The sequence below is a fragment of the Rhodococcus sp. MEB064 genome (assembly GCF_000834565.1).
In the GTDB taxonomy this organism is placed as follows: Bacteria; Actinomycetota; Actinomycetes; order Mycobacteriales; family Mycobacteriaceae; genus Rhodococcoides.
The window spans coordinates 172,854-228,730 of record NZ_JXQS01000018.1 but is presented as its reverse complement, the minus strand read 5'-3'; the positions used below and the strand labels follow the sequence as shown (position 1 = coordinate 228,730).

61 protein-coding genes (2 of these 61 cut by a window edge) are annotated in these 55,877 nt (G+C 66.5%); 25 read left to right on the top strand and 36 right to left on the bottom strand.

All coding sequences use genetic code 11. The features are described from left to right. Both RU01_RS10460 and RU01_RS10455 read right to left on the bottom strand, forming a co-directional pair. Window positions 1–360, bottom strand: the 5' end (the start) of a protein-coding gene (locus RU01_RS10460) for an iron-siderophore ABC transporter substrate-binding protein (protein ID WP_042574456.1). Its footprint begins 669 nt before the window's first position; 360 of the gene's 1,029 nt are visible here — the first part of the coding sequence; its start codon is at window positions 358–360; the stop codon falls past the left edge of the window. Window positions 361–467: 107 nt separating this feature from the next. Next, window positions 468–1,505, bottom strand: a complete 1,038-nt coding sequence (locus RU01_RS10455) for an NAD(P)-dependent alcohol dehydrogenase (protein ID WP_042574455.1) — start codon at window positions 1,503–1,505, stop codon at window positions 468–470. A gap of 93 nt (window positions 1,506–1,598) precedes the next feature. Here RU01_RS10455 and RU01_RS10450 point away from each other — a divergent pair, with 93 nt between their 5' ends. Beyond that, window positions 1,599–2,168 (top strand): TetR family transcriptional regulator, encoded by a 570-nt coding sequence (locus tag RU01_RS10450; protein WP_042574454.1) that lies wholly within the window; start codon window positions 1,599–1,601, stop codon window positions 2,166–2,168. Between the two features lie 27 nt (window positions 2,169–2,195). Here RU01_RS10450 and cynS read toward each other — a convergent pair whose 3' ends face one another. Further along, entirely contained in the window at window positions 2,196–2,636 is a 441-nt protein-coding gene (cynS, locus tag RU01_RS10445) for a cyanase (protein WP_042574453.1), read from the bottom strand. Between the two features lie 140 nt (window positions 2,637–2,776). After that, complete coding sequence (locus tag RU01_RS23140; RefSeq protein ID WP_197074734.1) at window positions 2,777–2,923, bottom strand: hypothetical protein; 147 nt, start codon at window positions 2,921–2,923, stop codon at window positions 2,777–2,779. A gap of 97 nt (window positions 2,924–3,020) precedes the next feature. Between RU01_RS23140 and RU01_RS10440 the strand changes: the two genes are divergently transcribed. Further along, window positions 3,021–3,785, top strand: coding sequence for a glycosyltransferase (locus RU01_RS10440; RefSeq protein ID WP_231568668.1), 765 nt, complete (start codon window positions 3,021–3,023; stop codon window positions 3,783–3,785). A 6-nt stretch (window positions 3,786–3,791) separates the two neighbouring features. On the opposite strand, the gene RU01_RS10435 is transcribed toward RU01_RS10440, so the two are convergent. The 5 genes from RU01_RS10435 to RU01_RS10415 form a co-directional block, all read right to left on the bottom strand. Then, entirely contained in the window at window positions 3,792–4,358 is a 567-nt protein-coding gene (locus RU01_RS10435) for a class I SAM-dependent DNA methyltransferase (RefSeq protein WP_042574451.1), read from the bottom strand. Then, on the bottom strand, window positions 4,355–5,104 hold the full coding sequence (locus RU01_RS10430; RefSeq protein ID WP_052493235.1) for a PIG-L deacetylase family protein: 750 nt from the start codon (window positions 5,102–5,104) through the stop codon (window positions 4,355–4,357). The genes RU01_RS10435 and RU01_RS10430 overlap by 4 nt, the downstream gene beginning before the upstream one ends. Further along, entirely contained in the window at window positions 5,101–6,063 is a 963-nt protein-coding gene (locus RU01_RS10425; RefSeq protein WP_231568667.1) for an acyl-CoA dehydrogenase family protein, read from the bottom strand. Before RU01_RS10425 ends, RU01_RS10430 begins: the two co-directional genes overlap by 4 nt. Before the next feature lie 65 nt (window positions 6,064–6,128). Continuing rightward, the gene (locus tag RU01_RS10420) at window positions 6,129–7,319 is read right to left on the bottom strand and encodes an acyl-CoA dehydrogenase family protein (protein ID WP_042574449.1); all 1,191 of its coding nucleotides are present in this window, start codon (window positions 7,317–7,319) and stop codon (window positions 6,129–6,131) included. Window positions 7,320–7,346: 27 nt separating this feature from the next. Further along, on the bottom strand, window positions 7,347–8,150 hold the full coding sequence (locus RU01_RS10415) for a bestrophin-like domain (protein ID WP_042574448.1): 804 nt from the start codon (window positions 8,148–8,150) through the stop codon (window positions 7,347–7,349). A 148-nt stretch (window positions 8,151–8,298) separates the two neighbouring features. On the opposite strand from RU01_RS10415, the gene RU01_RS10410 reads away from it, so the two are divergent. The 5 genes from RU01_RS10410 to RU01_RS10390 all read left to right on the top strand — a co-directional run bounded on the left by RU01_RS10410 (window position 8,299) and on the right by RU01_RS10390 (window position 12,628). Next, window positions 8,299–9,174, top strand: coding sequence for an SDR family oxidoreductase (locus RU01_RS10410; protein ID WP_042574447.1), 876 nt, complete (start codon window positions 8,299–8,301; stop codon window positions 9,172–9,174). Further along, window positions 9,171–10,139: a Bug family tripartite tricarboxylate transporter substrate binding protein gene (locus tag RU01_RS10405; RefSeq protein ID WP_042574446.1), complete on the top strand. Its 969-nt coding sequence runs from the start codon at window positions 9,171–9,173 to the stop codon at window positions 10,137–10,139. Before RU01_RS10410 ends, RU01_RS10405 begins: the two co-directional genes overlap by 4 nt. Further along, the gene (locus RU01_RS10400) at window positions 10,136–11,044 is read left to right on the top strand and encodes a DMT family transporter (RefSeq protein ID WP_042574445.1); all 909 of its coding nucleotides are present in this window, start codon (window positions 10,136–10,138) and stop codon (window positions 11,042–11,044) included. The genes RU01_RS10405 and RU01_RS10400 overlap by 4 nt, the downstream gene beginning before the upstream one ends. Window positions 11,045–11,217: 173 nt before the next feature. Continuing rightward, window positions 11,218–11,718 carry a hypothetical protein gene (locus RU01_RS10395; protein ID WP_197074733.1) on the top strand — a complete coding sequence of 167 codons (501 nt, stop codon included), beginning with the start codon at window positions 11,218–11,220 and terminating at the stop codon, window positions 11,716–11,718. After that, window positions 11,705–12,628 carry a LysR family transcriptional regulator gene (locus RU01_RS10390; RefSeq protein ID WP_042574444.1) on the top strand — a complete coding sequence of 308 codons (924 nt, stop codon included), beginning with the start codon at window positions 11,705–11,707 and terminating at the stop codon, window positions 12,626–12,628. The genes RU01_RS10395 and RU01_RS10390 overlap by 14 nt, the downstream gene beginning before the upstream one ends. On the opposite strand, the gene RU01_RS10385 is transcribed toward RU01_RS10390, so the two are convergent. The 11 genes from RU01_RS10385 to RU01_RS10335 form a co-directional block, all read right to left on the bottom strand. Further along, the gene (locus tag RU01_RS10385; RefSeq protein WP_042574443.1) at window positions 12,629–13,498 is read right to left on the bottom strand and encodes a dioxygenase family protein; all 870 of its coding nucleotides are present in this window, start codon (window positions 13,496–13,498) and stop codon (window positions 12,629–12,631) included. Window positions 13,499–13,507: 9 nt separating this feature from the next. Then, on the bottom strand, window positions 13,508–14,578 hold the full coding sequence (locus RU01_RS10380; protein ID WP_042574442.1) for a maleylacetate reductase: 1,071 nt from the start codon (window positions 14,576–14,578) through the stop codon (window positions 13,508–13,510). Beyond that, window positions 14,575–15,282, bottom strand: coding sequence for an alpha/beta fold hydrolase (locus tag RU01_RS10375; RefSeq protein WP_042574441.1), 708 nt, complete (start codon window positions 15,280–15,282; stop codon window positions 14,575–14,577). The genes RU01_RS10380 and RU01_RS10375 overlap by 4 nt, the downstream gene beginning before the upstream one ends. After that, window positions 15,279–16,076: an SDR family NAD(P)-dependent oxidoreductase gene (locus RU01_RS10370; protein ID WP_042574440.1), complete on the bottom strand. Its 798-nt coding sequence runs from the start codon at window positions 16,074–16,076 to the stop codon at window positions 15,279–15,281. Before RU01_RS10370 ends, RU01_RS10375 begins: the two co-directional genes overlap by 4 nt. A gap of 50 nt (window positions 16,077–16,126) precedes the next feature. Next, on the bottom strand, window positions 16,127–17,332 hold the full coding sequence (locus RU01_RS10365) for a VOC family protein (RefSeq protein ID WP_042574439.1): 1,206 nt from the start codon (window positions 17,330–17,332) through the stop codon (window positions 16,127–16,129). Between the two features lie 2 nt (window positions 17,333–17,334). Then, the gene (locus RU01_RS10360) at window positions 17,335–18,351 is read right to left on the bottom strand and encodes a fumarylacetoacetate hydrolase family protein (protein WP_042574438.1); all 1,017 of its coding nucleotides are present in this window, start codon (window positions 18,349–18,351) and stop codon (window positions 17,335–17,337) included. Window positions 18,352–18,391: 40 nt separating this feature from the next. Then, window positions 18,392–18,784 carry a nuclear transport factor 2 family protein gene (locus RU01_RS10355; protein ID WP_042574437.1) on the bottom strand — a complete coding sequence of 131 codons (393 nt, stop codon included), beginning with the start codon at window positions 18,782–18,784 and terminating at the stop codon, window positions 18,392–18,394. Continuing rightward, window positions 18,781–20,259, bottom strand: a complete 1,479-nt coding sequence (locus tag RU01_RS10350; protein WP_042574436.1) for an aldehyde dehydrogenase — start codon at window positions 20,257–20,259, stop codon at window positions 18,781–18,783. Before RU01_RS10350 ends, RU01_RS10355 begins: the two co-directional genes overlap by 4 nt. Before the next feature lie 155 nt (window positions 20,260–20,414). Continuing rightward, on the bottom strand, window positions 20,415–21,254 hold the full coding sequence (locus RU01_RS10345) for an HpcH/HpaI aldolase/citrate lyase family protein (protein ID WP_231568665.1): 840 nt from the start codon (window positions 21,252–21,254) through the stop codon (window positions 20,415–20,417). Between the two features lies 1 nt (window position 21,255). Beyond that, complete coding sequence (locus RU01_RS10340) at window positions 21,256–22,416, bottom strand: CaiB/BaiF CoA transferase family protein (protein WP_042574434.1); 1,161 nt, start codon at window positions 22,414–22,416, stop codon at window positions 21,256–21,258. Window positions 22,417–22,449: 33 nt separating this feature from the next. Continuing rightward, complete coding sequence (locus RU01_RS10335; RefSeq protein WP_042574433.1) at window positions 22,450–23,655, bottom strand: FAD-dependent oxidoreductase; 1,206 nt, start codon at window positions 23,653–23,655, stop codon at window positions 22,450–22,452. Window positions 23,656–23,747: 92 nt separating this feature from the next. Here RU01_RS10335 and RU01_RS10330 point away from each other — a divergent pair, with 92 nt between their 5' ends. Next, window positions 23,748–24,683 carry a LysR family transcriptional regulator gene (locus RU01_RS10330; RefSeq protein WP_042574432.1) on the top strand — a complete coding sequence of 312 codons (936 nt, stop codon included), beginning with the start codon at window positions 23,748–23,750 and terminating at the stop codon, window positions 24,681–24,683. Between the two features lie 5 nt (window positions 24,684–24,688). Here the strand turns inward: RU01_RS10330 and RU01_RS10325 are convergent, their stop codons facing one another. The 8 genes from RU01_RS10325 to RU01_RS10290 form a co-directional block, all read right to left on the bottom strand. Then, window positions 24,689–25,894: an NAD(P)/FAD-dependent oxidoreductase gene (locus RU01_RS10325; protein WP_042574431.1), complete on the bottom strand. Its 1,206-nt coding sequence runs from the start codon at window positions 25,892–25,894 to the stop codon at window positions 24,689–24,691. After that, the gene (locus RU01_RS10320; RefSeq protein WP_042574430.1) at window positions 25,891–26,712 is read right to left on the bottom strand and encodes an FAS1-like dehydratase domain-containing protein; all 822 of its coding nucleotides are present in this window, start codon (window positions 26,710–26,712) and stop codon (window positions 25,891–25,893) included. Before RU01_RS10320 ends, RU01_RS10325 begins: the two co-directional genes overlap by 4 nt. Next, window positions 26,709–28,100 carry an MmgE/PrpD family protein gene (locus RU01_RS10315; RefSeq protein WP_042574429.1) on the bottom strand — a complete coding sequence of 464 codons (1,392 nt, stop codon included), beginning with the start codon at window positions 28,098–28,100 and terminating at the stop codon, window positions 26,709–26,711. Before RU01_RS10315 ends, RU01_RS10320 begins: the two co-directional genes overlap by 4 nt. Continuing rightward, a complete protein-coding gene (locus RU01_RS10310) occupies window positions 28,097–29,308 on the bottom strand; it encodes a cytochrome P450 (RefSeq protein WP_042574428.1) in 1,212 nt (403 codons plus the stop codon). The genes RU01_RS10315 and RU01_RS10310 overlap by 4 nt, the downstream gene beginning before the upstream one ends. Further along, window positions 29,305–29,496: a ferredoxin gene (locus RU01_RS10305; protein ID WP_042574547.1), complete on the bottom strand. Its 192-nt coding sequence runs from the start codon at window positions 29,494–29,496 to the stop codon at window positions 29,305–29,307. Before RU01_RS10305 ends, RU01_RS10310 begins: the two co-directional genes overlap by 4 nt. A 142-nt stretch (window positions 29,497–29,638) precedes the next feature. Next, window positions 29,639–29,923: an antibiotic biosynthesis monooxygenase family protein gene (locus RU01_RS10300; protein ID WP_042574427.1), complete on the bottom strand. Its 285-nt coding sequence runs from the start codon at window positions 29,921–29,923 to the stop codon at window positions 29,639–29,641. Then, window positions 29,920–30,459, bottom strand: a complete 540-nt coding sequence (locus tag RU01_RS10295) for a flavin reductase family protein (RefSeq protein WP_231568664.1) — start codon at window positions 30,457–30,459, stop codon at window positions 29,920–29,922. The genes RU01_RS10300 and RU01_RS10295 overlap by 4 nt, the downstream gene beginning before the upstream one ends. Then, window positions 30,456–31,655: an acyl-CoA dehydrogenase family protein gene (locus tag RU01_RS10290; RefSeq protein WP_042574426.1), complete on the bottom strand. Its 1,200-nt coding sequence runs from the start codon at window positions 31,653–31,655 to the stop codon at window positions 30,456–30,458. Before RU01_RS10290 ends, RU01_RS10295 begins: the two co-directional genes overlap by 4 nt. 281 nt (window positions 31,656–31,936) lie before the next feature. Between RU01_RS10290 and RU01_RS10285 the strand changes: the two genes are divergently transcribed. Further along, on the top strand, window positions 31,937–32,878 hold the full coding sequence (locus RU01_RS10285) for an NAD(P)H-binding protein (protein WP_042574425.1): 942 nt from the start codon (window positions 31,937–31,939) through the stop codon (window positions 32,876–32,878). 91 nt (window positions 32,879–32,969) lie between these two features. Then, window positions 32,970–34,352: an MFS transporter gene (locus tag RU01_RS10280; protein WP_082043018.1), complete on the top strand. Its 1,383-nt coding sequence runs from the start codon at window positions 32,970–32,972 to the stop codon at window positions 34,350–34,352. A 23-nt stretch (window positions 34,353–34,375) separates the two neighbouring features. Here RU01_RS10280 and RU01_RS10275 read toward each other — a convergent pair whose 3' ends face one another. Continuing rightward, window positions 34,376–34,915 (bottom strand): winged helix-turn-helix transcriptional regulator, encoded by a 540-nt coding sequence (locus RU01_RS10275; protein WP_231568663.1) that lies wholly within the window; start codon window positions 34,913–34,915, stop codon window positions 34,376–34,378. A 131-nt stretch (window positions 34,916–35,046) separates the two neighbouring features. After that, window positions 35,047–36,285 (bottom strand): oxidoreductase, encoded by a 1,239-nt coding sequence (locus RU01_RS10270; protein ID WP_052493220.1) that lies wholly within the window; start codon window positions 36,283–36,285, stop codon window positions 35,047–35,049. A gap of 236 nt (window positions 36,286–36,521) precedes the next feature. Here RU01_RS10270 and RU01_RS10265 point away from each other — a divergent pair, with 236 nt between their 5' ends. The 7 genes from RU01_RS10265 (at window position 36,522) to RU01_RS10235 (ending at window position 42,074) form a co-directional block, all read left to right on the top strand. Then, the gene (locus RU01_RS10265) at window positions 36,522–37,457 is read left to right on the top strand and encodes an NAD(P)H-binding protein (protein WP_042574542.1); all 936 of its coding nucleotides are present in this window, start codon (window positions 36,522–36,524) and stop codon (window positions 37,455–37,457) included. 46 nt (window positions 37,458–37,503) lie between these two features. Continuing rightward, window positions 37,504–37,908, top strand: coding sequence for a 5-carboxymethyl-2-hydroxymuconate Delta-isomerase (locus RU01_RS22105; RefSeq protein WP_052493219.1), 405 nt, complete (start codon window positions 37,504–37,506; stop codon window positions 37,906–37,908). Between the two features lie 99 nt (window positions 37,909–38,007). Further along, complete coding sequence (locus RU01_RS10255) at window positions 38,008–39,324, top strand: MFS transporter (protein WP_042574540.1); 1,317 nt, start codon at window positions 38,008–38,010, stop codon at window positions 39,322–39,324. 139 nt (window positions 39,325–39,463) lie between these two features. After that, the gene (locus RU01_RS10250) at window positions 39,464–40,150 is read left to right on the top strand and encodes a hypothetical protein (RefSeq protein WP_042574424.1); all 687 of its coding nucleotides are present in this window, start codon (window positions 39,464–39,466) and stop codon (window positions 40,148–40,150) included. 63 nt (window positions 40,151–40,213) lie between these two features. Further along, window positions 40,214–40,579, top strand: coding sequence for an ArsR/SmtB family transcription factor (locus RU01_RS10245; protein ID WP_042574423.1), 366 nt, complete (start codon window positions 40,214–40,216; stop codon window positions 40,577–40,579). Next, window positions 40,576–41,664, top strand: a complete 1,089-nt coding sequence (gene arsB, locus RU01_RS10240; RefSeq protein ID WP_042574422.1) for an ACR3 family arsenite efflux transporter — start codon at window positions 40,576–40,578, stop codon at window positions 41,662–41,664. The genes RU01_RS10245 and arsB overlap by 4 nt, the downstream gene beginning before the upstream one ends. Continuing rightward, window positions 41,664–42,074 carry an arsenate-mycothiol transferase ArsC gene (locus RU01_RS10235; protein ID WP_042574421.1) on the top strand — a complete coding sequence of 137 codons (411 nt, stop codon included), beginning with the start codon at window positions 41,664–41,666 and terminating at the stop codon, window positions 42,072–42,074. Before arsB ends, RU01_RS10235 begins: the two co-directional genes overlap by 1 nt. A gap of 79 nt (window positions 42,075–42,153) precedes the next feature. Here RU01_RS10235 and RU01_RS10230 read toward each other — a convergent pair whose 3' ends face one another. Then, the gene (locus RU01_RS10230) at window positions 42,154–42,609 is read right to left on the bottom strand and encodes a MarR family winged helix-turn-helix transcriptional regulator (RefSeq protein ID WP_042574420.1); all 456 of its coding nucleotides are present in this window, start codon (window positions 42,607–42,609) and stop codon (window positions 42,154–42,156) included. Window positions 42,610–42,670: 61 nt separating this feature from the next. Here RU01_RS10230 and RU01_RS10225 point away from each other — a divergent pair, with 61 nt between their 5' ends. After that, entirely contained in the window at window positions 42,671–43,042 is a 372-nt protein-coding gene (locus RU01_RS10225) for a VOC family protein (protein WP_042574419.1), read from the top strand. A 27-nt stretch (window positions 43,043–43,069) separates the two neighbouring features. On the opposite strand, the gene RU01_RS10220 is transcribed toward RU01_RS10225, so the two are convergent. Both RU01_RS10220 and RU01_RS10215 read right to left on the bottom strand, forming a co-directional pair. Next, window positions 43,070–45,421: a transketolase-like TK C-terminal-containing protein gene (locus RU01_RS10220; protein ID WP_042574418.1), complete on the bottom strand. Its 2,352-nt coding sequence runs from the start codon at window positions 45,419–45,421 to the stop codon at window positions 43,070–43,072. Between the two features lie 197 nt (window positions 45,422–45,618). After that, the gene (locus RU01_RS10215; protein WP_042574417.1) at window positions 45,619–45,978 is read right to left on the bottom strand and encodes a cyclophilin-like fold protein; all 360 of its coding nucleotides are present in this window, start codon (window positions 45,976–45,978) and stop codon (window positions 45,619–45,621) included. A gap of 329 nt (window positions 45,979–46,307) precedes the next feature. On the opposite strand from RU01_RS10215, the gene RU01_RS10210 reads away from it, so the two are divergent. From RU01_RS10210 to RU01_RS10195, 4 genes are all read left to right on the top strand, one after another. Then, window positions 46,308–47,516: an MFS transporter gene (locus RU01_RS10210; protein ID WP_231568662.1), complete on the top strand. Its 1,209-nt coding sequence runs from the start codon at window positions 46,308–46,310 to the stop codon at window positions 47,514–47,516. A 26-nt stretch (window positions 47,517–47,542) separates the two neighbouring features. After that, window positions 47,543–48,202: an SDR family NAD(P)-dependent oxidoreductase gene (locus RU01_RS10205; RefSeq protein WP_042574415.1), complete on the top strand. Its 660-nt coding sequence runs from the start codon at window positions 47,543–47,545 to the stop codon at window positions 48,200–48,202. A gap of 94 nt (window positions 48,203–48,296) precedes the next feature. Continuing rightward, complete coding sequence (locus tag RU01_RS10200; protein WP_042574414.1) at window positions 48,297–49,343, top strand: NAD(P)-dependent alcohol dehydrogenase; 1,047 nt, start codon at window positions 48,297–48,299, stop codon at window positions 49,341–49,343. 66 nt (window positions 49,344–49,409) lie between these two features. After that, window positions 49,410–50,282, top strand: coding sequence for a helix-turn-helix transcriptional regulator (locus RU01_RS10195; protein WP_042574413.1), 873 nt, complete (start codon window positions 49,410–49,412; stop codon window positions 50,280–50,282). A 75-nt stretch (window positions 50,283–50,357) separates the two neighbouring features. Here the strand turns inward: RU01_RS10195 and RU01_RS10190 are convergent, their stop codons facing one another. After that, window positions 50,358–50,960 carry a TetR/AcrR family transcriptional regulator gene (locus RU01_RS10190; protein WP_042574412.1) on the bottom strand — a complete coding sequence of 201 codons (603 nt, stop codon included), beginning with the start codon at window positions 50,958–50,960 and terminating at the stop codon, window positions 50,358–50,360. Window positions 50,961–51,041: 81 nt separating this feature from the next. Between RU01_RS10190 and RU01_RS10185 the strand changes: the two genes are divergently transcribed. From RU01_RS10185 to RU01_RS10175, 3 genes are read left to right on the top strand one after another with little or no spacing between them, the layout of a single operon-like run. After that, window positions 51,042–51,773, top strand: a complete 732-nt coding sequence (locus RU01_RS10185) for an SDR family oxidoreductase (protein ID WP_042574411.1) — start codon at window positions 51,042–51,044, stop codon at window positions 51,771–51,773. Continuing rightward, on the top strand, window positions 51,770–52,789 hold the full coding sequence (locus RU01_RS10180; RefSeq protein ID WP_042574410.1) for an NADP-dependent oxidoreductase: 1,020 nt from the start codon (window positions 51,770–51,772) through the stop codon (window positions 52,787–52,789). The genes RU01_RS10185 and RU01_RS10180 overlap by 4 nt, the downstream gene beginning before the upstream one ends. Then, a complete protein-coding gene (locus RU01_RS10175) occupies window positions 52,786–53,649 on the top strand; it encodes an alpha/beta fold hydrolase (protein WP_042574409.1) in 864 nt (287 codons plus the stop codon). Before RU01_RS10180 ends, RU01_RS10175 begins: the two co-directional genes overlap by 4 nt. 39 nt (window positions 53,650–53,688) lie before the next feature. Here the strand turns inward: RU01_RS10175 and RU01_RS10170 are convergent, their stop codons facing one another. Then, window positions 53,689–55,476: a multicopper oxidase family protein gene (locus RU01_RS10170; RefSeq protein WP_042574539.1), complete on the bottom strand. Its 1,788-nt coding sequence runs from the start codon at window positions 55,474–55,476 to the stop codon at window positions 53,689–53,691. A gap of 134 nt (window positions 55,477–55,610) precedes the next feature. Then, window positions 55,611–55,877, bottom strand: the 3' portion of a protein-coding gene (locus RU01_RS10165) for a TetR/AcrR family transcriptional regulator (protein ID WP_027504457.1). 372 nt of this gene lie beyond the right edge of the window; only the last 267 of its 639 coding nucleotides appear in the window; its start codon lies beyond the right edge, outside the window; its stop codon occupies window positions 55,611–55,613.

Below are 55,877 nucleotides of genomic sequence, written 5' to 3'. Positions count from 1 at the left end.
GTCCACTCCGTCGGTCTCGTCGAACAGCACCGGTCGCTCGCCACCCAGCTCGTCGAGCTTGGCGTCGACCCAGGGAAGGACGCCGTCACCGTCGTCGTCGCCGAAGTCGGCGAACGCCATCCCGACGGGGACGATGCCCAGCGCCAGGGGAACTTCCTGGTTGGCCCAGTTGACCGTCGCGACCCGCTCGGGTTTCTCGGCGATCGTGGTCGTCCCGAGAGCGTGTTCGATGGTGACGGGTGTCCAGTCGGAGGCGGCACTGTTCCGGTCGTTCGACTCCGTCGACGTGGAGCACGACGTGAGGCCGACAGTGACCAGGAGCGCGGCGGAAAGCACGGCGAACCGTGACGCGTGGGACATGAGATCCTTCTGGTCGAGGCGCGAAGTTAGGTGAGGGTTACCTCAAACGAAAGTAAACCATTCCCCATGTTCTGCGCAATCGAGCCATCGCGTCCGACCCGTCCAGGTCACTCGAGATCACTCATGTCGAGCACGAATCGATACCTGACGTCCCCCGCCTCGAGACGCTCGAGTGCCGTGCCCACTCGGGCGGACGGCATGACCTCGACATCGGCCGTGATGCCGTGTTCACCGCAGAAGGCCAACATCTCCCGAGTATGTGTGCGCCCGCCGCTGCCGGCGGAACTCAGTGACTTGCGTCCGACCAGAAGACCGAGAGTGTCCACCGAGATCGGCCCGAGAAAGCCGACGGTACAGAGTGTTCCGTCGAGCGCGAGGCTCGCCAGGTACGGCGCCAGGTCGTGCGAGACCGGAATGCAATCGACGATGAAATCCAATGATCCGACCACCGCCTCCATGGCGTCGCCGTCCCGCGAGAGCACTGTGTGGTCCGCTCCGAGTGCGCGCGCCTCGTCCGCCTTGGTCGTCGACGTCGTGAATACCGTGACCTGCGCTCCCAACGCGTGGGCGAACTTGACCGCCAGGTGCCCCAGCCCGCCGAGTCCGGCGACGCCGACGCGCGACCCGGGTCCGATGTTCCAGCGCCGCAGGGGTTCCCACACCGTGATGCCCGCGCACATCAACGGTGCGACGGCGGCGGCATCGAGTGCCGCGGGCCGATGGAAGACGAACCTGTCACGCACGACGTACTCCGCGCTGAACGCGCCGACCGTCGTCGTGCCGTCGACTCGATCCGTGCCGCCGTAGGTGAGGGTGGGAAAGTCGCGGCAGAAGTTCTGCTGCTCCGCGGTGCACATGTCGCACCGACCGCAGGAGTCGACGATGTTGCCCACGGCGACCTCGTCCCCGGTAGAGAAGTCCGTGACTGCGTCCCCCACGGCTACCACCGTGCCCACGAACTCGTGGCCCGGGGTCAGCGGAAAGTGTCCGGCCGGATCGTTCACCGCGTGCAGATCCGAGTGGCACACACCGCAGAACGTGACGCGGACCGCGACGTCGTCGTCACGAAGCGCGCGGCGAGTGAAGGCGAACCGTTCCAGCGTCGCTCCCGTAGTGAGCGCGCGATATCCGGTGGTGGGCCTCATGGTGCCTCCTCGGTCGTTTCCAACCAACTAGTTGTTTATCGACACCCTACCCCTTCCAACCAACTGGTTGGTGGCCTGCCTACACTCGTGCCCATGGGAGATGCGGCGATGACGAAAGAACGGCTACTCGACGCCGGCGTGACCGAATTCGCGCAATACGGCATCGCCGGCGCGCGCGTCGACCGCATCGCCGCGAGCGCCGGGATCAACAAGTCGCAGATCTACGCGTACTTCGGCAGCAAGGACGGACTGTTCGACGCGGTGTTCGATCACCGTGTCGACGTCGATATCGCAACGGTCGCACTGGATCCGGACGACATTCTCGCGTACGTGACGGCTCTGTACGACATGTACCTCGGCGATCCGGAATTGGTGCGGCTCCTCACGTGGGCCCGTCTCGAGCGCACACCTCGGGGAGCACTGTTCGGCCACCGCGGCGACCCGGACCGTCCCGTTCTGGACGCACTACGGGACGCGCAGAAACGCGGGGTGCTGGTCGACGACATCACCCCGGAAGACCTCTGGTCGATGATCGTCGCCCTGGCCGCGACCTGGGCGCAGTCAGCGATCGTCCACACGGCGGACACCCGCGAAGAGACTTCCGTGCACGACCGTCGGAAAGCCGCTCTCGCCCTCACGGCGCGCCGAGCGTTCTGTGCGTGACCGGTTACTCAGGCCCCACGGCGCACGTCACGTCGTCCACCGGTAGTCGAGGAACTTCCCGTCGAACGTGACGACGACTCTGTCGCCGTCCTCGTGGGGCCTCCGCGACACATCGACCGTGAAGTTGATGGCGCTCATGATCCCGTCGCCGAACTCCTCGTAGATCAGTTCCTTCAGGGCCGGCCCGTACACCTGGAGCGCTTCGTGGAAACGGTAGACGGTCGGATCCGACTCGAGGTTCAGAGCGCCTCGGTACGGGGCCAACGTCAGCTCGTCGAGCGACCCGTCGGGTAGTTCCAGCAGATCGGTCAGCACCCGAGCCTGAGCGTCGTCCAGGGGATGCTGTCCGTACAGTGCCGACACCGTCCACGCTGTCGGCGACCCCAGCGCGGCGGCAATGTCCTTCCAGGACAACCCGAGACGCTTCTTCGCCAGTCTGACGGCCGTGGTGGCGGTGGGCGCGTTCACGCTGCTACCTCGGCAGCAGTCGACTGCACTTCCTGGTTGCACATCGGGTGACCTCTCGGTGGTGGGAAGACGCTGTCGTCGTCATCCCACCACCGACCGGGGCGATCCGCGACCGGACGCGGGTCGCTACTGCGTCGGTGTCAGGAATTCTCGTTCGCGTCGCCGGGATGAGGCACGTTCTCCTCGTCGACGTATGCCGTGTGCTCGGTGTCCGCGTCGTGGTCCCGCGGGCCCTCGTTGGTTCCTGCGGCGGGTACTGCGTCTGCGGCATCGCTGGGCATCGTCATGTTCTCTGCTCTCGTCGAGGAATCCGGATGTACGAGGTGATGAATGCCCCACCCGCCGTCCGCGCAACCATTCCCGGCCCCTCGCGGCTCGACGGCCGTGACTCGTACTCGCTCACGATTGGCAGAACACGGAACTGGGCATCTCGGTGGGGTGCACTTCACTCCGGTCCGCCCAGACCGCTTCGTCGTCGTCGTCCCTGCGCACAACGAGGTCGAACTACTTCACCGGTGCCTGGTCGCCCTGCGCAATGCTCGTGCAGCATCGCCGATCCCGGTCAGGATCGTCGTCGTACTCGACTCCTGCACGGACGGCACGTCCGACGTGGTCGGCACCGGGGTCGACGTCGTCGTCACCGATGCGCGCAACGTCGGTTCGGCCCGAAAGATCGGATTTCGCGCCGCAGAGGTGACGAGCAGCGCGTCGACCTGGTGCGTCAGTACCGATGCCGATTCCGTCGTGGACCGCGACCATTTCCGGACATTGGCGGAGTGCGCCCGCGACGCACACGTCGTCACCGGATCCGTTCGTGTGTCGGAATGGGCGCACCGCTCCACTGCTCTCGCGCGGCGATACGAACGAGACTATGCAGCCGAACACAGTCGTGGGCTGCGGCATGTCCACGGGGCCAATCTTGCTGTCCGCGCCGATGCCTATCGGTCGGTCGGAGGTTTCCGCCCTCTCGGCGAACACGAAGATGTCGATCTGGTCGACCGACTGGAACGCCGAGGATTCCGGGTGCGCAGCGAGGGCGCGCCGTCGGTGATCACCTCCGCGCGCTCGAGCCGGCGGACAGCGGGCGGATTCGCGTCGTTTCTCGACACCCTCGCCGAGGAAACGGACCCGCCCGCGATCACCGCCTGAACGCGGTCAGGAATCCACCCGGAACACATCGATCAGGACGTCGTCGTCGCGGTACTGCGCAACGATCGTCATCCCCGATGCGGACCCGAATGCGGTGTGCACCTGGTCCGCTGTACTCGGGTACTCCGGCACGTCGTGACGCCAATGCGCGATACATACTGCGCCACCCGGCTCGGTCGCCGACACTGCAGACGACGCCAACCGGTCGAGATCGAACGGGTCGAAGTAGTAGCACATCTCGCTGAGGACGACGAGGGCGAAACGGCCGTCCGGCCACCCGTCGTGGAGGGATTCTCGACGGAACGTCGCGTTGGCGATTCCGCGTTCACGGGCACGACGCAGGGGCGCCTCCGCAATGTCCGTCGACAGCACGTGGTCGCATCGGCTCGCGAGGAGTTCCGTCAGCACCCCGATCGAGCAGCCGGGCTCGAACGCCGACCGGTAATGCTCGTCCGGCAACATCGACAGGGTCAGCGCATACTTCCTCCGCTCGTACCACCGGGTTTCGAAGCCCCAGGGGTCCGGGTCGGCGTCGTACATACGCTCGAAGTACTGCCCGGACATCCCGCTCATACGAACACCGTCTCGTGACGACGGGTGAGCCGTTCCAGCACCCACGGCGGGAGGATTTCGTCATCGTCGTCGGCGCGGATCTGTGTGTGGAACCTGCTCACTGCAGCCAACTTTCGGTCGTAGGATTCGTCGCTCGTGAGCACCGTCCGGGCCGAGGTCCAGGGAACCTGCGGATCGGCGGGCTCCGCCCAGTGCCACATCCAGATGGGGTATTCCACCACCACGCACCCGGCGGCGGTCGCCGCGTCGACCGATGCCCGGCCGACCGCCTCGTGATCCGGATGTCCGTCCGTGCGCAGTGTCGTCGCACACCAGACGTTCTCACCTCCGCCGAGTGTCGTCAGGACGTCGTGCAGACGCTCGGCCAGTTCCCGTTCGTGCTTGTCGACCTGCCCGTCCGGCACACCCAGTCGCACCGAATTGCGCACCCCGAGATCCTCGCGTGCGGCGTCACTTTCGGCGACCCGCAGCCGTTCGAGGTCGCGCCGGGTTCGAGACGGTCTCGGGGTGTGCGACGCACCGCCGTCCGTCACGGCCACGAGAGTGACCGCAGCGCCGGCCGCCGCCCGTGCCGCAGCCCATCCGCCCACTCCGAGCACCTCGTCGTCCGGATGAGGAGCCACCACGACCAGGTGTGAACAAGCGCTGTCGTCGAGGAGCGGAAAGACCGTGCCCGCCTGCAGCCACACGGATTCCGGCGTGCCGCGGGCGGCGATCGGACGGTCGGCGAACCGCTCGACGCTCACCGATTTTCCCACCCGGCTGCAACAGCATGCCCGAGCGTCTCCAGATCGACCTCGGCATGGCTCTGCCGCAGGTACACCGTCAGATCTGCGGCTCGCCGGGCATGGGCGTCGTCGAGAGCCCACGGCGCTGCCCCGAGCGCGCGGCCTACCCGGTCGAGCACCTCCTGTGCAGCGCGTTCGACGATGGCCCGAACACGGAACGCACGGATTCGCGCATCCTCGAGTGAGTCCGGGTGTCGATCGACGGCCGCTGCAGCTCCCTCGAAAGTGTGCCTACAGGCTGCCAGTGCCGCGTCCACTGCTCCGAGATGAGCCAGCGCGTGCGGCCCGGCGCGGCCCTCTCCGGCTCGGCGATACAGCGGCTCGGCAACTCCGGACGCGGCTCCGAACCAACACGCCGCAACTCCGATCGCACCGTGCCAGAACCCGGCGCGACCGGTGTAGAAGTCGGGGTCCCCGACCGCGGAGGCACGAGCACCGTCGAAGGACACTGCTCCGGTATCGCTGTCATGCATACCGACGGGGGGCCAGGAGTTGGGTTCGGGACGAACCGTCGACCGGTCCAGCACGACCGCGAACAGGCGTGAAACACCGTCGGCCCGAGCAGTAACCAGGGCGTGGGTACATCTGTGCGCCCCGGAACACCACTGTTTACGACCCGACAGGGTCCATGAACCGTCGGCCAGTCGTCGCGCCTCGACCGCCGGGGCCACCTCGGCTGCCCACACGCCCCACAGCTGACCCGACGACACAGGATCAGCGCCTGCCTCGGCAAGGATCGCGGCAGCGTCGTAGTGCGCTTCGAGCAGTCTGCCCACGACGGTGTCGGCGCGGGTCCAGTCCGTCAGCGCGGTCCACCGCTCGCCGGTAGCACCCGAGCCGGGCAGAGGGAGATTCCCTGTGTCGGCAACGATGGTGCGGACAGCGGCCGATACCCGGCTGCCGATGTCATGGGCCACGCGTCGCTCCCGAGGTTGTCGTTCGAACTGACGGTGTACCCCGACGGCCCGATCCCCACGCGGAGCTACGTGGCCCGCCCCAGCAGTTCGTCGGAGATGATCCGCATCTGGATCTCGCTGGTTCCTTCGAAGATCTTGGTCAGCCGTGCGTCACGCCAATGTCGCTCGACTTGGTAGTCGGTGGTGTAGCCGGCACCCCCGTGGATCTGGACGGCCTCACTGGTCACCCGTTCCGCCATCTCGGTCGCGACGAGTTTGCACATGGACGCTTCGAGTGAGCAGCGCCGCCCGGTGTCGATATCGGTGGCGACGGAATACATCAGCTGCCTGGCAGCCTCGATATCCGCCGCCATCGTCGCGATCTTGAAGCGGAGGTGCTGGAAATCCGCGAGTGGATGTCCGAACTGGCGACGCGTGTGCATGTACGCGATCGAGTCCTCGAGTCCCGCGCGCGCCAGCCCGATAGCCCGCGCGGCGGTGTGCACACGGCCCACCTCCAGTCCACTGACCGCGAGGTAGAAGCCGCGGCCCTCCTCCCCCAGCATGTTCGGCGCCGGGACTCGGAACTCGTCGAACGCCAATTCCCATGTCTTCCAGCCGAAATATCCGATCGTCCGGGCGGCGGTGCCGCGGATGCCGGCCGGGAACGATCCACGCTCCTTGTCGATGAGGAACGCACTGATACCGCGGTGCGGCGCGGCCGGGTCGACACGAGGATCCGTCCTCGCGAACAAGACGATGTAGTCGGCCTCGTCCGCGTACGTGCACCACATCTTCGTTCCGGTGACGATCCAGTCGTCGCCGCTGCGGGTCGCGCGGCACGCGATGTTCGCGATGTCCGACCCGGCGTCGGCTTCCGACAGCGCGTAGGAGCCGAGGTAGTCGCCCACGGCCACCCTCGGCAGCAGCGCGGCCTGCTGTTCGGCCGTGAATCCGCCGCCCATTCCGTTTCCCCGGGCGAGCAGACCGGACACGCTCATCCACGCCCGCGACAATTCTTCGGCGACGAGGCAGTACTCGAACACGCCGAGTCCCAGGCCGCCGTGCTCCTCGCCGATCAGGATGCCGAAGAAACCGATGTCGGCCATCGCCTTCTTCAGCGACTCGGGGATCCTGCCCTGCACGGGGTCGAGCTCGTTCGCCACCGGAAGTACGTGCGTCATCGCGAAGTCGCGGGCGAGATCGCGGATCGCGATGCGGTCGTCGGTCAGGTACCGCGGTGAGTCCGGGCGGGGGTTGCTCGGTCGATGGGTCACGGGACTGCTCCTGACGGAGGCCGAGGGCTAGGTCGGGATACCGTTCGCGTCACACGGCACCGAATGTCCGTCGTCGATGAGGTGCAACGTCACCCGCATCTCGTCGGGTTGGATACTGCCGGACCAGTCGGCGTACGGATGGTCGAGAAACGCGACGACGACCAGAGCCGACGCTACCAATGCGGAGACGAAGGCAATCGGGATCGACTGCACCACTGCGCTTTCCCGCTTGTCGGCCTGGACGCACATGTAGGTGAGGATCGCCGACGCTCCGATGCCCAACACGATCCACAGCGGAAGAGGAACGGACGGTTCCGCCTCGGCCGCGCGGGCCCGGCGACCGTCCCGGCGCTCGGCTTGCTGATCGAACCATTGCCCGTACGCCGCCTCCTGAGAGGCACCCACCGGTTCCTTGGCCGCGAATTCGTCCACCATGGAGTCGACCCAGTGATCGACCGCCGGGGACCGCTCTCCGCGCGCCATGGCCGGCCACTCGTCGGAGACCACGGCACGGGAGTAACAGATGAGACCGCCGTGCAGGCCGTCGCCGTCATGCCCTTCGAGAACATCGGCGACGTTGTGCAATTCCGTCACAGCAACGGCTTCCATGCTGGCACCGTTGCGCGCACTTTGATAACTCTGCAGCGCGAAGAAGATGGTGAATGCCAGCAGCACGGCGAACATGGTTCCGATCACCGTCAGAGCGCCTGCCGCCCGGGTGCTGTCGATGAACCAGCCGGGGTCGGGTGCCCGGGTCCGCACTGCCAATTTCACGGTGACGGCCAACGCCACGACGACGACCACGATCGCACCCAGTATCCAGCTCGACACCGCGCAACTGTAGGCGCGCCAGCAGTTTCGCGCGACCGGTACCGCATTATCCGAGACCGACCATTCCGCTACGCTGCGCGCCGGCGGATTCTATGGTGTTCAGCGACGCAGGATTGCGCCGTGCGGACCGGACAGAGGACGTGCTGTGATGGCGAGCATCAGAAGGTCGCTCAGGCTGGCCGGAATGCGTCCACTCCCTCGATGGCATTCCGGTCCCGCAATTCCTCTGCACGGCAAACGGATTCTGATAACCGGCGCGTCGTCCGGAATAGGCGCCGTCGCGGCCGTGAAACTTGCTTCCGAGGGTGCGACCGTTCTCGCGGTCGCGCGTCGGGAAAGCCTCTTGAACGACGTCGTCGGCACGATCGAGGCCTCGGGTGGCACCGCGATCGCCATTCCGGCAGACCTGTCCGACCTCGACGACGTCGACGCCGTGGTCGAGCGCGCCGGGCACGTGGACGTCCTCATCAACAATGCGGCCAGATCGATTCGGCGGCCGCTCTCGGAGTCCCTCCAGCGATGGCACGACATAGAGCGGGTGATGGCACTCAACTATTACGCGCCGCTCCGGCTCGTCCGGGGACTGTCTCCCGGAATGCTCGAACGCGGAGACGGCCACATCATCAATGTCGCCACGTGGCGTGTCCTTCCGGAGTCGTCGCCGATGTTCGCCCCCTACAACGCCTCCAAAGCTGCGCTGAGCGCAGTCAGCCGCGTCATCGACACCGAATGGGGCGCAGCGGGTGTTCATTCCACGACCATCTACTACCCCTTGGTGGCGACACCCATGATCGCGCCGACACGCGCCTACGACGGTGTCGGCGCGCTGAGTGCGGAGGAAGCCGCCGACTGGATGGTGACTGCCGTCAAGACCCGACCCATCCGCATCGCTCCCCGTAAAGCCCTGGCTCTCCGGGCACTCGATGTCGTCGCACCGCGCATGCTGAACACCATCCTCGAACGGGAGACGGACCGGATGAACGCGAGAACTGCTTCTGCTGCCCTGATGGCGGACCCGGCGTGAACAGGTCCGCGTTCGCTGCCGCGGTCGCCGTCACGCTGACGCTGACCGGTTGCGCGACAGAAGAACCCACCGCGAACGTGACGTATCCCGCGGGGCCCGTCACGATGACTGCCGGGGCCGACGAGGGCAGCGGTTTCGACCTCACCATCCGCTCCGTCGTCGACGCGCTGCAGAAGGAACGCATCGTCGATGTTCCACTGCCGGTGCAGAATCGACCGGGCGGCAGCGGCGCCGACTTCCTCGCCTCCATGGTCCGCGACCACCAGGGCGCCGACGACCAGATCGCGGTGACGTCGCTGTCGATGATGGTCAATCAGGTACGCGGCACGTCCGACCTCGGATACACCGACGTCACCATGATCGCCCGCCTCATCACCGAGTACTACATGGTCGTGACACCGACCGGGTCCCCCCTCGGCACTCTCGGCGACGTGATGGCCGCCATCAGGACCGACCCGGCGAGCGTCACGGTCGGGGCCGCGAACGACGACGAACTCCCCTTCGGTCTCCTGGTAGCGGCGGCCGGTGGCGACCCGTCGACCGTCCGCTACGACACCCGTGAAGGTGGCGGTGAGCAGATCGCCGCCCTCGCGGACGGCACCGTCGACGTCGCGGTGGGCGGCGTCAGCGAATTCGTCGATCAGGTCACCGCCGGAAACCTCACGGCACTCGGTGTCCTCGCCGAGGACCGCCTTCCCGGACTCGATGTCCCCACCGCTCGTGAACAAGGGTTGGACGTCACGCTGTCGAACTGGCGAGGCCTCTACGGACCGCCCGACATGCCGGCCTCCGCCGTCGACTACTGGCAGAACGCGCTCGCCGCGATGGTCGAGACACCCACCTGGAAACAGATCGCGGAACAGCGCAAGTTCACGACCACCTTCATGATCGGCGCCGAGTTCCAGGACTTCCTGGCGTCGAGTCAGGAGGACGTCGAGACCGGATACCGCGCAGCGCCGCGATGACCGACTCCGGCTCCGCAGCAGCGCTTCCCGGCACGACCTCATCGGGACACAGACCCGAGAATCTGGTCCTCGGTGCGGCCTTGATCACCGCGGCGTTCTTCTGTGTCGCCCTGGTCGGAGCTTTGGCGAAACAGTCCGGAACGTACACCTCGACGGGGGTGCTGCTGCTGTTCCAGAACGCGATAGGACTGCTCTTCGTCGTCCCGGTGGCTCTGCGGGGCGGACGGTCGACGGTGGCGACCGGGCGGTTCGGCATGCACGTCCTGAGAGCGGCTATGGGGACGGCATGCTGGTACGCGCTCTTCTTTGCCATCACCCGAATACCGCTTGCCGACGCGACGCTGCTCACCTACAGCGCACCGCTGTGGATGCCGTTCATCGCATGGGCGGTCACCCGGCAGCGAGTCGCGGGAGCCACCTGGATCGGCGCGGGCATCGGGTTCGTCGGAGTGATTCTCGTCCTCCAGCCACAGGGACACAGCTTCGGCCTCGGCTCGGCATCCGCCCTGGCCGGCGCGCTGTTCCTGGCTCTCGCGATGATGTCGGTGCGCTGGCTGGGTGCCACCGAACCGGTCATCAGAGTCCTCTTCTACTACTTCCTGCTGTCCACCGTGATCTCCGTCCCGATCGCGCTGGCGGACTGGGAACCGATACCGCGGCAGGCGTGGGTGTCGTTGACGGCACTCGGCGTCGCACAGCTGGCCTCGCAGACGCTCATCGTGGTGGCCTACCGGTACGCCTCCGCCGAGAAGATCGGCCCGTTCATCTACTCCGTCATCATCTTCGCCGCCCTCGTCGACTGGGTCGTCTGGAATCACCGACCCTCGCTCGTCGCCGGCCTCGGCATGGCGCTCGTCATCGGTGGAGGGCTCGTCGCGGTCCGGGTGCGACGACGGTCGGGGTGAGGGCGACAAGCCCGTCGACGGAACCGCCCGCGTGTCCGCCGATCGTGCCGTAGGTTCCCTCCATGCTCCGAGCGCCGATCACTGCAACCCGTGGCCGCTCCATTCACCGCAGACATGGTCACCCCAGCAAGATAGGCCAGCTCGCAGGTGGTGATCCCTGCAACACTCGGTACATGCCATCACCCGCCTCCGTGCCCCGTCAGCAGACCTCGAGGCACCTGTATGTCGCACTGGAGACGCAGAGGACCGACCCCTGCGTCCAGCGCATCCAGGCCACCGATCTTCGACGTGCGACGGCCGTTCACGACGAGCTGAGCGACCCTGCCGCGGGAATCGTCGCGGTCCTGGACGTCGAGTTCCTCATCGCGTCGTCGGCACGTACGGCGCGCCAGGAATATCGTCGCCGCGGGCTGGACGACGTCACCGCGAGGACGGTGCAGTACGTCGGCACGCCGACAGGACTCGCGGGACTGATCGCCGACATCGGCGCCGCGGGAGTGGCCGACGGGGTCGTCCTCGTCGCGCTGGACGACAGTGCCTCGACCGAGTTGTTCTCGTCCACAACGCTTCCGCATCTCCTACGGCTCGGTATCGTCGACACCGAGAACGCGTCGGTAGTGGGTGCCGAGGCTCGATCATCTGCGAGAGAGTGTGTAGCACATGGAGGTTCGTGAGCTGGAGTGGTTCGTCGTGTTGGCGAGGACGGAGAATGTGACCAACGCGGCGACACAGCTCCATGTCAGCCAACCGACGTTGTCCAGAGCGCTCGCCAGAATAGAACGGCAACTCGGCGTGAAGCTGTTCGACCGCAATCAGAATCGGCTGCGTCTGAACAAGTACGGCGAGATCTACCGGGCACATGCCGAGCGCGCCATGAAGGAGCTCACGCAGGGCGAAGAACGCATCCGCACCCTCGTCGACCCGCATCAGGGCGTCGTGTCGTTGGGATTTCTGCATTCCTTCGGTGGATGGCTCGTTCCGTCGTTGCTCGATCGCTATCACGTGCAGGCGCCACTCACGTCGTTCGAATTGGAAGGTGGGGCAGCAGATTCCATCGTCGAGGCAGTGCGGTCGGGCCGGATCGACATCGGCTTCGTCGCACCCCGACCTGTCGCAGACGACCTGGCGTGGGTACGACTGGGACGCGAACTGCTGTGTCTCGAGGTGCCACCGGGTGACGATTTCGCCGATCGGGAGTCCATCTCGATCGCCGAGATCTCGACGCGCCCCATGATCGCACTCGGACAGAGCTACGGACTGCGACACGTGGTGGACAGATTGTTCGACGATGCCGGCTGCGTGCCGTCGATCAGCATCGAGGCCACGGAGCTGTCCACGCTCCGCGCCCTCGTGCGCCACGGAAGTGGAATCGCGATCGTTCCGGTACCGCGTTCGGATCAGCAATCTCCCACTGTCACAGTGCCGATCAGCGACGCCAACGCATTCCGCTCCTACGGCGTCATCACGCGGAACGACGGTCCGACGGGGAGTGCCGCGCGCGCATTCCTGGAATTCGTGACCGGTTCGTACGACGAGTCGTTGCTCGACGAGCCGACCACGGCGTCGCCGGTCCCGACGGCCTGATTACTGCGACGGTGCGAGCACGATGTCGAAGGTGACCTCGCTCCATGTCGACACCGCGCGACCGTCGGGCGTCGGAACGCCCTCGCGACGTACGAACTGCTTGATCAACGACTCCTTGACGCCGAACACCGCATCTTTCCAGCCGATCTCGTCACCGTCGACGAAGATGTGCGTGACCAACCGGCGATAGCCGTCGGCAGTGACCATGAAGTGCAGGTGGCTCGCGCGCATCGGCGACCGTCCCACCGCGGCGAGCATGCTCCCGACGGGGCCGTCGTGCGGAATCGGGTAGGGCGTCGGAGTCAGCCCCCAGAAGCGGAACGCGCCGTTGTCGTCCGAGAACAGGTGCGCCCGGGCGGCCGTTCGATCGTCGTCGTACTGGACGTCGTACAGGCCGTCCTCATCCGCTTCCCAGACCTCGATCCGCGCGCCGACGACTGGACGGCCATCGGTCCCCCGGACGGTTCCGCTCACCCAGCAGGGCTCACCGGCCGCACCGAAGGCCATGTCTCCGCCGTCCTGGATCTCGGGAGCCCCGTCGACGAAGAAGGGCCCGAAGACGGTGGCCTCGGTGGCATCCGCCACCGGTGGGTTATTCATGCCGATGACCTGCATGGACAACCCCAGCACGTCGGACAACAGGATGAACTCCTGACGGGTCTCGGTGCACGTCTGCCCGGTCCGGGTGAGGAAGTCGATCATCGTGTTCCACTCGGTCTCCGTGAGCCTGAGCTCGCGGGCCGCGGCGTGAACATGGCGGGTCACCGTCTGCATGATCTGCCGTAACCGGCCGTCGGGTGCTCCGTCGAAGGACCGCACCACGGTGTCGACGAGCATCTGCTCGCGTTCTGTCTGTACATCGTCGGACATGGTTGCTCCTCAGTAGTCGCGGCGTCCCACAGGGGCACCTGCCCACGCAGCGGCGATGAGCCCGCGCAGCGTCGATGCGTCGACCGGGCGCGGAGTGGACGGTGGTACGAGTGCCGCGACCCGCGTTGCAGCATCGTCGATGCCGCCCTCCGGCATACCGAGTTCCCGCAACGATCCGACCACACCGAGCTCCTCGCGCAGGGCGAACAGGCCGGATGCGGCGTCGGGGCCGCCCACCGCGTGTGACACTCGCGACGCGGCATCCGGAGCCGTCGACGCGAACAGATCCATGACGTACGGCAGCACGACGGCGTGGGTCTGCGCATGGGCCAGATCGAAGGTACCGCCGAGCACATGGCAGATCTTGTGGTGCAGTCCACTCCCCGCCGACGCGAAGGCGACGGCGGCCAGATACGCGCCGTACAGCGTGCGTTCGAGGGCATCCAGGTCGTCTGCGTCGGCGGCGATCCCTCGGAGCCCGGGAACCAGTGCCCTGATCCCCTCGGTCCCCAGCGCGGTGTTGATCGGGTCGGCGCGAGGTGCCCAGAAGCCGTCCACCGCGTGCGCAAGGGCGTTGAGTCCCGACGCCACGGCCAGGTCGGCGGGCAGCGTCGCGAACAATTCGGCGTCGTAGACGACTGTCCGAGGGAGCACCGCCGGACTCGACCCGGTGGTCTTCCGATCGCCCGCGGTCTGCCCCCACACGTCGGTCGCTTCGGATCCGGCGAATGTCGTCGGAACCGCGACGATCGGTGTCCCGGTGTCGCGAGCGACGTACTTGGCGAGTCCGGTGGCGGACCCTCCACCGATGGACACGACCACATCGACGTTCTCGCGCCGGGCGAGCGCCACGGCTGCGTCGCCGTGTTCCACGGGTACGTGCTGGACGATCTCGCCGATCCTGGCGACCACCGGGATTCGCGTCGCCACCGAGTCGGCCACCGCGGCCACCGAGGTGTCCGCGACGAGCAGAACTCGAGCGCCGGACAGTGCGGCGACCGCGGCCTCCACGTTGTCGACGACGCGACCGTGCTGGAACAGCACTCGCTGCGCGAGGGTGGTGTGGTCGAAGGCCATCATGCTCGGGCCACCGAGTCGGTCAGCGCGGCATGCCAGCGAGCGAGGTTCGCGGCGACGGATTCCGGTGCTTCGAGCGTCGACAGATGACCCACGCCGGCGAGCACGACCAGTTCGGCACCCGGAACCAAGCTGGTGACCTCACGACCCAGGTCACTCGGTGTGATGGCGTCGTCGGTGCCGGCGATCACCAGGGTGGGCACGGTGAGAGAAGACAGTTCGTCCCGACGATCGTGTCGGGTCATCACGGCGACCTGCTGGGCGACGAGGACGTCCTCCCCCAGGTCGCGTGCCATCGTCGCGGCGAGATCGGCGACCTCCGGCCGACGGGGTGCTACAGCACCGGACATCGCGGTCACCGCCTCGTCGAAGCGTCCCCCGCGCACCATCTCGATGATGCGACGAGAGTTCTCCCGACGCCCGGCGTCCGCTGCGATCGCAGACGAGTTCAGCAGAGCCAGGCCGTGCACCCGCGGTGACATCCGGAGCGCTATCTCCAGGGCTACATAGCTTCCCATCGAGTTCCCCGCGACGGCGAACCGTGGGGGGCATTGCTCGAGGACGCTGTCCGCCATCGCCGAGATCGATGATCCTTCTCCGCGAACCACGATCGTCTCGATCGAGTCCGCCAGCAGGTCGGCGACGGGCTGCCAGAGACGTTCGTCCGACCCGAGTGCGGGGACGAAGACGAGCGGGAGTGCTGTCATGTCGCTGCTCCGTCGACAGCCAATATGCATCCCGAGGTGAAGCCCGCGTGCTCGGACACCAGGTAGGCCACCGCTTCGGCTATCTCCGACCCGGTTCCGGTGCGGCCCAGCGGTATCGCTGCTCGGGTGGCGGCCTGTGCATCGGCGGGGAGTGCATCGAAGATGTCCCGGACTCGACCCGCGTCCGGAAGGACCAGTCCGGGAGACACCGCGTTGACGGTGATTCCGGTGGTTCCCAGGTCCTTCGCCAACTGCTTGGTGAATCCGTTCACGGCGGCCTTCGACGCGGCATAGGGCAGACGCGCGCCGACTGTCCCCGAGGGGCCCGAGAGCCCCTTCGCCACCGCCGACGAGAAGTTGACGATACGGCCGTAGTCGTGTCGGAGCATGAGCTGCACCGCTTCTCGGCTGCAGAGGAACGCAGTGGTGAGATTGTTGTCCACCACCCTGCGCCACACGTCCACCCCGAGATCCGCGAGCGAGCGCACCGGGTCCGTGCCGCTACCTCCCGCAGTGTTGACCAGGGCGTCGAGTCGGCCGAAGCGTTCGTCGATCTGCTGGAACGCCGCCACGACGGCCGCCTCGTCCGCGAGATCGGCGACGACGGTGATGACCTCGATGCCGGGGTGCAGCTCCTCGATGTGGGCTCGGGTGTTCTTCAGGCCCGTGTCCTGCAGGTCGAGGAGAGCGAGTGAGAAGCCCGCTCTCGCCAGACGTTCGGCGATCTCGGCTCCCAGGCCCTGTGCGGCGCCGCTGACGGCGGCGACGCGGGTGACGGTGGTGTGGTCGGACACGGATCTCCTATGACGTGATGTGAACGGACGGGTTCGCCGAGAAGCGGACATCAGCCGAGCGGACCCCAGAAGGTCTCGCCGCCGTATGTGTCGGACATCGGCTCCAGGGTCTCGGGCCACACGCCGGCCTCCACCACACGACGACCCGACTGCGGACGCACGGCACCGTCCCAGCCGACCTGCTCCATGTAGTAGTAGAGCTGCATGACGTGTCCGTCCGGTGACACCGCGTGCAGGACGTAGTCGATGCCGGGGTGGATCTCCGGCGGGAGGTCGACGAGCTTCACGCCCCTGCCCTCCAGGAAAGTCCGTGCGGCCCGCAACTGCTCGTACGATCCCACCTGGACACCGAAGGCGAGCAGCGTCGTCTCGTCACCCAACCCGAGCGGCTCGCGTGCCTCGACCGGGAACAGAGCGATGCTGTGATGCTCGGTGTTGGCACGCAGGAAGACCGCGCGATGGCCGAGTACAGACGTCTCCTCGGACACGACGAGTCCCAGCGTCTCGGTGTAGAAGCGCACAGCGGCATCGAGATCGGAGACGAAGATGCTTACGGGGCCGATGCGTACGGGCTTGAACGGACGGGACAACAGCACGCCGCCCACGTCGTGCGTCTTGGGGAGAGTGTCGACCCACCGGTGTCCCGAGGTCAGGTCGATCCCTGCCTTCTCCGCATCGTCGAGCTCGGTTCCCTCCGAGCGGGTGGGCAGAGCCGGATGCTCGTTCGCCCACGGCCACATGATCTCCGGCTTGCTGACGCCGTCCCAACCGACCTGCTCGATGCCGTACTCGAGTTCGTTCGTGTGACCCGTCGGATCAGGGAAGTAGGTGTGCCAGTTGGACCCCGGATCGCGCCCGTACCGGTCGACCTTCGAGCCCTGCTCCTCGAGCCACAGACGCGCCTCGACGACCTCGCGCAGCGAACCGACCTGCCACGTGATCTGGTTGACCGTGATGTCGTCCCGAGCCGGGCTCTCGTTCTTGTCCACCCACGCCCGCGGCATGAGCACGAGGGTGTGATGGTCGCTGTTGTGGCGCAGGAAGTAGATGCGCGTGTCCGAGAGACCGTCGAGCCAGGGTCCCGGGTCGTACTTGTTCAGGTCGAGCATGTCGGCCACCACGAATCCGAGAAGGTCGCGGTAGAACGCCACGGCGTCACCGGTGTCGGCGACGCTGATGCCGAAGTGGTTGAGCCGACGGATCTTGAACGGGCGGTCGTACGTCACTCCGCCGACGGAGTACTTCTTCGCGGCCACGGCTAGTGCCCCTTCCGCGTTCCGGTGACGGTGTTGGTGATGGAACCCAGTGCAGCCGAGCTGATCTCGACGACGTCGCCGGGGCTCAGGAACTTGGAGTCGTCGTCGAAGCCGCCGTCCGCGTTCTTGGTGCTCGAGTCGACTGCGGTGCCCTTCGGGGTGCCGCCGCTGATGAGATCTCCCGGGAACAGGGTGGAGTCACGGGAGAGGTACTCTCCCAACGCGGCAAACGAGTGGATCATGGATTTGGTACTACCGCTCTGCCGGACCTCACCGTTGACGCGTGCCTCGACGGGAATGTCCTGCGCATCCAGTCCCTCGTCGACGACGATCCACGGACCGACGCTCGCTGCACCGTCGAAGTTCTTCGAGTACTGGAAGTCCGGGCCGAAGGAGATGTTGTCTCGGATCGACCAGTCGTTGACCAGGGTGTAGCCGTAGATGTACTGGTCGAAATCCGCTGCGGCGATGTCCTTCCCGCGCCGACCCAGGACCACGGCGACCTCGGCCTCGTAGTCCAGCAAGTCGGTGCGGGCGGGGTAGGACAGATCGTCACCGTCCGCGGACACCACTCGGGGATCCTTGATGAAGTACTTGGGCCCACCCGACACCAATCGGTCGAGGGTCGCCTTGTCGGTTCCACTCGACGTGTTGTCCGCTGCCGCCTGCATGTGGTCCGCGAAGTTGGCCAGCGCGGCGAAGATGCGCGACGGGCTCTCGATCGGCGCGTGCAGCGTGACCTCGCCGAGGTCGAATACCAGTTGCTCCCCGTCGACTCCCCTCGTATCAGGTCGCTCGGCGAGGTGATCTAGTGCCGCGCGGGCACCGGCCAACGCGCTGTCCCCCTGCTCGATGAACGAATTCAGGTCCGACGGGACTTCGTGATCCGCTCGTGCCGATGCCCGTGGGCTCGGCTCCTTCTCCGTCAGGTAGGCGATATAGGCCGCATGGAGGTCGACGACAGTGCCGTCGACGACGGCTCCCACGCGGCGGTGCGGTCCGAAAACTGCGATCTTCATGAATCTCCCTGTAGTGGTGAGTGAGTCAGTGGTGACCGAGTCACGTCGTCGGTGCGGAGGGATCGACCCCGACGTCGTCGAGCAGGCGTCCTCCGGCGGGTGTGAGGCTGTAGATCGCCAGAGAGGTGATCAGTCCGTCGCGCACCGTGAAGAAGTCGCCGAGGACGACGACATTGCCGTTCACGTCGAGGTCGATCTCAACGGCGACGTCGTCGCCGTCGACCAGCAGACGACGCGGCGACGGACGCATCGTGGTGGTGCCGTTCAGCCCACCCTCGTACATCCGCCCGATAGCTGCGGATCCGGTGAGGGTGCCGGCGGCGTTGCTCAGTACCGCGTCGGGTGCGAAGAGTGCGGTGACCGCGCCGGCATCACCGGCGGTGACCCCGGCGAAGTATGCGGTCACGACATCGGCCGGCGACTGGCCGCTCATGCGTCGAGGTAGCGCGTCGAAGCGTAGACCGACTGGTACTCCAGGTACGCGTTGATCCCCTCGGGACCGAGTTCGCGTCCGAGGCCGGAATCCTTGAACCCGCCGAACGGTGCACCCAGATCCAGTGTGTAGTAGTTCAAACCGATCGTCCCGGTGCGCACCTGACGGGCTACCGCCAACGCCCGGTCTTCGTCGGCGCTCCACACCGAACCGCCCAGCCCGTAGTTGCTGTCGTTGGCCATCCGAACGGCGTCGGCGTCGTCCTCGAACGGGATCAGTGCCATCACGGGGCCGAACACCTCTTCCCGCGCCAGGCGATCGCCGTTGTCGACGTCCGCGAAGACCGTCGGCTGTACGAACCAGCCGCGATCGAGATGCGCAGGGCGCTCGCCGCCCGCGACGAGGCGTGCACCGGAGTTCTTGGCGATGTCGATGTACCCCAACACCTTGTCGCGATGGCCGCTGGTAGCCATCGGGCCCATCGTGGTGGCGGCGTCCAGGGGATCACCGAGCACGTAGGAGTCGGCGAAGTGTCCGATGGCCTCGACGACCTCCTCGTACCGCGACCGGGCGACGAGGATCCGCGACTGTGTGGTGCAGGTCTGGCTGTTGTTGAGGAACGACGCGTTGTCGAGACCCGCGAGCACCGTGTCGATGTCGGCGTCCTCGAGGACGATCGCGGCGGACTTGCCACCGAGCTCCAGCGTCGACCGCCGAAGCAGTCGTCCGCACTCCTGACCGATGATGCGTCCGGCCTCGGTGGAACCGGTGAACGCGATCTTGTCGACCAGCGGGTGCGACACCAGTGCGGCACCCGCGTCACGGTCGCCCAGGACGATGTTCAGGACACCCGCCGGGAGGCCGGCCTCGAGGGCCGCATCGGCGAAAACGTAGGAATCCAAGGCAGTTTCGGGCGAGGGCTTGAGAACGACGGTGCATCCTGCGGCCAGAGCGGGCGCGATCTTGAACATCGCGAGCGCCTGCGGGAAGTTCCACGGCGCGATCGCGCCGACAACACCGACAGGGAGACGACGGACGATGGTCGAACCCGCCTGGCTCGGTCGCACCGACTCGAGCGGAAGCGCCTCCACGATGTCGGCGTACATCCGCAGCAACGCTCCGGGCGCACCGCCGTTGAGTGCGTGCGACAGACCGAGAATCATGCCGTTCTCGCGGCTGACCAGGGTGGCCGTGTCTCCGGCTCGCGCGTCCAGGGCGTCGGCGAAGGCGCGCAACACGGTGGCGCGCTCGGCCGCGGTGGTGCGGCCCCACGGGCCTTCGTCCAGTGCCCGACGGGCCGCGCGGACGGCGCGATCGATGTCGGCCTCGCCGGCGAGAGCAGCGACGCCGAGGCGTTCACCGGTGGCTGCTTCGATCTGGTCCCGCAGCTCGATCCGCACGGGATCGACCCACTCGCCGTCGATGAAGAAGCGGGTGCGATCCAGACTGCTCGGCCTGTCGACGGTGACGGACATCAGGGATTCTCCTCGGTACTCGGAACGAAGGGCGACGACCGTGGAGTGAGACTCCGGTCACTGTCGAGTCTGTGCGCCGGCACACAGTCGCTGCAATGCCAGGATGTTCCCGGCCACCATGCTTGCGGCGTATCACTGCAGTTCCGGCGCTCGCGCTATCCGGCCGAAGACGGCGCGGAAGCCACGCCGGCGGAGTGCAGGACGCGGTGAGCGCGAGCAAGCACTGGCGCGTCCACCATGAACCCGTCGACCTTCACGGCAGCCCCCGACAGGGCAGCCGCGACGATCCTGCGCGCGGTCTCCACCTGATCGTCGGAGGGCGCGAACGCGCGCCTGGCCGGGTCGACCTGCGACGGATGAATCAAGAGTTTGCCGCCCATACCCATCTCCTGCGCATGCCTGATGTCGTCGGTGAGAGCACTCACGTCGCCGAGCGCTGTGGTGACTCCGTCGATCGGCGGGGGCTTGCCGCCCACTCTCGATGCCAGGACCAACCGGGACCGGGCGTGCATCATCGCCGCCCGAGACGGTTCGGCGCCGAGATCGACGGCGTAGTCCAGGTGGCCGAACGCCAGCCGCGCCACGTCCGGGTCGCGCGCGAGAGCAGCCGCGCAGTCCAGGCCCGCGGCCGTCTCGACCAGCGCGACGGCCTGTCCGCGCACGCTCCGCTCGATTCCGGCCCAGTCCACGGTGACGTCCGCCTTCGGAACCATCACGCTGCACAGGCCCGCAACGTCGGACAGAGCTTCGATGTCGTCGTGGTGATGATCGCTCGTGACGGCATTGACCCGGACACAGCCGATTCCGCCCTCCGACAGCCAGCGCACCACGTGTGTGCGCGCTGCGGCTTTCGCCTCCTCTGCCACGGCGTCCTCGAGATCGAGGATGACCATGTCGGCGCCGGCGCGCGCGGCTTTGTCGAACCGCTCGGGGCGATCTCCGGGAACGAAGAGGAATGTGGAGGCGTGGTCGACCGACGGTCGATCGGGCCTCACGTCACGCACCGGTTGCGACCGGTGACGCGATGCCGAACTCCGCGAGCACGGAGTCGGTGTGCTGGCCCACCTCGGGAATTGCGCCCATGACCGGCGCCGCGTCCGACATCGTGACCGGCGGTACCAGCGCACGCAGCGGGCCGGCCGGCGAATCGTAGGTCCGCCACCGATCTCGGGCGGCGAGCTGCGGGTGCGCCGCAAGGCCGTCCATCGTACGCAGCAGCGCGTTCGCGATACCCGCCTGCTCCAATTTCTCCGCCACCGATTCCGCTGTGTCGGAGGCGAAGACGGCCTCGATGGCACTGCGCAACTCGGCGTTGTTCTCGACCCGGCTCGAGTTGCGGAGGAACCGCGGGTCGTGTGCCAGCGCCGGGGTGTCGAGGATGACGTCGCAGAACGTCGCCCATTCGCGCTCGTTCTGGATACCCAGGAATACCTCGTTCGCGTCCCCACAGGTGAAGGGCCCGTACGGGGCGATCGCCGCGTGCCTGGCGCCGGTCCTCGACGGGGACGATCCGCCGTACATGGCGTAGTTGAGGGGGAACCCCATCCACTCGGCGAGCGCCTCGAGCATGGACACCTCGATGGTGGCGCCCTCACCTGTGCGGTCGCGGCGGATCACCGCGGTCAGGACGCCGGAGTAGGCGTACATCCCGGATGCTATGTCCGCGATGGAGATTCCGACTTTCGACGGCTCGTCCTGCGTTCCGGTGATCGAGACGAGACCGGCCTCGCACTGCACGAGCAGGTCGTACGCCTTCTTCGACGAGTACGGTCCGCCGCGTCCGTACCCGGAGATCGAGACGTGGATGAGACGGGGGTGACGGGCACGCAGATCCTCGGCACCGAGCCCCAGCCGCTCGGCAGCACCCGGGGCGAGGTTCTGCACGAAGATGTCGGCCTGACCGACGAGCGCGTGGACCGCCGCACGCCCCTCGTCCGACTTGAGGTCGAGCGCCACGGATTCCTTCGAACGATTCAGCCACACGAAGTGACTGGCCAGCCCGTGCACGGTCTCGTCGTAGCCACGGGCGAAGTCGCCCACGCCGGGTCGCTCGATCTTGATGACGCGGGCGCCGAGATCAGCGAGCTGCCGCGTGGCGAAGGGCGCCGCGACGGCCTGTTCCAGCGACACGATCGTGAGTCCGTCGAGAGGATTCATGGTGGTACACCTTCGTTTCGGGTGGTGGTCGCGCTACACGGAGAGCAGCGACGGACTTTCGAGGGTCTTGGTGAAGTACAGGACGTCGGCCGCGAACTCGCGGTCCCGCGACATCCGGCGGAACATGTCCAGATCCCGATCTCGCTGCACGGGATCGGACGAGTGGAACAGCAGCTTCTTGTTCGACGATGCGCGCGGACTCGCCTTGTCGACGAAGGCCGACCGTCGTTGTCGCGCATACTCGTCGAGAACGTCGTCGCTCGCTCGACCGGTGACGACAGCACCCAGACCTTCGATGAGCGAGTAGGCGTCGAACAAGCCCATGGTCAGCCCGAGTCCACCCGTCGGGTTCGTCGCGTGCGCGGCGTCACCGGCGAGCAGCACCCGGCCCACCCGGAAGGCGGATGCGGCGCGTTGATGCATCCGGTACGGGGACGTGGCGACGACCTCGATCCGGTCGGCCACCTCGTGCCCGAATACCGCGGACAGGAAGCGTGGCATGCGGTCGTCGATCGAATCCGCGGGAAGATCCGCGTCCTCCATGTACGTGTACCGCCACAGCCCGTGATCACCCGACTCGTCGATCTTGGCGATGATCGCGCCGTACACGTCGTCGAGGTAGAAGGTGGACTGCGCCCATCCCTCACGGTCGTCGGGGAAGCGAATGTTGGTGGCGACGAACCGTTCCGGCCATGTCATACCCTCGAACTCGAGTCCCGACAGTCGCCGGACGGCCGATCCGGCCCCGTCGGCACCGACGAGCCACTCCGAGCGCAGGACTTCCTCCGAGTCGGCACCGCGCACCGTGACGTTCACTCCGGTCGCGTCCTGCTCGATCGCGGTGACCTCGTGGCCCCACAGCACCCGGACGTTGTCGAAGGCCTCGAGTCTGCCGAGTACGACCGCGGCGAGGGCGCCCTGACCGAGGTGCAGGTTGTGGGGTCTCTCGACCTTCCCGTCGAGCGCCGCGAGTCCGTACGAGATGATCTCGCCGGTGGCACGGACTCGATAGGCGTAGTCCTGCTTGAAGAATCCGGCACGACCGGCGTCGTCGAGGAGATCGAGTCGCGCCAAGCCGTCCAGGGTGGACCAGTGGTACACGATGGCCCGCGGTGTGTCCTGCAGACCCGGCGCCCGCTCGACGACCGTGACCGTGACGCCCTGTCGAGCCAGGCCGAGGGCGGTCAGGAGCCCCGTCGGGCCGGCCCCGATCACTGTCACCTGCTGATCTTCGGACACTGTTCCTCCATCACTCGCCTGGTTGTTCACGATCCTGCACTCGTCCCCGAAAGGCCAATACCATTGCGGTGGCCCTGCCATACACTCGGCGCATGGACATCCGGAGCGTCACTTACTTTCTCGCCGTTGCGGATGCCGGATCCATCACCGAGGCGGCACGTATCCTGCATCTGTCGCAGCCCCCGCTCAGCTCTGCGATGACCAAACTGGAGTCCGAGCTCGCCGTCCGGCTTCTCGAGCGCCATCCGCGCGGCGTGACCCTCACCGACGCCGGGCGCTACCTGCAGAACGCGGGCAGGCGACTCGTGGCCGAGGAGCAGCGCATCACGGCGGCGCTCAGGTCCATGGGGCAGGGACTGGACGGCGAACTCCGTATCGGCGCGGAACCGATCGGGTTGTGGCACATGGTCAACAGCGCGGTATCCGACTTCCTGGCAGAGTATCCGCGCATCACGTTCGAACTCGCCGACGCCAATCCTCTGGTTCTGCTCGAGAACCTGGCGGACGGCTACCTCGATCTTGCCGTCGTTCCCGTCCTGGTGGAAGAACCACTGCCCACGGTGAACGACGTCGCCTTCGACACGACGATCATCGCGCACTCGCCACTGACGCTGGTGGTGTCGGGGTCGTCGCCCCTCGCCGCACGGAAGCGGGTTGCTCTCGAGGAACTGCGGGGCGAGCGGTGGATACTTCCGTCCCGGGTGCCAGGGGCACGTAGCCTGTCCCGACTGATCGACGACAGATTCGCCGCCGTCGGCGGCAGCCCGGAGTCGGTCGTATCCGTCCCCACCGTCGAGACCGCAGCAGGTCTCGTCGCCGCAGGCGTAGGAATCTCCGTCATCAGTACCGTTCTGGCAGAGCATCATCCGGGCGTGGTGGCGGTCGAGGTGCAGGGTGGCTGGCCGGATCTGCCGCTCGGCGTCGTGACCCGGAGGGGAGGCGTCATCACCCCTGTCGCCGCACAGTTCGTCGATGTACTTCATCGCCGCGGCGACGGCAGTTCGGCGGCGCAGCGGTCGACGGACTGACACGGTCAGGCTCCGACGGACAGGATGTCACGGGCCGCGCCGACCGTCGTCTCACGACGGAGCATCGCCCGGATCTTCACGAACTCGGCGCGCCGCTCGAATGCCAGCACACCGTGGAGCGTGTCGCCGCCGGCGTACAGGTACAGGGATCCGCCCGGACCCGGGCACTCGATGATCTCCTCGTCACCTCGGAGGAATCCCGAGAACTGGATGCGCACACCGTGCTGGTCGGACCAGAAATAGGGGACCGTGACACAGTCGATCGGGGCAAGACCCGTCACGGCGTTGGCCGCGTTGATTCCGGCTGCGCGTCCCTGCTCGGCCGCATTGGTCCAGTGCTCGATGCGCATGGTTGCACCGAAGCGCCCGTTGGGCCAGGTGACCACGTCGCCGGCCGCGTACACACCGTCCGCCGCACGCAGCGTCGAGTCGCACACCACACCGTTGTCCAGCGTCAGTCCCGAGTTCTCCATCCACCCGGTGGACGGTCGCACGCCGATGCCGAGAAGGATGACATCGGCCGGGACGGTGGCACCGCTGGCCAGGCGGAGCACTCTGCCGGCCTCGGCGTCCTCCACTCCGGTCACCGCGTCCCCGAGTACGAGCGTCACACCGGAATCTCGATGCAGCGCGGCGTATTCGGAAGCCACCGGGTCCCCGAACCGGCCCAGAGGTTTCGTAGCGAGATCGACGATGGTGACGGGTCGTCCGACCGTCGCCAGCGTGGCGGCGAATTCCCCACCGATGAAGCCGGCCCCGATGACGGCCACCGACTTTCGTCGATCCGCCACCGCGGCGCGGAGGGCGACAGCGTCCTGGAAGCGCCTCAGCACGAACACGTCGGGGAGCTGTCGGAACATCGGCGGGAAGATCGGTTCGCATCCGGTGGCCAGAATCGCTGCGCCGTACGTGATGTCACCGGCGGTCGTGGAGACCGTGCGGTCCTCGACATCGAGAGAGGTGACTCGGGTATCCGTCACGAACTCCACTCCGTGCTCGCGTAGACCTGCGACGGAGGGGTAGGTCAGGCCCGAAAGGTCGAGGGTGCCGTCGAGTGCGGTCTTCGACAGTGGTGGCCGCTCGTACGGTAGGTGCGGCTCGTCGCTGACCATCGTCACTCGAACAGCAGGCGCATGCCGCGAGATCGCCTCGGCCGCACGGACCGCAGCCACGGACCCGCCCACGATCAGAACGTCGGTCTCGGCGCTCATCGCTGCGGCCCGTCGGACAGCGTGCCCACCGCGCACACGACACCCGCGGCGCTGCGCGCTTCGGCGCCGACCTGGAGACCGTCGGCATCGGGGGTCACGGTGACTGTCTGCGGCCGCGTCATCGGTGAGACCAGTCGGTACCCGAACGTCCGGTTCAGCAGCGAGATTCCCTGGCGACGCATGTGATCGGCCATCAGGAACGCGAGCAGTGGTCCGTGGATCACCAGCCCGTCGTATCCCTCTCGGCGGCACCAGTCGAGGTCGTAGTGGATGCGGTGCGCGTTGTAGGTCAACGCCGAGAACCGGAACAGCAGCGCCTCGTTCACCGTGAGGGACAGCGACGGCTCAGGCAGCGGATCGACCGCAGGAGCGGGTGTCGGAAGGGGCGCAGAACCACCCTCCCGGTAGACGATGTCCTGTTCCTCGCGAATGACCAGTTCGCCGTTCTGCGTGATCTCCTGAAGCACGGTGGTGAGCGTCAGCGCGCCGGTTCGGCCGACCTTGTCCACCGACTTCGCGATGGAGGTCACCTTCGTCGCGGACTCGCCGATCCGCAGTTCCCCGAAGGTCGTCACGCGACCTCCTCCGAACATGCGTCGGCGACCACCACCGGGCGGTGCCGGGATCCCCGTCAGCGGGTGTCCGTCTTCACCCAAATCTGCCTGCGGGTCACGAGGAAGCAGGTGCAGCCAGTGCCAGATCGGCGGCACGGTGTCACCGAGTGCGTGGGGAACGTCGATGTCGAGAAGTGCGGCCATCGACTCGACCGGTTCGGCCGAGATCACCTCGGTCCGCGCGATCGTCTCGGGCGTGGTCATGATGTGGGTACCCTTTCGGCCGCCAGCACGGCGAGGAGTTCGGTGAGGTAGGGAGCGTCGTCGAGGTTCTCCACGGCAGCGACCAGGCGAGACGCAATGTCCCCGCCCAGTGGGCGGAGCACCGACGTAGCCTTGGCGACGACCTCGTCGTGGGAGAGCGGGCGCACCGCGGATCCGCGTGCGTCGGTGGGGTTTCCGGCGTCCACGGTGATCGTCTCGCCGTCGGTGAGCACGAAGGACAGCCGAGGACCGTCCTCGATCTCGATGGAGTCGTCCGCCTCCATCGAGATCGCCGTCAGAAGATCGGCGATCCGTGCCTCGCCGTGACGGGGCGGGTCGTAGTCGGCAAGCCCGAGGTCGCTGCCACACAGCGCGAGAGCGACAGCGTAAGGAAGGCTGAACTGGGCGTCGAAGACGTTCTCGATCGGCGAGACCGACAGCATGTTCACCGCGGTGGTGCCGGCGGTGATCGTCACCGACCGGACGTTCTCCGGACCGAGGCCGCGTTCGGCGATCAACCTCCGCACCGCGTCGACGGCGGAGTGGCTCCCGCGGCAGCACGCGTACGGCTTGAGATAGGAGGTCGCGACGTTGAAGTCGACACCCAGATCCCGCAGTGCGCGCTCGGGATGGCCGATCCCGTCGGCGAGAACCGAGTGCAGGCCGCCCCACTCGGCTTCGAAGATGCGCCGAGGTCCGGTGATGCCTCCGACGGCCAGGACCGCGGCGTCGACGCCGGTCTCACCGGCCTTCCCCGGGTGGATACGTTTCGTCAGCGCACCGTCGTCGATGAACGCCCACACACCTCCGGTGAACGATCCCGCGATCCCGAGAGCGTCGGCATAGGCTCCGCGGTCGGCGCCGAGAAGCGACGCCGCCGCTGCGGCTGCGCCGAGGCTGCCCATCGTGCCGCTGGTGTGCCAGCCGCGATCGGTGTGCGCGGCGAAACCACCGAGCGATTGCAGTGCGCGATACCCCACGTCGTAACCCGCGACGACCGCGGTGATCACCTGTCGCCCGGTCGATCCGGCATGTTCACCGACGGCCAGTGCGGCAGGTAGCACCGTCGAGCCGGCGTGGCCCGCGCCGCCACCGTCGTCGAAATCGCGGGCATGCGCCGAAGTACCGTTGACCAGGGCGGCGTGCGCGGGGGTGAACCGGTGTCCGGTCCCCCAGACGACGGATCCCGTGGGCGAGGACGAGAACGACACGGACGCGTCGATCACGGCCGTCACCTCGGGTGTGCTCGCACCCACGAGCGCGACGGCCAGCGTGTCGAGGATGTGGTCCTTGACGGCGTCGACGACATCGCGCGGGAGATCGTCGTACGTCGTGTCTGCCCACTGCGCCGCAAGGTGTTCGGTGATCGTCTGCGCTGCCGCGGTCACGGCGTGGCCTCCGCGACAGATCGGCCGGCGCGTGCGGGTCCGAGGTCGACGGCGAGCGAGTCGACGAGCCAGCGTCCGCCGGCATGTCCGATGCGTGTCCCCTCGTCGACCACCGTCGCATCGGGGTAGCGGTCGAGCAGGAAGCCCACCACCTCCTCCATCTCCACCTTGGCAAGGCTCTGTCCGAGGCATCCGTGCAGACCTGTACTGAAGGTCAGTGGTTGCACGCGTTCACGATCGATGTCGAAGGCATCCGGGTTCGGAAAGCGTTCGGGATCGCGATTGGCCGACCACACCGCGACATGGACATCGGATCCGGCCGGGACGGTCGTGCCGGCGATGTCGATGTCCTCGGATGCGATCTTGCTGACGATGCCGGGACGGGGGTAGAGCCGGCATGCCTCGACGACCGCGGCAGGAACCAGGGATCGGTCCTCCTGCAAGCGCTTCCACGTCTCCCGCTCCCGCAGGAGTGTCCACACGACGAGAGCAGTCTGGTGGGAGGTGTTCACCGAGCTGGCCTCGAGCATCGCCGTCGCCTCGCTCAGCAACTCCTCGGCATCGAGCTTTCCCTCGATCTCCTGGCCGATGAGGAACGAGAGCATGTCGTTGCCCAGTCCCTGTTCGCGCTTGCGTGCAATGAGCGAGGTCAGGTATGCGAACAGTTCGTCGTAGGACTGCAAGATCGAGTCCTTCAGACTCGGATCTCGTTGCAGCAGCGCGAGAGTGCCCGCGGACAACCTGGCGACCAGAGGTGCGTCCTCGGCGGGCGCTCCGGCGAGGAGGCAGTAGACCCGCGCCGGGATCTTCCGCGCCACGGTCTCGTTGAAGTCGACCGGGCCGTCGGACCGGCCACCCGGATCGATGTCCGCGAGGATTGTGCGGAGTTCGACGCGAATGTCCTCGACCATCGTCGGGCCCATGAATCGGGCGAGCGGGGTCCGCAGCCGAATGTGCCGTGCGCCCTCGGCCATGATGAGGCTGCGGGCCCGGAAATCGTGGACCGGACCGTCGGTGATGCCGAACTGTTCCATGAGCGTCAGCGCAGCGTTGACGAAGCGCATGTCGCGCAGAACGGTGGTCGCGAGCGCGAAGTCGAGGACGGCGTATCCGTACTCGCCGCGGATGACCGACTGGCCATCGGCTGCGCCACCGGAATGGGTGGGCGAATCGGGTGCGAACGGATCCAAAGCGTGTGAGGTCGTCATGAGCGCGAGATCGCTCCCATCGGGCAGCAGAGAATCGCTTCGTCGAGGTCCTGGTCTCGATCGTCCGGCACGGACTCTGCGAGCTGGACCAACAATCCGTCGTCGCCGATACGGAACACGTCGGGCATCAGCGCGGCACACGTGCCGTTGGCATCACATCGGGCGAAATCAACAGTGACGTCGATCATGGCGAACATCCTCACTCGGTCGAAAATTTATGGCGTGGAACACAGTCTTCGCCGGCTCCAACCATTTGACAAATATCAATAAAGCGCCCCTGCCATAGCGTGAATATATGGCAGGGGCGCGAGTAGCCGAGTGGCTCATGACTCAGCAGCAGTAGTGCGTCACCCGCGGCATCTCTGCGCAGAGCGGCTCCAGGATGCGGCGCACACGAGCGCCGGACTCCGAACCTGCGAACGTCTCGGTGTGGTCCTCGAGCCGTGCCCACCGCGCGGTCAGCAGGTACGTGTCCTGACGATCGACGCTGGCGGCGAGCGCCGCGTCGGAGCATCCCGGTGCGGCCAGCAGCAGAGTGCGGATCTCGTCGAACCCGCTCTCGAGGTCGCCGGCACACCCCTCCCTGACCCGGATCTCCACGTGCTCGGCGATCATCGGTCGACACCTCGGTCCGCGATGGCCGACATGTCCACGAAACCACCTCGCAGAAAGATCAATGGTTCGTCGGAACGCTGCTGCGCGATGGCTTCCACTCGACCCACCACGTGCAGGTGATCACCGATGCGGTCCACCGAGTGCGGACTGCAGTCGATCGAGACGATGGCGTCGGACAACCAGGGCACACCGTGTCCGGACGGACTCCACTCGACCCCCAGGAAGCGTTCGGCGCCCCGTCGGGCGAACGCGCGACAGAGATCGCCGGCGTGAGCACCGAGAACGTTGATCCCGAAGTGGTCCGCCTCGGCCAGGACCGGCCAGGTAGTCGAACCCAGATCGACGTAGAAGGCGACCAGGGGCGGGTCGAGCGACACCGAGGTGAAGGTTCCGACGGTCATACCCGCCGGACCGTTCTCGGTCATCGCGGTGATCACCGAGACGCTCGTGGGCACGTGGCTCAGAACGTGACGGTAGTCCTCGGCATTCGCCTGACCTGCGAACGTCTGCGCCACGGCGGCGGTCACCGTCCTCACAAGCCGATCGTCGGATCGTAGTTGCCGAGAAGCTGACGGCCGTAGGCCTCGCGGCCGATCTCGGGCGTCACCAGCGCGTGCCGCGCAGCCGTCTCGCTGTCGCGCCAGACGCGGCCGAGGACGTTGACGTCGGCGAACGAGCCGGCGCCGTTGGCGGTGAGCAGGTAGTCGATCTCTTCCTTGACCAACTCGGCGACCACGCCGGTGTCGTTGCGGATGCGCGCAAGAATTTCCGGATTCGGCAGCTCGTGCTTTTCTGCGGCGCCATCGATGTCCGCCGCCATCGCGTCGAGCAGCAGCTCGGCGAGACGGAGCTTGGTGGCAGCGCGCGCCACACCCAGCTGGTGGGTCGGCGAGTCCTTTGCCTGGCCGTACGCGGTGTAGGCAACGGGCTTCTTCGGCAGCTTCTCACGGGTGAGCTCGAGGGCGTGACGGCCCAGACCGATCTGAGGCGCGACGAGGATGCCTGCCGCGACCGCGTTGAACGGCATCGAGGCGACGTGCTCCTCGGTGAACGGTGAGCGGAACTTGGACGAGAACATGTCGGCGACCGGCTGGACGCGGTATTCCGGCACGAAATGATCCTTGACCACGATGGTGTCGCTACCGGTTCCCTGCATGCCTGCGACGAACCAGGTGGGCTCGATGGTGAACGCCTCGGCGGGGATCAATGCCATACCGGGTGCGCCACCTTCGAGAGTGATGGTGAGGCTCGCCCACTGGGCCGCGAACGAACCGGAGGCATACGGCCACTTGCCGCTCACCAGATATCCGCCCTCGACCTTCTCGCTCTTGTCACCCGGGGAGAAGATCCCGCAGATGCGCGCACCGGGGTTCGCACCGAAGACATCGTCCTGCGCCTGGGTGGTGTTGGTGGCTCCGTAGGCCGTCGCGAGCAGAGTGAGCGCCGTGACCCAGCCGGTCGATCCGTCGCCGCGGGCGATCTCGGCGACCACGTCGCACGCTGTCTTGAACGTCGCACCCTGTCCACCCCAACGCTTGGGGACCATCACATGGAACAAGCCGGCCGAGGCGATCGCATCGATCACCTCGGGCGAGACCTTGCGATTCTTCGTGGCGTCGGCGGCGTGTTCGCGAATGAGCGGGATCAGCGCGGTGGCGCGTGCCACCAGCTCTGCGTCCGATACGCCGGCGGTGTCGAGATCTGCGAGCTCGGGGGTGGCGAAGGCGGTCATGTCGGGTCTCTTTCGTTCGGGAGGACGTGTCCGTCGGGTTCGGTGACCCCGATCACGTCTGGCTTCCCCAGCATGCGACGCCCGTCAGAACGCTGCAACGCCGAAATGTTGGGCGGGACCATGCATCCGACACATGCCACACGATGCTCGGCGTGCATGGTCGACCACATGATTCTGGTGGTGGACCGGACACGTGGACCGATGGTCGTATGTAGCGCACGTCACAACATCGGACGCGGTTGCGGTGCGACACAGTCCCATCGCCCACACAAGGAGTGCATATGAGTCGAATCATCATCAGCGGAGCCTCGGGCGATCTGGGGAGGAGAGTGACGCGCCTGCTCCTCGACGCCGACCCCGATCGCGAGCTCATCCTGACCACCCGCACCCCCGAGAAGCTCGCGGACTTCGCCTCGGACACCGTGCAGATCCGGCACAGCGATTACCAGTACCCGCCGACGGTTCGGGAGGCCTACGTGGGTGGGGACGTGCTCTTCCTCATCAGCGGCCTCAACCTCGGGAGGCGAGTGTCGGAACATCGCGCCGCGATTGCCGCCGCTCAGCACGCCGGTGTGGGCCACATCGTCTACACCTCGGTCGGCGGCGTGCAGCCGGGCAACCCCGCGCTGTCGGCCATCGATCATCTGCAGACAGAAGCCGATCTGCGGGAGTCCGGCATCACGTACACCTTCATGCGGAATCACCTGTATGCGGAGATCGTCAGCAACATTCTCGTCGCACCGGCAGTACCGTCGGGCGTCCTGTCCCAGGCCACCGGAGACGGAATGTTCGCTCCGGTCGCCAAGGAGGATGTCGCACGCTGCGCCGCGCAATGCCTGATGCACCCGGCGGCGCATGCCGGACGGATCTACGAGATCACCGGTCCCGAGCTACTCGACTTCCACCGGATCGCGGCCATGGCCTCGCACGTGCACTCGTCTCCGGTCGAGTACAAGCCGGTCTCCGAGGAGGAGCGACTGGCATTCTTCGACGCGGTCGGAATCCCGCGCACGTACGACCCGAGCATGCCCCCCAGCCCGGACGGCCACCTGTGGGCCAGCGACGAGCTCGTCTCCGCGGAAGTCGGTCTCGCCCAGGGATATCAAGCTCTCCAAAGCTTGCACGTGCAGCAGATCACCGGACGCGCGCCGGAGCCGCTCGCCTCGGTGATGGAGCGAGTTCGCGAAGTCCGTTACGACAAGATCGACGCCACTGTAGCGTGACCGATCTTCCGCCGGGGGTGGCCGCGTGTCACAGCGGCCGCCCCCGGCGGACACCACCTCGACACCCGTACCGAAGGACCGAAGACCCATCATGACGATTCCCGTGGAACCGACACCGCTTCGACCACGCACCCTCGGTGCGGACAACTCTGCGCTGGTGCCTCCACCGACCGACGCGAGACGCCGCGAGATCAGACGGGTCGTTCTGTCCAGCTATCTGGGCAGCACCATCGAGTACTACGACTTTCTTCTCTACGCCACATCCGCCGCCATCGTCTTCGCTCCCGTGTTCTTCTCCGACCTCTCACCCGTCGCGGGCACCATCGCGTCACTCGGCACCTTCGCGGCCGGTTATCTGGCACGGCCTCTGGGCGGAGCGATCTTCGGCCACTTCGGTGACAAGTACGGACGCAAATCGATGCTGCTGGTGTCGATGAGCGTGATGGGCGCGGCGTCGTTCCTGATCGGACTGGTTCCGCCGGCCACCGCCATCGGTTCCTGGGCAGCGATCATCCTGGTTCTGCTCCGCGTCCTGCAAGGCATCGCCATCGGCGGTGAATGGGGTGGCGCGACCTTGATGTCGCTCGAACACGTCGGTGGTCGAGGGCGGGGCTTCGCTGCCGCATTCACCAACGCAGGCGCACCGACCGGCTCGCTGCTGGGAACCCTCGCCCTCGCTCTCGTCGCGCTGCTTCCGGAGGACGACTTCCTCGCGTGGGGTTGGCGGATCCCGTTCCTCCTCTCCGCCGTCCTTCTCGCCGTCGGCCTGTTCGTTCGCAGCAGGGTCTCCGAGAGTCCCGTGTTCCGCGAGGCACTCGAACGCAGTGCGGCACAGGCTTCGGGAGCGCGTGCGGCCGCGCCGATCGTGAGCATTCTCCGTCGCCCGCGCAATCTGATCCTCGTCGCCGGCGGGTGCATGGCCAGCGTCGCCATTCAGATCATGTTCGCCACCTTCGCCATCGGTCACGCCACGAAGTCCGGGGTGGCCCGGTCGGACGTCCTGCTCGGTTTCGCCCTGTGCCAGTTCGTGGCAATCTTCGCTCTTCTCGGTTTCGCCCGACTGTCCGACCGTGTCGGCCGTCGACCGGTGATGCTCGCCGGGCTCGGCGTGTTCGCGGTGGTGATCTTCCCGGTGCTCGCGATGCTGTCCTCCGGAAGCGCACTGCTGGTGACACTGGCCTTCGTGCTCGGTTTCAGCCTCGTCCAGTCCGCGACGTTCGGCCCGATGGCGGCATACATCGCCGAGCAGTTCGGCACGTCCGCGCGGTACACCGGCGCGTCGCTGGGGTACCAGGCCGCCACGCTGCTGGGTGCAGGATTCACTCCGGTGATCCTGGTGTCTCTTCAAGCCGCCGCGAACGGTTCGACATTCCTGGTGGGCCTTTACATGATCGGCCTCGCCGTCGTCAGCGCAGTGTTCATCGCACTGTCGAAGGAGAGCAAGGACCGGGATCTGGACACGTACGAGCACTGACCGACGCTCCTATCCGCCCCCGACTACGACGTCGGGGGCGGTTCGTGTGCGCCGTGCTCGGCGGTCTGATCGAAACGCGTCCGGGCACAGTCGATCTCATCGGTGTGCCGGAGTCCCCAGTCGATCAGGTTCACTACGAGATCGGACAACTCACAACCCAGCGGAGTCAGGGTGTACTCGACGTGCCTGCGCGCGCCGGCGATCACCGTCCGCGTGTACATGCCGTCACGCTCGAGCATGCGCAGATTGTGGGTCAGCATCTTCTGGGACAGAGGGTGTGTGGGATCCAACGTGTCGAGCAGCCGGCGCATGGCCGAGGGGCGTAGCGCGCCGACGCGCGAGATCACCAGAAGCCAGTTCCGCCAGTAGTTTCCGACATGCCCGACGATGCCCACCACCGGCACATTTCTATTCCTGTCGAACTCGGTGAGCACGGAGGCGAGACTTCGGAACAAGTCCTCGGTCTCCTCGGAAGGTGCGGACACGCCGCGAAGTACGAGTGCGATGTCCTCCATGATGATGTCCACGGGTGACGCGTCACCGGGGACTGCGTCGACGCCCACGGGTCGGCCCTCCTCATGTATCCGTCCGCACAGTACCGCGAACGCAGCCACGTTCTCGCGTATTCGTCACACGGATCGACGAGCCGCACACCATGGTGCGGCTCGTCGACCGGTCAGCGCCTCCGCCGCCGTCAGCGGGCAGGAGCGACGCTGTCACCTTTCCTGGACTGGTCGACGAGTTGACCCTCGTGCGAATAGCTTTCGTACGCCTCGGCGAGGTCTCGGTACTTCCTGAACTCGCGCAGCCCGTCGTAGTCACCGCGGCGCACCCGGTCGACGAAGTCGGGGTTCGATATCTGTGCGCGCCCGACGCCGATCATGTCGAAGTCGCCGGCCTCCAGGCCCTGACGCACTCGGACGACGTCGTCCTCGACCTGAAGGAGCGGGTCCTTGTCATCGAAGACGTCGCTCGCCAGATCGGTGGACAAACCGACACTTCCGATGGTCATGACCGGAAGGTCGGTCATGGCCTTCACCCATGCTGCGACGCTCCTGCGCGGGTCCAACTCGGGCCACCCCGGAGTGTCGAATCGCCGCGCCGAGATGTGGAAGACGTTGGCGCCCGCCTGCTCCATGCGCTCGAGGAACGGTCCGAAGTCGTCCGGGTGCTGCGCAATCTTCGCTCCGTAGTCCACTTCCTTCCATTGTGAGAATCGCACCGAGACGATGAAGTCGGGTCCTGTCGCCGCGCGGATAGCTGCGATGATCTCGGCGGGATAGGTTGCGCGCTCGGCAAGTGTGTCGCCACCGTACTCGTCGGTGCGGATGTTGCTCTCGTGCCACAAGAACAGGTCGAGGAGGTACCCGTGTGCGCAGTGGAGCTCGATCCCGTGTGCACCGAGACTCTGCGCGATCCGGGCGCTGTCCACGTAGGCGTTCTTGGTGTCCTCGAGGTCCCGTCGAGTCATGGCGACACCGTTCGGCCGTCCCTCCTGGATGAGGCCCGACGGGCTCCACGCGGGATGATCAGGATAGGGGTTCTCGATGCCGTCGACGACGAGGCGCAAGGCTCCGGGGTGCCACAGCTGCATGAGCACCACGACGTCTCCGGTGCCCAGCACCTCGCGAACCACGAGACCCCAGTCGTCGGCGGTGTCGCGGCCCAGGATGCTGAACGCCGGCTGCCAGTATCCCGCAGGATGTTCCGGCGCTGCCCCCTCCGTGATGATGACTCCCGGCCCCTGCTCGGCGGTGGTTCGGAGTGTTGCCGCCATTCCCGCGGTGGGTCTGTATCCACGCGATCCGCGCTGCATCGCCGGCAGATAGAACCGATTGCGAACAGGTGTCGTGTTGAGCACGAGTGGCGAGAACAGTGGGTCGGTCGCGGTCGGTTCCGGATCGAGGAGAGTCGAATCTTGTTGCATGCGCATGCCTTTCGATCGCTACTGAGACGCTCGTCACGTTATGTCCGTCACATTCATCCCGACAATCGGGCACTTTTTCGTTCCCGATCGTCCGGAGACTTCGGGCACGCCCATGACGAGCGTCTATGCACGGGGGGCATGCCCCGGATGAACTACGTGGTGTTGCCCGGGTCACTCGCCGACGTCAGGCTTGGTGCTCGGCAGAAACACTCGGCCCGCACAACCAATCGATGGAGGAAGTCGTGACCCGGATCGTCATCAGTGGAGCATCGGGCGACCTGGGACGCCGGGTCACGCAGCAACTCCTCGAGGCGGACCCGGGTCGAGAGCTGACCCTGGTCACGCGCACCCCCTCGAGCATCAGCGTCGACGGGCCCGGCGTCAGCGTCCGTCCGGGCGACTTCGAGAAGCCGGAGCTCTTCGACGACGCGTATCGCGGGGGCGATGTCCTTCTTCTCATCAGTGGTTTGAACCTCGGTCGTCGCACCATCGAGCACCGAACTGCTATCGACGCCGCCGAGCGAGCCGGCATCCGCCACATTGTCTACACCTCCGTGGGCGGCGTGCAGCCGGGTAATCCCGCACTCTCGGCGATCGATCATTACGAGACGGAGCGCGATCTCCGCACGAGCCGACTGGCGTACACGATCCTCCGCAACTCCCTGTACGCAGAGATCGTCGGCGCCATCTGGTTGGCCCCCGCCGCCCGCGAGGGCGCTCTCGAGATGGCCACCGGGCAGGGGTCGCTGGCTCCCGTGTCCAAGGTCGACGTCGCCCGTGCGGCCACCGCCGTCCTGGAAGACCCGACCGAACACGCCGGCGCGGTGTACGAGATCACCGGGCCGGAGCTGCTGTCGATGTCCGACATCGTGCGCCTGGGAGCGGAGGCGTTCGAGACACCCATCGAATACCGGCCGGTGTCGGAGGAACAGCGGCTGGCCTATTTCGATTCAGTCGGGCTGCCGCGGACCTACGACCCCTCCATGCCGCCCAACGAGGAGGGCCATCTGTGGGCGAGCGACGAACTCGTCTCGGCGGATCTGGCAGTTGCCGGCGGATATCAGTCGATTCTGTCCGGCCACGTCGAGCAGATCACGGGTCGAGCACCGGCCTCACTTCGGTCCGTGCTCGACACCGTCAAGGACGTCCGGTACGACCGCATCGGGTCGATGGTGTGACGGAGCTCGACCCTTACCGCTGCAGTCTCGGAGAAGAGGGATCCTTGTGCCACACATAGCGATCGAGTACACCGACAACGTGTCCGACCTGCTGGACGCGACGGGTTTGGTCGATGCGATGCATGCGACGGCCCAGCGGCTGGGCGTGTTCCCGCACTGGGGCATCAGGACGTTCGCGACAGCTGTCGAGACGTCGCGTATAGCCGACGACGCCGTCGGCGGTCCGACCGGATACGTGCATGTCCGCGTCAAGATCGCAGCCGGTCGTGACGAGGCCACCACTGGACGGATTGTCGAGGAGTTCCATCGGACCTTGTCCACGCACCTGGTGGACCTGTGTGCCGATCGGCCCGTGGGTTTCCAGCTCGAGATCTTCGAGTTCGATCCGGCGAAGACACGGTCGGGTGGAAGTATCGCGGGGTCGCCGACTCGGACGACACCGACTTACTGACCATGGCCTTCTGCCTGCCGTCTCACACCCGCCGGACTTCCGATCACCTCGAGCGCAAAGGGTGACCGAGGGGACGTCGGTACGTCAGTGTCGGATTACATGACCGCTCTCACCGAATCGGCGTCGCTCGAATCCGATGTCGACCGGCGCAAGCGACTCCGCACTGTGATCGCGTCGAGCCTGCTGGGCACCACTGTGGAGTGGTACGACTTCTTCCTCTACGCCACCGCTGCCGGCCTGGTGTTCAACCAGTTGTTCTTCCCCGACCAGTCCTCGTTCGTCGGAACCATGCTCTCGTTCGCCACGTTCGCTGTCGGTTTCGTCGTGCGCCCCATCGGCGGACTGGTCTTCGGCTATTTCGGCGACCGAATCGGCCGCAAGAAGACCCTGGCTTTGTCGATGCTCATCATGGGTGTCGCGACCACCCTGATGGGTGTGTTGCCGACGACAGCGGACGTGGGCCTACTGGCCCCGGTTCTGTTGTTGCTGCTGCGAATCGCGCAGGGATTCGCCCTCGGCGGCGAGTGGGCGGGTGCGGTGCTCCTGGCGGTCGAGCACAGCCCGGCCCGGAGGCGCGGCCTGTTCGGCAGCATCCCGCAGATCGGCCTCGCCCTCGGACTCGCTCTCGGTACCGCGATGTTCGCCCTGCTGCAGGTGGTCTTCGACGACGAGCAGTTCCTGTCCTACGGATGGCGTATCGCGTTCCTCTTCAGCCTGGTGCTGGTGATCGTCGGTCTGGTCGTACGGCTGAAAGTGGAAGAGACGCCCGCCTTCCGTAAAGTCTCCGATCTCCAGCAGCGTTCGAGCGCGCCGATCAAGGAGGTGTTCTCTCGACGTCACGGGCGGAACACCGTGCTGGGACTGCTGTCGAGATGGGGCGAGGGCGCGGCGTTCAACACGTGGGGCGTCTTCGCGATCACCTACGCGACGACGCAACTGGACTTCGACAAGGTGTCGGTACTTCTGGTGGTCACCGTGGCGGCCGTGGTGATGGCACTGCTCATTCCCGTATCCGGCCTGCTCGTCGACAGAGTCGGCGCGAGGACGATGTACCTCGTCGGCATCGCGGCGTACGGGCTGGCGGTGTTCCCCGTGTTCGCCCTCTTCGACACCGGCAACTTGTGGTTGTTCGGAGTCGGCCTGGTGCTGGTGTTCGGCATCGTGCACGCGACGTTCTACGGAGCCCAGGGCACCCTGTACGCCGGCCTCTATCCGACCGAGATCCGGTACACCGGGCTGTCGGTGGTCTACCAGTTCTCCGGCATCTACGCCTCCGGAGTGACCCCACTCGTCCTCACCGCCCTGATCGCCGCGGCAGGCGGATCACCGTGGTTGGCGTGCGGATTCCTCGCCGGCACGTCGGCGATCAGCGTCATCGCCACCGCACTGATCCGCAAGGACGATCTTTACCTGTAGCCGGCTCGAGCGCCACGACCTGTCCCGACAGTGTGACCGCGCATTCGGTGTAGACGCTCTGTTACCGGGTACAGAAGGAGTGGCGAGTTCTCCCTCAGCTGCGGTCTGCACAGGCCGGATTCCCGTGAAGGGCTCGCCCATGGATTTCGACGACACACTCCTCCGAGGTCTCGGCGGAGCCGTCACACCGCAGACGTGGATCGGTGAATGCCTGCGGGTCCATTCCGCCGACGGCGCCGCGGTCGTCGCCGAAGGAAGCCCGGACGACGCCGGAACTCGCGCGGTCACCTACACCACCGATGACACAGCAGCCGCAGTCGCCGACCTCCAGTACGCGGTGGGTATCGGCCCGCACGCCGAATCCATGGCCGACGGCCGACCCCATGCCGCTCATGTCCACGACACTCGCGACTGCGACCGGTGGACGACCCTTGTCGACGAACTTCACAGACTCGGAGTCGTTGCCGTCCGCACATTCCCGATCGGTCCCCCGTCGCGGCCGCTGGGCACGCTGCAGATGCACTGGTGCACCGGTTCGGCGTCGGAGGTGGACACCACCGCCGTCGCGGTCGTCATCTCCCGTCGACTCGAACTGCTCACTCCCCGACTCTCCCCCCTGCGTGACCGCGTCGTTGTCGACGCCGTGCTCGACAGCACCGACGACGGTTTCGACCACGGCACCGTCAACATGGCCATCGGGGTTCTCATGGCCCGACACAGTCTTGCGCCGTCGGCCGCTGCCGCGATGCTGCGTGCCGACGCCTACAGCAACGCGGATTCCGTCACTGCCCGCGCCCGCGCTCTCCTCGATGCCCTCGACGAGTGACCCGAAGCGCGGGGACAGAACGCGTGAATTGACCCCTGTATCGCGATCGGTCAATATAGACAGATGTCGAAACAGCGCCCACCCTCGGCGACAGCCGGAACCGAATGCTGCATTCCGCTGGTCCATGAGCCGCTGTCCGCGGACTCGGCTGCCGACCTGTCCCGGATGTTCAAGGCGTTGGGCGACCCTGCGCGGTTGCGTCTGCTGAGCGTCGTCGCCAGCCACGAGGGCGGCGAAGCATGCGTGTGCGACATCTCCGACTCCTTCGACCTGTCGCAGCCCACCATCTCGCACCATCTGAAAGTACTCAGAGAAGCCGGCCTCCTGGACTGCGAGCGACGAGGCACATGGGTGTACTACTGGATCGTTCCTGCTGCCATGCAGCAACTCTCGACGATCCTCTCGTCCGAGAACCTGGTCACCGCATGAGCAGCTCGGCAGCTACCTCCGACCGCCCTGCCGTCGTCGGGAAGTTGTCCACCCTCGACCGATTCCTCCCGGCGTGGATCGGCGTCGCCATGGTCGTCGGACTCTTGCTCGGACGACTGATCCCCGGGATGAACGACGCGCTGTCGTCCATCTCCGTCGACGGCGTCTCCCTGCCGATCGCGATCGGCCTGCTGATCATGATGTACCCGGTACTGGCCAAGGTCCGTTACGACCGGCTCGACACGGTCACCGGCGACAAGAAGCTCTTGCTCGGTTCCCTGGCTCTGAACTGGATTCTCGGCCCGGCGTTGATGTTCGCGCTCGCCTGGCTGTTCCTGCCCGACCTGCCGGAGTACCGCACCGGGCTCATCATCGTCGGCCTCGCCCGCTGCATCGCGATGGTCATCATCTGGAACGACCTCGCCTGCGGCGACCGCGAGGCCGCCGCCGTTCTCGTAGCGATCAACTCGGTGTTCCAGGTGATCATGTTCGCCGTCCTCGGCTGGTTCTACCTGTCCGTCCTTCCCGGCTGGCTCGGCCTCGACCAGACCACTATCGAGGCATCCCCCTGGCAGATCGCGAAGTCGGTCCTGATCTTCCTGGGCATCCCCCTGATCGCCGGATTCGCCTCGCGGTATTTCGGCGAACGCGCCAAGGGCCGCGACTGGTACGAGACCTCGTTCATCCCGAAGATCAGCCCCTGGGCGCTCTACGGCCTGCTGTTCACCATCGTCGTCCTGTTCGCCCTGCAGGGCGACCGCATCACCTCCCAGCCCCTCGACGTCGTCCGCATCGCCGTCCCGCTGCTCGTCTACTTCGCGGTGATGTGGGGCGGCGGATACGCCCTCGGCGCAGCCATGGGCCTGGGCTACGAACGCACCACCACGCTGGCATTCACCGCGGCGGGCAACAACTTCGAACTCGCCATCGCCGTCGCGATCGCCACCTACGGGGCCACCTCCGGCCAAGCGCTCGCCGGGGTCGTCGGACCGCTGATCGAGGTGCCCGTCCTGGTGGGACTCGTCTACGTCTCACTGGCACTGCGTAAACGGTTCTCACACACCCCGCGGACGAAGGAATCGTGATGTCCGACAAGCCCAGTGTGTTGTTCGTGTGCGTGAAGAACGGCGGCAAATCGCAGATGGCCGCAGGCCTGATGCGCACGCTCGCTCGCGGCGACGTAGAGGTGCATTCCGCGGGCACCGCTCCCGGTAGCTCCGTCAATGCTCTGTCGGCACAGGCACTGCTCGAGGTCGGTGTCGATCTGGCCGGTGAGCATCCCAAGCCGATCGACCCGGACCTGTTGTCCCGCATGGACTACGTCGTCACCCTCGGCAGCGAAGCGACGATCGACCCGGTCGAGGGACCGACCTATCTGAACTGGGACACCGACGAGCCGTCCGAGCGCGGCATCGACGGGATCGACCGTATGCGGCTCGTGCGCGACGACATCGCCCACCGGGTCGACGATCTCGCCGCACGACTTCGGGGCTGAATTCGCCGGTGTAGCGGCGGTGACGATCACTGACGGCGACTCGACAGGGAGCGCATCCATGTCACCGGGTGCATCCGAGTCACGTGGCGCCTCGGTCATGCAATCCGTGGACGATGTGTCGTAGGCCGTCGAGCACGCCCTGCCGCTCGGCATCGGTCATGCCGGACAGCATGTCGACCTCGACCGACCGGACGGCCGCGCTCGCCTCCTCGAGGCGCCGCCGACCGCGAGCGGTCAATCGGGTCGGAAGCGCTCGTCCGGCGGGCGCTTCCGATGGTCGGGTCACGAGCCCCTCCCGTTCGAGGGTCTGCAGCAGCACGTTCATCGATTGCCGCGTCACGAACGCCCCGCGCGCCAGCTCAGAGTTGGACAGCCCCGGTCTCTGCGCTAACAGCTCGAGACACGAATAACGCGTCACCGTCATACCGAGCGGTCCGAGCACGTCGTCCATCGCCGCCCGAAGCGCACTCGCCGCTTCTTTGAGCAGATAGCCCACGGACGTCCGGAGGTCGATTCCCTCTCCGTCTTGACTCATGTCAGCATCCTGACATACGGTCCCTAATGTCAGATAACTGACATACCGAAAGGACATCTCGATGACCGTCACCGGGCCTGATTTCATCTCACTCCAAGTACGCGATCTCGACACGTCGAGGACCTTCTACGAGCAGTACCTCGGCATGGTCCGATCGCCGACCGGCCCCCCACATGCTGTCGTCTTCCAGACGACGCCGATCGCGTTCGCGCTGCGCGACATCGTTTCCGGTACCGATCTCGCCTCCGCTCCGCAGCCGGGTATCGGTGCTGCGATCTGGTTGCACGCCGACGACGTACAGGCAATTCACGACGCCATGCTCGACGACGGCCACACCATCGTGTCCGCGCCTGTCGACGGACCCTTCGGCCGGACATTCACCTTCGCCGACCCCGACGGCTACCGGATCACTCTGCACGACCGCGCCGAGTGACCGACCCTGCCGTGGTGACGTGCGCTGTCAGCGCCCCGTGACGTCGAGCGCGGCGCGCACGATCGAGTCGGTGTCGATGCGGTGGTGTCGGTACACCTCGTCGAGTGAGCCGACCTGCCCGAAGTCGCTGACTCCCAACGACGTCGACGCCACCCGATTGACGGTGGCCAGGAACGCGAGCGTGTGCGGGTGGCCGTCGAGGACGGTCACCAGCGGTGTGGCGCGCTCCGCCGGCAGCAGCTGATCGAGGATCCACGTCTCCGCCTCGAGGTGCCCCTGCCGCGCCTGCACCGCCCGATACAGCTCGCCGGGACTGGTGATGCACAGGACGTCGGCGACCAGCCCGATCTGCTCGAGCCGCTCCGCCGCCGCGAGGGCCTCGGTCATCATCGCGCCCATCGCGGCGATCGTCACCACGGCACCCTCCCGCCGCACCAGCGGGTATCCCCCGGCGACCACCTGCCGTCGACGACGCTCTCGCGCAGCAGGATCGGCCGGAACATTCGCCATGCTCTGATCGACCGGCCTGGTCGACAGTCGCAGATACGCCGACGTGCCGCCGGGGCGCCCCAACCGTCCGATCGCCGCCAGCAGAGTCCACTCGACGTCGATCGCGAACGCCGGTTCCCAGCTCACACACCCGGGCTGCTCCAACCCGATCGACGGCGTCTTGATCGACTGATGCGCACCACCTTCCGCCGCCAGCGTCACCCCCGACGGGGTGCCGACGAGGATCGACTGCCCGCCCGCGTAGATGCCGTACGACCACGGTTCGAGAGCGCGTTCGACGAACGGGTCGTACATGACTCCGATCGGGAACAGCGGCTGACCCCACCGGCTCCACGTCGCACCGAGCTCACCCATCAACCCGACGAGGTTGGTCTCGGCGATACCCAGTTCCATGTGCTGACCGGTCGGCGCCTCACGCCAGTGCATGATCGTCTCGGCGTCGTCACCGAACCAATCGTGACGCTCCGAGGACGACCACACTCCGACCTTGTTCACCCAACCGCCGAGGTTGGTGGTGGAGCTGACGTCCGGGCTGACGGTCACCACCCGTCGGGCGGCGTCCGGAGCCGCCCTGGTGAGGTCGAGCAGGACACGCCCCAGAGCTGCCTGCGTCGTCGCCGTTCCCTTGGGCGTGCGCCCGATGTCGGTCGGGACCGCGGGGGGCCGAGACGACGGCACAGGGTCGCGGCGCAGGCGCTCGGCCACCTGCGAGCACAGTTCACCGGCGGAGGTGTCGGAAGGGAAACGCGCCCAGGGCGATTCCGGGTTCTCGCCCTGTGTCGCGGCGAGCGCGGCGTACTCCTCCACGGTCAGCAGGGACGAATGGTTCTGCGGGTGACCCTGCGTCGGCAATCCGAAGCCCTTCACCGTGTACGCGATGATCACCGTCGGTCGTGTGTCGTCGATACGCGCGTAGGCGGCGCGCAGCGCGTCGAGATCGTGTCCGCCGAGGTTGCGGATGGATTCGGTGAGCATGGTGTCGTCGACGTCGGCGATCAGCTCGGCGATGGCGGGGGCGTCGTCCCCACTGCCGGGCAGCCGGGTGCGCAGCTCGTCCGCGGAGCAGCGCAGCAGACGCTGGTATTCCGGGTTGGGCATGTCGACGATGCGTCGACGCAGTGCGTCACCACCGGACCGGGCGAACAGGTCCTCGAGCAAGCGTCCGAATGTGACGGTGATGACCTGCCAGCCGGCGGCGTCGAACATCTTCTCCAGCCGACGCGCCGCGAAGTTCGGGACCACGCGGTCGAGCGACTGCCGGTTCAGGTCGACGATCCACACGATCTCCCCGAGTTCCGCGATACCCGGATCGATCACCGCCTCCCACACAGCGCCCTCGTCGAGTTCGGCGTCGCCGACGAGTGAGTACTGCCGACCCCGGAAACCCTCGGCGGCGGCCGTGTCGTCGTCCCCGAAGGCAGCGTCGACGTAGCGACGCGACATCGCACCCCAGATAGGTGCCGTCGCACCGATTCCCACCGACCCGGTGGAGTAGTCGACAGTATCGGGGTCCTTGGCGCGCGAGGGGTACGACTGCAAGCCGCCGTAGGAGCGCAGCGTCGTCAAGTACTTCTCGTCCAGCTCACCGAGGAGATAGTTGATCGCGTGCAGCACCGGAGATGCGTGCGGTTTGACCGACACGCGATCCCCGGGCTGCAACTGCTCGAACCACAGGGACGTCATGATCGAGACCATCGACGCGCAGGAGGCTTGGTGGCCTCCGACCTTCAGCCCACTCGGGTTCGGACGAATTCGATTGGCGTGATGGATGATCGACGTCGACAGCCACAGCACCTTCTCGGCGACGGTGCGGAGGTCGTCGTCCGTACCGTGTGCCGAGCGGCGGTCGGCGGGACTGATGCTGGTCATAACCGTGCTCCTGAGGTGGTATCGAAAGGGTGAGGCGACGCCTCGGCCTTCGGATCGCGAAGCACCTGGAGTCACTGGCGGGTGGGTGACTGCGCTCAGTCGACCAGAGCTGATCGAGCTGCACAAGAGCGATGCAGGAAAGTGAGCAGAATGCTCGAGTGTGCCGGTTCATGCCAGGGTGACGACGCGCGGCGTGCTCAGCTCTCCCCAGCGGACAGGGTCACCGTCGCCGCGTTGCCCGCCGAAGCGACCACGTCGACGCCCGACGGATCCATCGCCCCGAGAATCACGATGCCGGGGAAGTAGCTCTGATCGCCGTAGTACAGAACGAAGTCCTCGGACGGCGCGTAGTAGCCGATGTCACCCGGCACCGGATCAGCGCCGTCCGGCGCCCCCTCGGTCGTCAACGCCGCGGACAACGGACCCGTCTTCTCCACTCCTCCGTGGTCGGACATGGTGACGGTCACCGGTAGCCGGGCTGCAAGATCGCGAGCGGCCGCACTCTCGTTCAGTGTCCCGGTGACCGTGGTGCCTCCGACGTCGATCGTGATGCGCACGGCGACTCCGTTCTGTTGTTCGGTTGCTGCTTCCGTGCTTCCTGCCGTGGTTGTGGTCGGACCTGTACTGCCACCACCACATCCGGCCGGCAGGGCGAACACCGATACCAGAGCGCAGGAGGACAGGAGTCTTCTCATCGTTCGTACCTCGTCACGTCGGCAAGCTGGAATGTCCTCGGAACGCTAGGGACTGAATCGATGCGGTGGGAGTCCCTACGAGGGAACCCCTGACTGGGGTTCCCTCCCAGTGCCTCGTTGATCCGATCGGCTCCGGTTACGGTCGTTTCCGACCCACGACACCGTCCGCATCCGAAAGTGAAGCTCTCCCTGTGTCTTCCACCGCACGACAACCCCTTCCCTTTCTCGTCTCCGTGTTGGCGATGGGCACGTTCCTCATGGGCACGTCGGAATTCGTCGTGGCCGGGCTGCTACCCGACATCGCCACCGACCTTGCCGTCGACATCTCCGACGCAGGACTTCTGGTCACCGCATTCGCGATAGGCATGATCGCCACACCGCTGGTCGCGGTGGCCGCTCTGAAGATCCCCGAGCGCACCACGCTCCTCGTGTCACTGGCCGTGTTCGCCGCAGGCCATGTCGTCGTCGCCCTCACCGACGACGTGACCGTCGTGCTCCTTGCCCGATTCGCGACTGCGCTCGTGACGGGTGCATTCTGGTCGATCGCCGCGTCCGTCGGTGCACGAGTATCCGGGCCCGACAATGCCGCTCGCGCAATCGGACTCGTCCTCAGCGGCGGCATCCTGGCCACTGTCATCGGAGTGCCTCTCGGATCCATCGCCGGACAGATCATGGGATGGCGTGGTCCGTTCTGGATACTCGCCGGCCTTGCCGTGCTCGCAGCCGTTCCGGTCGCACGGTTCGTTCCCGGCGGCCGCTCGTCCTCGACAGTGGTTCCGTTGCGCTCACAGCTCGCCTCGCTGACCTCCGGTCGACTCTGGATCGTCATGGCTGCGTGTGTCCTGGTCACCTCCGCCGTGATGTCCACCTACTCGTTCATCGCTCCCCTGCTCACCGAGCGATCGGGCCTCTCGGCAGAGCTGCTTCCGATCGGTCTGGCGATCTTCGGAGTCGGCGCCGTCACCGGGACGCTCGGCAGTGGACGCTTCGCCGACCGGGCGCCGTACGCCACCGCGCTGACCGGCGGCATCCTCGTCGTCGTGTCGCTCGGACTGCTCAGCCTGTTCTCGGAATTCACGGTCGCCTCGATCGCGCTTCTCGCCGTCGCGGGGATGGCCGGGCTGGGCATGAACCCCGTGCTCATGTCGATGGCGGTCCGATTCGCCGAGGGCGCACCCACCCTGGCTACCTCCCTGTGTACGTCGATGTTCAACCTGGGTACCGCAGTCGGCAGCTGGGTGACCGCGCACGCCATCAGCGGTAGCGGACCCGTCGCAGTGCCGATCGTCGGCACGGTGTTCGCGGCGGCGCTACTCGTTCCACTCGCTACCCTCGTAGTCGTCGACAGAAGTCGAGCAGCGAGCAGCCACGCGGTGACCGAGCACGCGAGCGTCCCGTGACCCCACCCCCGCCCACGAGGAGCACTATGACCACGATCGCCATCATCGGTGCAGGAGAAGGGCTCGGCGCAGCGGTGGCTCGCCGATTCGGGCTCGAAGGGTTCTCCGTCGCACTGATCTCCAGGAACCAGGACAACGTCGATCGCATCGCCGCTCGGCTGACCGACGAAGGGATCACGGCCCGCGGTTTCGCCGCCGATGTCCGGAACACGACATCGCTGACGGCAGCATTGTCGGACGCCGAGCAGCTCGGTCCGATCGAGGTGCTGCAGTACAGTCCGGTTCCTGCCAGAGAATTCATGAAGCCCGTTCTCGAGACCCGTGCCGAGGATCTGGTCGGTCCGGTCGAGTTCTCCATCTTCGGTCCCGTCACTGCTGTCACGCACGTCCTACCCGGTATGCGCGCACTGGGACGCGGCACCGTCCTGTTCGTCAACGGCGGCAGTGCCATTCGTCCGGGCGCTACCGTCACCGGCACATCCGTCGCCTTCGCTGGCGAGAGTGCCTACGCACAACTCCTGCACGATGCTCTCGTGCCCGAGGGCGTACACGTCGGTCAGCTGATCATTCCGCGGGGAATCGGAGCCGGTGAGCCGTCACACGAGCCTGCTGCCCTCGCCGAGTCCCTGTGGACCATCCACACCGAACGCGGGCAGTTCCGCACCCTCGCGGCGCCCCTCGACTGACCGGCCCCAGAACTCGTCGACTCGAGGGGCGCCCTGCCGGTACACCTCACGTCAGGGACTCCCTCGGCCTCGGCATCGGGTGTCGACTGGTCGTATGACTACTTCCGTGAAGGCCTACGCCGCCACCGCAGCCGATCAGCCGCTGTCCCCCACCACCATCGACCGCCGCGACGTCGGGCCCCACGACGTCCGCATCGACATCGCGTTCGCCGGGATCTGTCACTCCGACATCCACACCGCTCGAGGCGAATGGGGCCCGGTGCCGTACCCGCTCGTCGTCGGCCACGAGATAGCAGGAATCGTGGCCGAGATCGGCTCGGAGGTCACCAAGCACGCCGTGGGCGACCGCGTCGGCGTCGGCTGCATGGTCGGCTCGTGCGGCGAATGTGCCCAGTGCATCAAGGGATCGGAACAGTACTGCCTCGTCGGCAACATCCAGACGTACGGCAGCACGGACCGCGACGGCACCACCACTCAGGGCGGCTACTCCCAGCAGGTCGTCGTCACCGAGCATTTCGTCGTCAAAATCCCTGACGGCATCGAGCTCGACGCTGCGGCGCCGCTGCTGTGCGCCGGCATCACCACCTATTCTCCTCTCCGCCACTGGGGCGCCGGGCCCGGCAAGAAGGTCGCTGTCGTCGGAATGGGGGGACTCGGTCACATGGCCGTCAAGATCGCCCACGCCATGGGCGCCGAGGTCACCGTTCTGTCGCAGTCGCTGAAGAAGCAGGAGGACGGCCTCCGCTTGGGAGCCGACCACTACTTCGCGACCGGGGATCCCGACACGTTCACCGCACTCGCCTCCACGTTCGACCTGATCATCAATACCGTCAGTGCCGCGATCGATCTGAATGCGCATCTGTCGTTGCTCGCTGTCGACGGGGCCATGGTCAACGTCGGCGCTCCTGCCGAGCCCCTGCCCGTGCAGATCTTCTCCCTCATCCCCTACCGACGGACGTTCGCAGGCTCTGCCATCGGCTCGATCGCCGAGACGCAGGAGATGCTCGACTTCTACGCCGAGCACCACCTGGGGGCGGAGATCGAGGTCATCTCCGCCGACAGGATCAACGACGCGTGGGAGCGAGTACTCGCCTCGGACGTCCGCTACCGCTTCGTCATCGACACGGCGACGCTGGCCTGATCACCGCGGGAAAGGTGTACTCGTAGGGTCTCCCTCCCTCGCCGTCGCCGCCCTACCCTGGACAGCATGGACAACAAGGCCGAGGTGCGTGAGTTCCTCATGACGCGCCGCGCGAGGATCACACCGGAGGATGCCGGGATCGCGAGCAGCGGCACTCGTCGGGTGGCCGGCCTGCGGCGCAGCGAGGTTGCGTCGTTGGCCGGCCTGTCCGTCGAGTATTACGCTCGCATCGAGCGAGGCGCCATCGGTGGCGCATCCTCGTCGGTGCTCGACGCACTGTCACGCGCACTCCACTTGGACGACACGGAGCACGCGCATCTGCTCGATCTCGCGCGCGCGGCGGACGGCGTTCCGACATCGGGGCGACCCCGCCGTAAGGCGGCACGCCCCGCGGCACCGCGAATCAGCTTGCAGTGGGCACTCGACTCGATCACCGACGGCGTCGCCTTCGTGCGGAATCAGCGGCAGGACATTCTGGCGACGAACGAACTCGGCAAGGCTTTCTACGCGCCGATCATCGGCGACGGCGGACGAGTTCCCAATCTCGCGCGGTTCCAGTTCCTGGACCCGGTCTCGCGCGAGTTCTATCCCGACTGGGATCTGTTCGCACAGATGTGTGTCTCGATCATGCGCTCGGAAGCGGGCAGAGATCCGCACGACAAGGGACTCCAGGACCTGGTCGGCGAATTGTCCACTCGCGACCGAACTTTCCGCACGTTGTGGGGAGCCCATGACGTGCGAACCCATGGCGCGGGTACGAAGCGCTTCCATCACCCCGTGGTCGGAGAGGTGCACCTGGCGTACGAGGAACTGGTGATCACGGCGGACCCCGGCTCCATTCTCATGGTCTACACCGCCGAGCCGGGGTCTGCCAGCGCGGAGCGCCTTCGACTCCTCGGATCGTGGGCGGCGCAGCAGGCTGCGCCACACAACGCCTGACACCCCGCGCCGCGACAGTGGAATCGGGACCCCGGATTCCGGGGTCCCGATTCCACTATCGGTGCCAGAGCCGAATCACCGCAGCAGGACGGCCACCTGAGCCTCGATCTCACTCAGCAGATCCTCGACCGACTTGTCGGCGTTGAAGGACGCAGCCATCGTGACGAACATGATGGCGGAGACGATGTGCGCCGTCACCTCGGCACGCGCCGGGTCGGCTGTCTCGTCACGCAGCAGTACCGAGGCGATCTCTCCCTCCGTCTCCACGGTCAACGCCAGCGCGGCACCGTGGTGCGGTTCGTCGGGATCTCCGAACACGATCTCGCGCAGGTACGTTCGCCCGTTGTCCACCCTGGTCCTGTTGCATTCGACCACCGGACGCACGATGGCCATCACGGCACCGAGCGTGTCCTCGATACGAGCCGCGGCGGCCCTACCCCTGACGAGCGCGTCGACGTAGAACGAGTTCTGGACGAGCAGCAGGAGTTCGCTCTTCGTCTTCGCGTAGAGGAACAGCGTTCCGGTTCCGATGTCGGCCCTGTCCGCGATCTGCTGCGTCGTGACGTCGTCGACTCCGTGCTCGAGGAAGAGCTCGCCGGCCGCAGCGGTGATGCGAGCGAGCTTTTCCTGCTTGTTGCGCTCGCGGCGCCCCGGTGCCTGCGGGCGTGCGTTCGACATCGAACCTCCTCCGGAATAAATCTGATTGCACTCAGTTATGAGTATAGTCGTGAAAATCGAACGCCCGAAGGAGCCTCGACCATGCCCACACTGCTCAACTCCATTGTTCTGGTCACCGGCGCGAACGGGGGCATCGGGACCCAGTTCGTCCACGACGCACTCGAACGCGGCGCCACCAAGGTCTACGCCACAGCGCGCACACCGAGGGACTGGAACGACGACCGGATAGTTCCCCTGACCCTCGATGTCACCGATTCCCGCTCGATCGCGAACGCGGCCGACACCGCATCCGATGTCACGGTGCTCATCAACAATGCCGGGGCGACGCCTCCGAGCGCCAGCCTCCTCGATGTCACCGAGGCCGACATCCGAGAGAATTTCGAGACCAATTTCTTCGGACCGGTTCTGCTCGCCCGCGCGTTCGCACCCATCCTGGCCGCGCGACCCGGATCGGCGCTGATCGACATCCATTCGGTTGCGAGCTGGCTCGCCTTCGGCGGCGCGTACAGCGCGTCGAAAGCAGCCATGTGGTCGGCGACCAATGTTCTGCGGATCGAACTCGCACCCAGGGGTGTGCACGTGGTCGGAGTCCACATGGGATACGTCGACACGGCCATGGCCGCGCACGCCGAGGGCCCCAAACTGACCACCGAGGACCTCGTGCGCTCGGTGTTCGACGCCGTCGAGTCGGACCGGTTCGAAGTGCTGGCCGACGAGATCTCCCACCACGCCAAGAACGCCCCGAGCCAGCCGGCCGAATCCGTCTACGCGGACCTGCTCACGGTCGCCGCAACCCGGAATGCGGCGTCGTGAAGGCGTTCGTGCTCACCGGCTACACGAAGCCACTCGAACTCCGTGACGTTCCCGAGCCGACCATCGGTGCCCACGACGTTCTGGTCCGAGTGGACGCCGCCGGCATCAACGTCCTCGACGAGAAGATTCGAGCAGGCGAGTTCAAGCAGATCCTCCCCTATTCGCTTCCCCGGACGGTCGGTCACGACGTCGCCGGAACCGTTGTCGACGTCGGTCCGGAGGTGCGCAGCGTCGTACCGGGCGACGAGGTCTACGCCCGCGTCGGCAAGGACTACATCGGTACGTTCGCGGAGCGGGTCGCGGTCGCCGAGGCCGACCTCGCGCTGCGCCCGACCACGGTGACCGCCGTCGAGGCGGCATCCCTGCCCCTCGTTGCGCTCACCGCGTGGCAGGCACTCGTCGACAAGGGCAACCTTCGAGCAGGACAGAAGGTTCTGATCCACGCCGGGTCCGGCGGCGTCGGCACCATCGCCATCCAACTGGCGAAGCATCTCGGAGCGACGGTCACGACCACCGCGAGCGGGTCGAACGCGCAATTCCTCCGCGACCTGGGTGCCGACGTCGTCATCGACTATCGCAGCGAGGATTTCGAGGACGGCGATCACGACTTCGACGTCGTTCTGGACAGTCTCGGAGGCGAGAACCTCGAGAAGTCGCTCCGAATACTGAAGCCAGGCGGCATCGCGGTCGGCATCGCCGGTCCGCCCGACCCGGCATTCGCACGGGAGGCCGGCCTCAATCTCGTGGTACGCACGGTGATCGGCATGCTGAGCCACAAGATCCGCAAGCAGGCGGACAAGCTCGGCGTCACCTACACGTTCCTGTTCATGCACTCCGACGGCGACCGACTGCGCCGCATAGCCGCGCTGATCGACGACGGCACGATCCGACCCGTCGTGGGCGCCACCTTCCCCTTCGAGCAGACGCCGGACGCACTGGCCTCCCTCGGTACGAGCAGCGTTCGAGGCAAGACCGTCATCACCCTCCCCCACCACGAGACGAGCGAACCAGCATGAGTGACAACACTATCGGCGATCGCACCATCACCTCCTACGCGGAGGCGCCGACCCGGACGATCTCCGCGGGCGGCACGACGTACGCGTACCGGGAGCCCGGTCCGCGAGGCGGTGTTCCCGTCGTCTTCTTCGTCCATCTGGCAGCCAACCTCGACAACTGGGACCCTCGGATCGTCGATCCCATCGCGCGGACCCGCCACGTCATCGCTTTCGACTACAAGGGGGTCGGGGCGTCGTCCGGGGCAGTCGCGGGGACAGTCGAAGAAGCTGCCGCCGATGCCTACACCTTCGTTCGTGCCCTCGGCTTCGACACGATCGACATCTTCGCCTTCTCCCTGGGAGGCATGGTCGCGCAGGACCTCACTCTCGCGCACCCCGAACTGGTTCGGAAGCTCGTGCTGACCGGCACCGGGCCGCGGGGAGGAACCGGTATCGACAAGGTCGCGGGTGTCACCTACAAGGACATCCTGCGTGCGACGCTGACCCGGTCGGACCCGAAAGAATTCCTGTTCTTCGACCGGAACGCGCCGGGTAAGAGGGCCGGCAAGGAATTCGTGTCACGACTGAAGGAACGCACCATCGATCGCGACACCGAGGTCCCCGTCAGCACGCTCCGCACGCAGCTCGCGGCGATCACGAAGTACGGGCGGTCCGCACCGTCCGACCTGTCCCTGATCACGCAGCCGACGTTGATCGCGAACGGCGACAACGATCGGATGGTGCCCAGCATCCTGTCCGAGGACTTGCACCGGCGCATCGCCGGCAGCGAGTTGATCATCTATCCGGATTCCGGCCACGGGGGCATCTTCCAGTTCCACGAGCAATTCTCATCCGCCGCAGTCGACTTCCTCACCGACTGATCGACGTCGGCCTGAAGGCGGGTGATCACGTCGTCCACATCACCGAATCACGCGGTACCGCAACATCATCTCGTGATCCTCGTGGTCGAGGATATGGCAGTGCCACATATAGCCCTGCAGGTCTCCGGCCGGTGCGCTGTGAGCTGCATGGTCGTAGGACGCCAGAGCACCCGGTTCGGGCGGCCGGGGGAACACGGCGTCGGGATCGAAGTCGAGTTCCTCGGCGGTGGGGAATCGCACGACGATGCGAGTCACGGTGCCGGGATCGAGTCGCACCGTGTCCTTCCACCCGCTCTCCCACGGCGCCGGAGGGAGTCCCGGACCGGCGAGGAAGGGTTCCGGTGACGGCGTCCACTTCGTCCCGACGGCGGGTTGCGGATGAGCGAGTTGAAGATCCACGGTGCGCAGCGGGACGCGCTCGAGAATGCGGAAGTGCACCAGGTGCAGATGGATCGGATGCGGATCCGCGGTGATGTTCACGATGTCCCACCGCTCGATGGTCCCGGCGCGGGGCGACTCGATGTCCCCGTCGGTGTAGCGGAGGTTGTTGAGAGCCATGTACGCCGGCGGAAGCCGTAGCGCGTACGGCTGACTGACGGTGACGACACGGTGGCGGTCGGGAGTCGCGATCGGCGGTAGGGGTTCCGGTCGTGATCCGCCGTCGCGCAGACGGTTCGGAATCGCGCCCGTGTGGCCACGAGCTGCGGTGACGTCGAAGCGGCAGAAGTGCGTCATGGCGACGGCGCCCAGTTGCGCGGCCTGCAGTGGAGGTACCTCGTCGTTGAGAAGCCGCACCGCCGTGCCGGGTTCGACTGCACCGAAGTCCACGAGCACGTCGTATCGCTCGCCCGGCGCGACCCGGAGGTGCCGCGTCTCCACCGGCGCGTCGAGCAGTCCGCCGTCGTTACCGATGACCAGAAACGGGATCTCGTGGTCCAGGTAGAGATTCCAGACGCTGTACGAGCCGGCGTTGATCATGCGAAAGCGATACAACCCGCGAGCGACCGGAATACGCGGCCACACAGCACCGTTCACCACTCCGAGGTCGCCGACGGCACCGCCTTCCCAGGACCCCTCGGGCACCACGGGCGTGGATCGCAGACTCGCTCTCCCGTCAGGATTCAGGATTTTCTCCTGCAGAACGAGCGGCATCTCGAACTCACCTGCGGGCAGACCCAGCGGATTGCCCGGCTCGCCGGTGTCGAAGCGGTCGCGGAGCAGGACGTTCCCGGCGAGTCCGCCGTACACGTTCGCGCGGGTGATTCCCATGGCGTGGTCGTGATACCAGAAGTGCGCCGCCTCCTGGCGGAACGGGAACTCGTAGCGCAGGGTGCGACCGTAATGCACGAGTTGCTCGGCGTGCCCGTCGCTGTCCGGCGGGGTCAGCCCGCCGTGCAGATGCAGCACCGTCGGCGGACTGGTCCGGAAGAGAGGCGAGACTCCGTGGAGACTCGTGTCGAGATCGCGCGCGAACGGATGCGGGCCGAGGTCGTTGCTGAGGGTGAGCGACATCCGTTGACCGGACACCGCTTCGAGGGTGGGGCCGAGCAACGTGGTCGCCACCCCGTCCACCTCGTACGCCATCGCGGGCGCGGCAGACACTCCCGAGTGATATCGATGCATCGTGGACACGGTTCGGACGACGTGGTCGGTCCCGCGCACAGTAGGTAGCGGAGCCACTTCGTCGATGTACGGCGTAAGTGCCGGCGAGTGGAACAGCAGCGGACTCGAGAGGGTCGGCTGAGCCTGAGCGCGGGTAGCAACACCCCCCGTGGCACCTACTGCCACCGCCAAGCCCAGATTGCGCAGGAACCGCCGGCGCGCCATCGCACCGTCACGACCGACCGAGAATTCCTCCGCCACTTCGCACCCCCATGCCCGCGGCGCGAGTGCGCCGAGGCTGACCGTACCGCACCGTATGGTGTGTCGGGTGCGTTTTACGCGAGCTCGGTACCGACCCGCTACCGCGCGGTCAGCAGGGCGAACATCGCCCGCACCTCGTCCGGGGTGGGCGTGGGAAGGTTGTCACGGGCATGCACGAAACCGATTCCCGCGTACACGAGGAAGCCTGCTCGCAACCGTGCCTCGGCCTCGTCGAACCCCAGTTCGCGCATCGAGTTCTGGACGACGTCGAAGATGCGCTGATCGAGCTCGCGGACGACCACGGCGATCTTGTCGTAGGTCCGAGCCCAGTCCCGCACCGCCGCCTCGACAGCCCAGGTACGTTC

What these genes read in the sequence shown, in the direction of transcription:
- RU01_RS10455 (WP_042574455.1), bottom strand. Translation starts at nt 1,505, where the DNA reads ATGAGGCCCACCACCGGATATCGCGCGCTCACTACGGGAGCGACGCTG.
- RU01_RS10450 (WP_042574454.1), top strand. Translation starts at nt 1,599, where the DNA reads ATGGGAGATGCGGCGATGACGAAAGAACGGCTACTCGACGCCGGCGTG.
- RU01_RS23140 (WP_197074734.1), bottom strand. Translation starts at nt 2,923, where the DNA reads ATGACGATGCCCAGCGATGCCGCAGACGCAGTACCCGCCGCAGGAACC.
- RU01_RS10435 (WP_042574451.1), bottom strand. Translation starts at nt 4,358, where the DNA reads ATGAGCGGGATGTCCGGGCAGTACTTCGAGCGTATGTACGACGCCGAC.
- RU01_RS10410 (WP_042574447.1), top strand. Translation starts at nt 8,299, where the DNA reads ATGGCGAGCATCAGAAGGTCGCTCAGGCTGGCCGGAATGCGTCCACTC.
- RU01_RS10400 (WP_042574445.1), top strand. Translation starts at nt 10,136, where the DNA reads ATGACCGACTCCGGCTCCGCAGCAGCGCTTCCCGGCACGACCTCATCG.
- RU01_RS10395 (WP_197074733.1), top strand. Translation starts at nt 11,218, where the DNA reads ATGCCATCACCCGCCTCCGTGCCCCGTCAGCAGACCTCGAGGCACCTG.
- RU01_RS10390 (WP_042574444.1), top strand. Translation starts at nt 11,705, where the DNA reads ATGGAGGTTCGTGAGCTGGAGTGGTTCGTCGTGTTGGCGAGGACGGAG.
- RU01_RS10385 (WP_042574443.1), bottom strand. Translation starts at nt 13,498, where the DNA reads ATGTCCGACGATGTACAGACAGAACGCGAGCAGATGCTCGTCGACACC.
- RU01_RS10380 (WP_042574442.1), bottom strand. Translation starts at nt 14,578, where the DNA reads ATGATGGCCTTCGACCACACCACCCTCGCGCAGCGAGTGCTGTTCCAG.
- RU01_RS10375 (WP_042574441.1), bottom strand. Translation starts at nt 15,282, where the DNA reads ATGACAGCACTCCCGCTCGTCTTCGTCCCCGCACTCGGGTCGGACGAA.
- RU01_RS10360 (WP_042574438.1), bottom strand. Translation starts at nt 18,351, where the DNA reads ATGAAGATCGCAGTTTTCGGACCGCACCGCCGCGTGGGAGCCGTCGTC.
- RU01_RS10355 (WP_042574437.1), bottom strand. Translation starts at nt 18,784, where the DNA reads ATGAGCGGCCAGTCGCCGGCCGATGTCGTGACCGCATACTTCGCCGGG.
- RU01_RS10350 (WP_042574436.1), bottom strand. Translation starts at nt 20,259, where the DNA reads ATGTCCGTCACCGTCGACAGGCCGAGCAGTCTGGATCGCACCCGCTTC.
- RU01_RS10340 (WP_042574434.1), bottom strand. Translation starts at nt 22,416, where the DNA reads ATGAATCCTCTCGACGGACTCACGATCGTGTCGCTGGAACAGGCCGTC.
- RU01_RS10330 (WP_042574432.1), top strand. Translation starts at nt 23,748, where the DNA reads ATGGACATCCGGAGCGTCACTTACTTTCTCGCCGTTGCGGATGCCGGA.
- RU01_RS10325 (WP_042574431.1), bottom strand. Translation starts at nt 25,894, where the DNA reads ATGAGCGCCGAGACCGACGTTCTGATCGTGGGCGGGTCCGTGGCTGCG.
- RU01_RS10320 (WP_042574430.1), bottom strand. Translation starts at nt 26,712, where the DNA reads ATGACCACGCCCGAGACGATCGCGCGGACCGAGGTGATCTCGGCCGAA.
- RU01_RS10310 (WP_042574428.1), bottom strand. Translation starts at nt 29,308, where the DNA reads ATGACGACCTCACACGCTTTGGATCCGTTCGCACCCGATTCGCCCACC.
- RU01_RS10305 (WP_042574547.1), bottom strand. Translation starts at nt 29,496, where the DNA reads ATGATCGACGTCACTGTTGATTTCGCCCGATGTGATGCCAACGGCACG.
- RU01_RS10300 (WP_042574427.1), bottom strand. Translation starts at nt 29,923, where the DNA reads ATGATCGCCGAGCACGTGGAGATCCGGGTCAGGGAGGGGTGTGCCGGC.
- RU01_RS10290 (WP_042574426.1), bottom strand. Translation starts at nt 31,655, where the DNA reads ATGACCGCCTTCGCCACCCCCGAGCTCGCAGATCTCGACACCGCCGGC.
- RU01_RS10285 (WP_042574425.1), top strand. Translation starts at nt 31,937, where the DNA reads ATGAGTCGAATCATCATCAGCGGAGCCTCGGGCGATCTGGGGAGGAGA.
- RU01_RS10280 (WP_082043018.1), top strand. Translation starts at nt 32,970, where the DNA reads ATGACGATTCCCGTGGAACCGACACCGCTTCGACCACGCACCCTCGGT.
- RU01_RS10270 (WP_052493220.1), bottom strand. Translation starts at nt 36,285, where the DNA reads ATGCGCATGCAACAAGATTCGACTCTCCTCGATCCGGAACCGACCGCG.
- RU01_RS10255 (WP_042574540.1), top strand. Translation starts at nt 38,008, where the DNA reads ATGACCGCTCTCACCGAATCGGCGTCGCTCGAATCCGATGTCGACCGG.
- RU01_RS10250 (WP_042574424.1), top strand. Translation starts at nt 39,464, where the DNA reads ATGGATTTCGACGACACACTCCTCCGAGGTCTCGGCGGAGCCGTCACA.
- RU01_RS10245 (WP_042574423.1), top strand. Translation starts at nt 40,214, where the DNA reads ATGTCGAAACAGCGCCCACCCTCGGCGACAGCCGGAACCGAATGCTGC.
- arsB (WP_042574422.1), top strand. Translation starts at nt 40,576, where the DNA reads ATGAGCAGCTCGGCAGCTACCTCCGACCGCCCTGCCGTCGTCGGGAAG.
- RU01_RS10235 (WP_042574421.1), top strand. Translation starts at nt 41,664, where the DNA reads ATGTCCGACAAGCCCAGTGTGTTGTTCGTGTGCGTGAAGAACGGCGGC.
- RU01_RS10230 (WP_042574420.1), bottom strand. Translation starts at nt 42,609, where the DNA reads ATGAGTCAAGACGGAGAGGGAATCGACCTCCGGACGTCCGTGGGCTAT.
- RU01_RS10225 (WP_042574419.1), top strand. Translation starts at nt 42,671, where the DNA reads ATGACCGTCACCGGGCCTGATTTCATCTCACTCCAAGTACGCGATCTC.
- RU01_RS10220 (WP_042574418.1), bottom strand. Translation starts at nt 45,421, where the DNA reads ATGACCAGCATCAGTCCCGCCGACCGCCGCTCGGCACACGGTACGGAC.
- RU01_RS10205 (WP_042574415.1), top strand. Translation starts at nt 47,543, where the DNA reads ATGACCACGATCGCCATCATCGGTGCAGGAGAAGGGCTCGGCGCAGCG.
- RU01_RS10200 (WP_042574414.1), top strand. Translation starts at nt 48,297, where the DNA reads ATGACTACTTCCGTGAAGGCCTACGCCGCCACCGCAGCCGATCAGCCG.
- RU01_RS10195 (WP_042574413.1), top strand. Translation starts at nt 49,410, where the DNA reads ATGGACAACAAGGCCGAGGTGCGTGAGTTCCTCATGACGCGCCGCGCG.
- RU01_RS10190 (WP_042574412.1), bottom strand. Translation starts at nt 50,960, where the DNA reads ATGTCGAACGCACGCCCGCAGGCACCGGGGCGCCGCGAGCGCAACAAG.
- RU01_RS10185 (WP_042574411.1), top strand. Translation starts at nt 51,042, where the DNA reads ATGCCCACACTGCTCAACTCCATTGTTCTGGTCACCGGCGCGAACGGG.
- RU01_RS10175 (WP_042574409.1), top strand. Translation starts at nt 52,786, where the DNA reads ATGAGTGACAACACTATCGGCGATCGCACCATCACCTCCTACGCGGAG.
- RU01_RS10170 (WP_042574539.1), bottom strand. Translation starts at nt 55,476, where the DNA reads ATGGCGCGCCGGCGGTTCCTGCGCAATCTGGGCTTGGCGGTGGCAGTA.